Annotated in this window: 42 protein-coding genes, 2 tRNA genes and 1 other RNA gene (1 of these 45 running past the window's edge); 24 read left to right on the forward strand and 21 right to left on the reverse strand. The window is 59.0% G+C overall.

Annotation, left to right across the window (positions count from 1 at the left end):
* A protein-coding gene (locus tag PQU95_RS13765; RefSeq protein ID WP_272752537.1) for an ABC transporter permease crosses the window boundary here: on the forward strand, nucleotides 1–826 show its 3' portion. The gene continues 122 nt to the left of window position 1, outside the view; the window shows 826 of its 948 coding nt (coding positions 123–948); the start codon falls outside the window, past its left edge; it ends in the stop codon at nucleotides 824–826.
* 79 nt (nucleotides 827–905) lie between these two features.
* Here the strand turns inward: PQU95_RS13765 and xerC are convergent, their stop codons facing one another.
* The 4 genes from xerC to PQU95_RS13785 all read right to left on the reverse strand — a co-directional run bounded on the left by xerC (nucleotide 906) and on the right by PQU95_RS13785 (nucleotide 3,584).
* Nucleotides 906–1,802, reverse strand: a complete 897-nt coding sequence (xerC, locus tag PQU95_RS13770) for a tyrosine recombinase XerC (protein ID WP_272752538.1) — start codon at nucleotides 1,800–1,802, stop codon at nucleotides 906–908.
* Nucleotides 1,802–2,653 (reverse strand): AAA family ATPase, encoded by an 852-nt coding sequence (locus PQU95_RS13775; protein ID WP_272752539.1) that lies wholly within the window; start codon nucleotides 2,651–2,653, stop codon nucleotides 1,802–1,804. The genes xerC and PQU95_RS13775 overlap by 1 nt, the downstream gene beginning before the upstream one ends.
* Nucleotides 2,654–2,723: 70 nt before the next feature.
* Complete coding sequence (locus PQU95_RS13780) at nucleotides 2,724–3,140, reverse strand: tellurite resistance TerB family protein (RefSeq protein ID WP_272752540.1); 417 nt, start codon at nucleotides 3,138–3,140, stop codon at nucleotides 2,724–2,726.
* A gap of 12 nt (nucleotides 3,141–3,152) precedes the next feature.
* Complete coding sequence (locus tag PQU95_RS13785; RefSeq protein WP_272752541.1) at nucleotides 3,153–3,584, reverse strand: thioesterase family protein; 432 nt, start codon at nucleotides 3,582–3,584, stop codon at nucleotides 3,153–3,155.
* Between the two features lie 109 nt (nucleotides 3,585–3,693).
* Here PQU95_RS13785 and PQU95_RS13790 point away from each other — a divergent pair, with 109 nt between their 5' ends.
* Entirely contained in the window at nucleotides 3,694–4,146 is a 453-nt protein-coding gene (locus PQU95_RS13790) for a universal stress protein (RefSeq protein ID WP_272752542.1), read from the forward strand.
* A 64-nt stretch (nucleotides 4,147–4,210) separates the two neighbouring features.
* Here PQU95_RS13790 and PQU95_RS13795 read toward each other — a convergent pair whose 3' ends face one another.
* The gene (locus PQU95_RS13795) at nucleotides 4,211–4,537 is read right to left on the reverse strand and encodes a helix-turn-helix domain-containing protein (protein WP_272752543.1); all 327 of its coding nucleotides are present in this window, start codon (nucleotides 4,535–4,537) and stop codon (nucleotides 4,211–4,213) included.
* Between the two features lie 234 nt (nucleotides 4,538–4,771).
* An RNA gene (gene ffs, locus PQU95_RS13800) (signal recognition particle sRNA small type) lies at nucleotides 4,772–4,870 on the reverse strand.
* A gap of 148 nt (nucleotides 4,871–5,018) precedes the next feature.
* Between ffs and argE the strand changes: the two genes are divergently transcribed.
* From argE to PQU95_RS13815, 3 genes are all read left to right on the forward strand, one after another.
* Entirely contained in the window at nucleotides 5,019–6,191 is a 1,173-nt protein-coding gene (argE, locus tag PQU95_RS13805; RefSeq protein WP_272752544.1) for an acetylornithine deacetylase, read from the forward strand.
* 126 nt (nucleotides 6,192–6,317) lie between these two features.
* On the forward strand, nucleotides 6,318–7,706 hold the full coding sequence (locus PQU95_RS13810; protein ID WP_272752545.1) for a sodium-dependent transporter: 1,389 nt from the start codon (nucleotides 6,318–6,320) through the stop codon (nucleotides 7,704–7,706).
* A gap of 73 nt (nucleotides 7,707–7,779) precedes the next feature.
* Nucleotides 7,780–8,142 (forward strand): cupin domain-containing protein, encoded by a 363-nt coding sequence (locus PQU95_RS13815; protein ID WP_272752546.1) that lies wholly within the window; start codon nucleotides 7,780–7,782, stop codon nucleotides 8,140–8,142.
* Here PQU95_RS13815 and PQU95_RS13820 read toward each other — a convergent pair.
* The 7 genes from PQU95_RS13820 to PQU95_RS13850 all read right to left on the reverse strand — a co-directional run bounded on the left by PQU95_RS13820 (nucleotide 8,139) and on the right by PQU95_RS13850 (nucleotide 14,943).
* Nucleotides 8,139–8,411 (reverse strand): hypothetical protein, encoded by a 273-nt coding sequence (locus PQU95_RS13820; RefSeq protein ID WP_147692928.1) that lies wholly within the window; start codon nucleotides 8,409–8,411, stop codon nucleotides 8,139–8,141. The genes PQU95_RS13815 and PQU95_RS13820 overlap by 4 nt on opposite strands.
* An 88-nt stretch (nucleotides 8,412–8,499) precedes the next feature.
* Nucleotides 8,500–9,588 carry a TRAP transporter substrate-binding protein gene (locus PQU95_RS13825; protein ID WP_272752547.1) on the reverse strand — a complete coding sequence of 363 codons (1,089 nt, stop codon included), beginning with the start codon at nucleotides 9,586–9,588 and terminating at the stop codon, nucleotides 8,500–8,502.
* 139 nt (nucleotides 9,589–9,727) lie between these two features.
* A complete protein-coding gene (locus tag PQU95_RS13830) occupies nucleotides 9,728–11,221 on the reverse strand; it encodes a TRAP transporter large permease (RefSeq protein WP_272752548.1) in 1,494 nt (497 codons plus the stop codon).
* A complete protein-coding gene (locus tag PQU95_RS13835; RefSeq protein ID WP_272752549.1) occupies nucleotides 11,218–11,769 on the reverse strand; it encodes a TRAP transporter small permease subunit in 552 nt (183 codons plus the stop codon). The genes PQU95_RS13830 and PQU95_RS13835 overlap by 4 nt, the downstream gene beginning before the upstream one ends.
* Before the next feature lie 133 nt (nucleotides 11,770–11,902).
* Nucleotides 11,903–12,481 (reverse strand): hypothetical protein, encoded by a 579-nt coding sequence (locus tag PQU95_RS13840; RefSeq protein ID WP_272752550.1) that lies wholly within the window; start codon nucleotides 12,479–12,481, stop codon nucleotides 11,903–11,905.
* A gap of 3 nt (nucleotides 12,482–12,484) precedes the next feature.
* Complete coding sequence (locus tag PQU95_RS13845) at nucleotides 12,485–13,027, reverse strand: C40 family peptidase (protein WP_272752551.1); 543 nt, start codon at nucleotides 13,025–13,027, stop codon at nucleotides 12,485–12,487.
* Nucleotides 13,024–14,943: an ATP-binding cassette domain-containing protein gene (locus PQU95_RS13850; protein WP_272752552.1), complete on the reverse strand. Its 1,920-nt coding sequence runs from the start codon at nucleotides 14,941–14,943 to the stop codon at nucleotides 13,024–13,026. The genes PQU95_RS13845 and PQU95_RS13850 overlap by 4 nt, the downstream gene beginning before the upstream one ends.
* 146 nt (nucleotides 14,944–15,089) lie before the next feature.
* Between PQU95_RS13850 and PQU95_RS13855 the strand changes: the two genes are divergently transcribed.
* The 13 genes from PQU95_RS13855 (at nucleotide 15,090) to PQU95_RS13915 (ending at nucleotide 30,637) form a co-directional block, all read left to right on the forward strand.
* Nucleotides 15,090–15,446: a hypothetical protein gene (locus tag PQU95_RS13855; RefSeq protein WP_272752553.1), complete on the forward strand. Its 357-nt coding sequence runs from the start codon at nucleotides 15,090–15,092 to the stop codon at nucleotides 15,444–15,446.
* Between the two features lie 13 nt (nucleotides 15,447–15,459).
* Nucleotides 15,460–15,894, forward strand: coding sequence for a protein YgfX (locus PQU95_RS13860; RefSeq protein WP_272752554.1), 435 nt, complete (start codon nucleotides 15,460–15,462; stop codon nucleotides 15,892–15,894).
* 3 nt (nucleotides 15,895–15,897) lie between these two features.
* Nucleotides 15,898–17,187 (forward strand): bifunctional tetrahydrofolate synthase/dihydrofolate synthase, encoded by a 1,290-nt coding sequence (gene folC, locus PQU95_RS13865; RefSeq protein WP_272752555.1) that lies wholly within the window; start codon nucleotides 15,898–15,900, stop codon nucleotides 17,185–17,187.
* 9 nt (nucleotides 17,188–17,196) lie between these two features.
* The gene (locus PQU95_RS13870; protein WP_272752556.1) at nucleotides 17,197–18,081 is read left to right on the forward strand and encodes an SPOR domain-containing protein; all 885 of its coding nucleotides are present in this window, start codon (nucleotides 17,197–17,199) and stop codon (nucleotides 18,079–18,081) included.
* Nucleotides 18,078–18,563, forward strand: coding sequence for a CvpA family protein (locus PQU95_RS13875; RefSeq protein WP_272752557.1), 486 nt, complete (start codon nucleotides 18,078–18,080; stop codon nucleotides 18,561–18,563). Before PQU95_RS13870 ends, PQU95_RS13875 begins: the two co-directional genes overlap by 4 nt.
* Nucleotides 18,564–18,636: 73 nt before the next feature.
* Nucleotides 18,637–20,187 carry an amidophosphoribosyltransferase gene (gene purF, locus PQU95_RS13880; protein ID WP_272752558.1) on the forward strand — a complete coding sequence of 517 codons (1,551 nt, stop codon included), beginning with the start codon at nucleotides 18,637–18,639 and terminating at the stop codon, nucleotides 20,185–20,187.
* An 87-nt stretch (nucleotides 20,188–20,274) separates the two neighbouring features.
* Complete coding sequence (locus PQU95_RS13885) at nucleotides 20,275–21,456, forward strand: O-succinylhomoserine sulfhydrylase (protein ID WP_272752559.1); 1,182 nt, start codon at nucleotides 20,275–20,277, stop codon at nucleotides 21,454–21,456.
* A gap of 186 nt (nucleotides 21,457–21,642) precedes the next feature.
* Nucleotides 21,643–22,278, forward strand: a complete 636-nt coding sequence (locus tag PQU95_RS13890; protein WP_017509155.1) for a TetR/AcrR family transcriptional regulator — start codon at nucleotides 21,643–21,645, stop codon at nucleotides 22,276–22,278.
* Nucleotides 22,279–22,314: 36 nt separating this feature from the next.
* Nucleotides 22,315–24,768 carry an acyl-CoA dehydrogenase gene (locus PQU95_RS13895; RefSeq protein ID WP_272752560.1) on the forward strand — a complete coding sequence of 818 codons (2,454 nt, stop codon included), beginning with the start codon at nucleotides 22,315–22,317 and terminating at the stop codon, nucleotides 24,766–24,768.
* Between the two features lie 86 nt (nucleotides 24,769–24,854).
* A complete protein-coding gene (locus tag PQU95_RS13900) occupies nucleotides 24,855–25,232 on the forward strand; it encodes an acyl-CoA thioesterase (protein ID WP_272752561.1) in 378 nt (125 codons plus the stop codon).
* A gap of 155 nt (nucleotides 25,233–25,387) precedes the next feature.
* Nucleotides 25,388–26,803 (forward strand): OmpP1/FadL family transporter, encoded by a 1,416-nt coding sequence (locus PQU95_RS13905; protein WP_272752562.1) that lies wholly within the window; start codon nucleotides 25,388–25,390, stop codon nucleotides 26,801–26,803.
* A gap of 186 nt (nucleotides 26,804–26,989) precedes the next feature.
* Complete coding sequence (locus PQU95_RS13910; RefSeq protein WP_272752563.1) at nucleotides 26,990–29,365, forward strand: 3-hydroxyacyl-CoA dehydrogenase/enoyl-CoA hydratase family protein; 2,376 nt, start codon at nucleotides 26,990–26,992, stop codon at nucleotides 29,363–29,365.
* A 69-nt stretch (nucleotides 29,366–29,434) separates the two neighbouring features.
* On the forward strand, nucleotides 29,435–30,637 hold the full coding sequence (locus tag PQU95_RS13915; RefSeq protein WP_017509160.1) for an acetyl-CoA C-acyltransferase: 1,203 nt from the start codon (nucleotides 29,435–29,437) through the stop codon (nucleotides 30,635–30,637).
* 87 nt (nucleotides 30,638–30,724) lie between these two features.
* Here PQU95_RS13915 and PQU95_RS13920 read toward each other — a convergent pair whose 3' ends face one another.
* Both PQU95_RS13920 and PQU95_RS13925 read right to left on the reverse strand, forming a co-directional pair.
* Nucleotides 30,725–32,164 carry a cyclic-di-GMP receptor FimW-related protein gene (locus tag PQU95_RS13920; RefSeq protein WP_272752564.1) on the reverse strand — a complete coding sequence of 480 codons (1,440 nt, stop codon included), beginning with the start codon at nucleotides 32,162–32,164 and terminating at the stop codon, nucleotides 30,725–30,727.
* Between the two features lie 113 nt (nucleotides 32,165–32,277).
* Entirely contained in the window at nucleotides 32,278–32,649 is a 372-nt protein-coding gene (locus PQU95_RS13925; protein ID WP_272752565.1) for a hypothetical protein, read from the reverse strand.
* Nucleotides 32,650–32,681: 32 nt separating this feature from the next.
* Here PQU95_RS13925 and PQU95_RS13930 point away from each other — a divergent pair, with 32 nt between their 5' ends.
* Nucleotides 32,682–33,644, forward strand: coding sequence for a lipase family alpha/beta hydrolase (locus PQU95_RS13930; RefSeq protein ID WP_272752566.1), 963 nt, complete (start codon nucleotides 32,682–32,684; stop codon nucleotides 33,642–33,644).
* 2 nt (nucleotides 33,645–33,646) lie between these two features.
* Nucleotides 33,647–34,558 (forward strand): lipase secretion chaperone, encoded by a 912-nt coding sequence (locus tag PQU95_RS13935; protein WP_272752567.1) that lies wholly within the window; start codon nucleotides 33,647–33,649, stop codon nucleotides 34,556–34,558.
* Nucleotides 34,559–34,611: 53 nt separating this feature from the next.
* On the opposite strand, the gene trpC is transcribed toward PQU95_RS13935, so the two are convergent.
* The 4 genes from trpC to yjgA are packed head-to-tail and all read right to left on the reverse strand — an operon-like array spanning nucleotide 34,612 to nucleotide 37,517.
* Nucleotides 34,612–35,403, reverse strand: coding sequence for an indole-3-glycerol phosphate synthase TrpC (gene trpC / locus PQU95_RS13940; RefSeq protein WP_272752568.1), 792 nt, complete (start codon nucleotides 35,401–35,403; stop codon nucleotides 34,612–34,614).
* A gap of 25 nt (nucleotides 35,404–35,428) precedes the next feature.
* Nucleotides 35,429–36,382, reverse strand: a complete 954-nt coding sequence (locus tag PQU95_RS13945) for a YheT family hydrolase (protein ID WP_272752569.1) — start codon at nucleotides 36,380–36,382, stop codon at nucleotides 35,429–35,431.
* Nucleotides 36,379–36,957, reverse strand: a complete 579-nt coding sequence (gene mog, locus PQU95_RS13950; RefSeq protein WP_272752570.1) for a molybdopterin adenylyltransferase — start codon at nucleotides 36,955–36,957, stop codon at nucleotides 36,379–36,381. The genes PQU95_RS13945 and mog overlap by 4 nt, the downstream gene beginning before the upstream one ends.
* Nucleotides 36,954–37,517, reverse strand: a complete 564-nt coding sequence (gene yjgA, locus PQU95_RS13955) for a ribosome biogenesis factor YjgA (RefSeq protein ID WP_272752571.1) — start codon at nucleotides 37,515–37,517, stop codon at nucleotides 36,954–36,956. The genes mog and yjgA overlap by 4 nt, the downstream gene beginning before the upstream one ends.
* A 106-nt stretch (nucleotides 37,518–37,623) precedes the next feature.
* Between yjgA and pmbA the strand changes: the two genes are divergently transcribed.
* The 4 genes from pmbA to PQU95_RS13975 all read left to right on the forward strand — a co-directional run bounded on the left by pmbA (nucleotide 37,624) and on the right by PQU95_RS13975 (nucleotide 41,329).
* On the forward strand, nucleotides 37,624–38,976 hold the full coding sequence (gene pmbA, locus PQU95_RS13960) for a metalloprotease PmbA (protein ID WP_272752572.1): 1,353 nt from the start codon (nucleotides 37,624–37,626) through the stop codon (nucleotides 38,974–38,976).
* On the forward strand, nucleotides 38,973–39,590 hold the full coding sequence (locus tag PQU95_RS13965; protein WP_272752573.1) for a DNA-3-methyladenine glycosylase family protein: 618 nt from the start codon (nucleotides 38,973–38,975) through the stop codon (nucleotides 39,588–39,590). The genes pmbA and PQU95_RS13965 overlap by 4 nt, the downstream gene beginning before the upstream one ends.
* 62 nt (nucleotides 39,591–39,652) lie before the next feature.
* Nucleotides 39,653–40,792: a patatin-like phospholipase family protein gene (locus PQU95_RS13970; RefSeq protein ID WP_272752574.1), complete on the forward strand. Its 1,140-nt coding sequence runs from the start codon at nucleotides 39,653–39,655 to the stop codon at nucleotides 40,790–40,792.
* A gap of 48 nt (nucleotides 40,793–40,840) precedes the next feature.
* Nucleotides 40,841–41,329, forward strand: a complete 489-nt coding sequence (locus PQU95_RS13975; RefSeq protein ID WP_272752575.1) for a disulfide bond formation protein B — start codon at nucleotides 40,841–40,843, stop codon at nucleotides 41,327–41,329.
* Nucleotides 41,330–41,444: 115 nt separating this feature from the next.
* Here PQU95_RS13975 and PQU95_RS13980 read toward each other — a convergent pair.
* Nucleotides 41,445–41,521 (reverse strand) — tRNA-Asp (locus tag PQU95_RS13980).
* 13 nt (nucleotides 41,522–41,534) lie between these two features.
* A tRNA-Val gene (locus tag PQU95_RS13985) sits at nucleotides 41,535–41,610 on the reverse strand.
* Nucleotide 41,611: the final 1 nt, after the last annotated feature.

The raw sequence follows: 41,611 nt of genomic DNA on the forward strand, positions 1-41,611 counted from the left end.
GATGTTGGCCGCAGCGTTTGCTGCTGCCTGCGTGGCGTACATTGCCCAATCCCCGTGGGTGGGGCTGGGCGCCGGTATTGCTGCCGGTATGGCGGTGGCGATGCTGCATGGTGTGGTGTCGATTACCTATAACGGTAACCAGCTGATTTCCGGTGTGGCCATCAATATGATGGTGTCCGGTGTGACGCCGGTATTGGCGCTGGCCTGGTTCCAGCAAGGCGGCCGTACGCCGACCTTGTCGGATGATGCGCGCTTTACTGCCATCGAGCTGCCGTTTGCTGATGCCATCGCGCATAGCGCCGTGCTGAAGACCTTCTTTGGCCATAACATCCTGGTGTACCTGGCACTGCTGCTGATTTTTGTGGTGAGCTGGGTGGTGTACAAGAGCCGCTTCGGCCTGCGCTTACGTGCCGTGGGTGAAAACCCGCATGCCGCCGATGCGGCAGGTATCAGCGTGAAGGGTGTGCGTTATATGGCGCAGGCCATTGGCGGTGCGCTGTGCGGTGTGGCCGGTGCCTACCTGGTGCTGGCGCAAACTGGCGCTTTCATCCAGGACATGACCGCCGGCAAGGGCTATCTGGCGTTGGCGGCGCTGATTTTTGGCAAGTGGCGTCCTTGGTCTGCCGTGCTGGGCTGCCTGATTTTTGCCTTCACCGATGCGATCCAGATTCGCCTGCAGGGCGTGGAGTTGCCGCTGATCGGCAGTATTCCGGATGCCTTCATCCAGGCGCTGCCGTACGTGCTGACGGTAGTGTTGCTGGCGGGCTTCATGGGCCGTGCCGTGGCACCAAAGGCGATTGGCGTGCCGTTTGTGAAATCACGCTAAGTTGGCCGCAAGCCAGGATAAAACCCCCTGCCGCTGGCAGGGGGTTTTTCTTTGCGCCGTCAGAGGGATTTGCACGAGATTACTGCTTGTCTTTGTCATCCAGCTTGGCGCGCGGGTGGGCGGTGTCGTACACCTTGGCCAGGTGCTGAAAGTCCAGGCTGGTGTAGATCTGCGTGGTGGCCAGATTGGCGTGGCCCAGTAGCTCTTGCACAGCGCGCAGGTCGCCGGAGGATTGCAGCATGTGGCTGGCAAACGAGTGGCGCAGCATGTGCGGGTGCACGTGCTGTTCGCTGCCGCTATGTAGTGCCCAGCGTTCCAGCCGGCGGGCCAGCTGGCGGCTGCTGATGCGCACGCCTTTGCTGGAGACAAACAGCGCTTCTTCGCCATCTGCTGCCTGTCGTAAGGTTAGCCAGCGCTGCAGCGCGGCAACGGCCTGCTTGCCGACGGGTAATATGCGCTCGCGGTTGCCTTTGCCCTGTACTTTCAGTAGCGCTTCGCGCAGGTCGATATCGGCCAGGTTGATTGACACGGTTTCGGAGAGGCGCAGTCCAGACGAGTACATCAGCTCGAAAATGGCCGCGTCACGAATTTCGCGCTCGTCTTCGGCGGGGGCGTCCAGCAGCTGCATAGCGCTGTCCACGCTCAGGGTTTTGGGCAGGCGCTGCCCGGCGCGCGGGGCGCGCACGCCAGCGCAAGGGTTGGCCGCCAGCCATTCGCGCCGGATCATCCATTCAAACAGGCTGCGCCAGGTGGAGAGCATGCGTGCCAGTGTGCGCGGGGACAGGCCGTGGCGACGCAGCTGGCCCAGCGCACGCTGTATGGCCGGGCCGTCGGTGTGCTCGGGCTGGCTGCTGCCCAGCAGCTCGGCCAGCTTGGTGAGGTCGCGGCGGTAGGCGGTGCGGGTGTGCTCGCTGCGTGCGGCCAACCTTAGCTGGTCGTCGTAGGCGTCAATCAGGGCTTGCCAGTGTGCGTCCATCAGCCGCGCCGCATTTTCGCCATCTGCATCAGGCGCTCGAAGAAGTGCATGTCTTGCTCGTTTTTCAGCAGTGCGCCAGCCATGGGTGGCGGCGTGTTGCTGTCGCGGTGCTGTTGCAGCTGCTGTTCGCTGATGCCTTCGCTATCCAGCAGTTTCAGCCAGTCCAGCAGCTCGGAAGTGGTGGGCTTTTTTTTCAGCCCGTTCATGTCGCGAATGCCGGTAAAGACCTCTAGCGCTTCGCGTACCAGCTGCTGGCGGATGTCGGGGTAGTGCACCTGGATGATTTGCTCCAGGGTGTCGCGGTCCGGAAAGCGGATGTAGTGGAAGAAACAGCGGCGCAGGAAGGCGTCCGGTAGCTCTTTCTCGTTGTTGGAGGTAATGATGATGATGGGCCGGTGGCGCGCTTTGACGAACTCTTGGGTTTCATGCACAAAGAATTCCATCTGGTCCAGCTCGCGCAGCAGGTCGTTGGGGAATTCGATGTCGGCCTTGTCGATTTCGTCGATCAGCAGGATGGCCTGCTCGTTGCTGGCAAAGGCTTGCCACAGCTTGCCCTGGCGAATGTAGTGGCGGATGTCGTGCACTTTGTCGTCACCCAGCTGCGAATCGCGCAGGCGCGATACGGCATCGTACTCATACAGGCCATGCTGTGCCTTGGTGGTGGATTTGATTGGCCAGACGATCAGTTGTTTGCCCAGGGCGCGGGCGATTTCTTCGGCCAGCATGGTTTTGCCGGTGCCGGGCTCGCCTTTTACCAGCAGCGGGCGCTGCAGCGTGATGGCGGCATTGACGGCCATCATCAGGTCGTCGGTGGCGATGTAGTTGTCGGTGCCGTTAAAGCGGGTTTTCATGGTTTAGCCTGTGTATTGTTGTTATGAAATGCAAACAGCCGCCTGGCGGCGGCTGCTGTCGGTGGCTGGCTCAGTTTTTGGCCAGCTCGGCCTGGAGGTCGTCCAGGGTAATGTGCCAGTAGTGCATCATGTGGCGCAGCAGCAGCATTTCCGGATCACTGATTGTATTGTCCGATTTGCAAATGTCCAGCGCCAGGGCGCAGCAGATCACGCGCTTGCTGCGTTCGCTCACGCCGTCCAGGATAATATTGGTACGCGCGGAGGCCAGCAGGTGAATGGTGCCGTCTTCTTCTGCTTCGTCGGAAATGTCGTCACAGTAGTCTACCAGTACCTTGATGAAGTCCTTGCGGCTCAGGCCCAGCAGCTCATAGACATGCAGGTTTTCCAGTGTCTCGATTTCACGGGGGTCCATATTGCCATCGGTAATCATGAACATGGCAAGAATGCGTGCCAGGGCTTCCGGGCTGTTTGGCGCGTACTTTTTCATGGCGCGTTTCCTTTATTGTGTTGCTGCCAGCCTGGCGGTAAATACCGCGGGGACCGGGGAGACTTTTCGTTGTTGATAGTCAAAAAACACCACGCCTGTTTTGATGCGCAGAGCTTCTTGTTGCGTTCGGGTGCTGCGGGCGCTGTAGATGATGTCGAAGCCGTACTTGTTGTGGTCTGCCAGGCCCAGCTCCACATGCAGTACATCACCATGGAACACTTCTGCCCTATACATTACCGCAGCGTCGCTAACGATAATACCGAAGCCTTCGATATTTAGCTCGTTGTAATCGAGGGATTTGAGCCAGCGCAAGCGTGCCTCGTGTGCCAGGCGCAACGCCGCGTCGTTGCCCATGTGGCCACCGTAGTTGATGTCGGCAATGGCAATGTGCAGTTCGGTGCGGAACAAAATGTTTTGCGGTGGATCTAGTTGGATGCGGGCCATGCGCTTGTCCTTATTCCGATAATGTAATACTGCGCCTGCTGTTAATCTTTATCAATGCCTGCGTGGCAGCTTGCGCTAGACTTGAATGACACGAGAGACAGGAGGGCATATGTATCAGCGTATCTATATTCCAGTGGACGACAGTGCCACGTCGGCGCTGGCGCTGGCAGAGGCGTGCAAGCTGGCCAAAGAGGTGGGCGCGGCCGTGCGCTTGGTGCACGTGGTAGATCTGGCGCAGTTTGGCTGGGGGGGGGCCGAGTTTCTGGATGCGGCCGAGCTGCAAGGTGCCATCAAGCAGGCTGGAGAGCAGGTGCTGGCCGCCTGTCATGCCAAAGTCGTGGCGCAGGGTCTGGCGGCGGAGTCGCATATTCTGGAAAGCTGGGGCGACCGTATTGCGAGTGTGATTGTCGAGGATGCCAACAGCTGGGGGGCAGACCTGATGGTAATGGGAACACACGGGCTGGGCGGCCTGCTGCATCTGCTGATGGGTAGTGTGGCAGAGGGCGTGCTCAAGCAGGCGGATGTGCCTGTGCTGCTGGTACGCAATCCGGGTGACGACTGAACAATAGACATTTTGGGCATAAAAAAACCCCGGCTTGCTGGCCGGGGTTTTTTTATGCTGAAGATCAGGCTTCGGCGGTATCTGCACTGCCTTCGGTCTGGGCATCCAGACGGGCGCGTACGGCTTTGCGCAGGCTCTTGTACAGGTCTGGGTGAGTCTCTTTCAGGTATTCCACGATTTCGAAATCTTCGCGACGTACTTTGGTCAGGTCGATTTGCTCAACATGTACCAGGCGCAGCAGTTCGCGTACCGGTTTTGGCATGTTGCGGCCGCTTTCGTAGCGGCTACCGCCAGACTGGGTAACGCCGATTCGGCTCCAGAACTCTTGCTGGTTCAGACCCAGTTTGCGGCGGATTTCACGTGGGTTGGCGATTTTGTCAAACAGTTTCATGGCGTTCCTCGCTTCTGTTCAATTCAGGAATCCGGATGTAATCCGGGTGACGTTTTAAAGATGAAACTATGGAACAAGGTCGTTGCCGAGTTCCTTTATGTACTGCATATGATAGCAGTATTTTTAATCGATCAAAAGAAAAATGCTCTAGGGATTGTCAATAGATTTTGATCAACAAATTTAGTTCAATCAAATTTTGTGAAGCAAAGGAACGGGTAATGCGGGGAGGGGAGGGGTGGCGAGCCTGAACCCCGGCACTTGCACTAAGTAACTGTGGCTGCTTCCTTCCGGACCTGACCAGGTTGGCTACCGTACAATGCGGGGGGGCCCGCCATAGAGAAAACGCATGATACATGGCTTGGGCCTGGCTGCCAAGCCTGTCGCGGCATTTAGCCTGAAATGGCGGTGCCGTGGCAGTTTGCATGCCTGTGGCAATTGGGTATGCTGCTGGCAGCAACCCACCCGTTACGAGGTACCCGACATGAACTGCTTGCCTGCTACCGAAGCCATTTTGTCCCGATTGTTATCGTTCGACACCACCAGCCGTGACTCCAATCTGGCGCTCATCGAGTGGGTGGCGAGCTGGCTTGAGCAGTATGGTGTAGCCAGTACGCTCACATTTAATGATGAAAAAACCAAGGCGAATTTGTTCGCACATCTGGGCGACCCGACACTGCCTGCGGTGGTGCTGTCAGGGCATACCGACGTGGTGCCGGTTGATGGCCAGCAATGGCGCTATCCGCCGTTTGACATGACGGTTCATGACGGCTTGGTCTACGGGCGTGGTAGTGCTGATATGAAAGGCTTCATCGCGTGTGTGCTGGCCGCGGTGCCGCGCTGGCAGCATATGGTCGCTGGCGGCGCGATGACTCGTAGCCTTGGCATTGCGCTTTCATACGACGAAGAGATCGGCTGCCTGGGGGTGGGGCGGCTGATTGATGATCTATTGGCGCGTCAGGTGCCGGTAGCGGGCTGCATTATCGGCGAGCCCACCATAATGCGGCCGGTGATCGCACACAAGGGTATAGCGCACTATCGCGTGCAGGTGCGCGGCCGCGCGGCGCATTCGTCGCTTACCCCCCAGGGTGTGAATGCCATCGAGTACGCGGCACGCCTGGTAACGCACATCCGCAAGCTGGCGGACACCGAACAGTCATTCGGTAGCCGTCACCCGCTGTACGACGTGCCTTTTGCTACGCTGCAAACCGGGCTGATCAAGGGTGGCAGTGCGGCCAACATTGTGCCCAAAGACTGCGAGTTCGTGTTCGAGGTGCGCTGGTTGCCGGGCGATCTGCACGAACGCTTTGTGGCATCGGTTAAAGACTATGCACAAGTGTTGCTGGCAGAAATGCAGCAAATAGCACCGGAGGCGGATATCCAGTTTGAAGCGCTGGTCAATTGTCCGCCATTTGAATACTCGCCAGGTAGCGAAATTACCCGCCACGTCGAGGCGCTATGCCAAGGCTGCAGTCACGATGCGGTGGCGTATACCACCGAAGCCGGGCGTTTTCACGAAGCCGGCATCCCATGCGTAGTATGCGGGCCCGGTTCAATCGAACAGGCGCACCGCCCGGACGAGTTTGTCAGCCAGGCACAGCTGGCGGCCTGCGATGCCTGGCTCGACCAGCTGTTCTTGCGCCTGAAACAGGCGTAGAGCGGCGGTAAACTACTTTACGCCCGGCGCGTCCAGCCTCAGAATCGCGGCTCCCGATAAGGGGCCGAGTACCCGCCCTGTCACAAGCAGGGCGGGTTTGTTATTGGTTTTGACGTTGGACAGCATATGAAGAACGATACAAGACCCGCAGCGCCACAGACTGCGGGCAATAGCCGGGACGCCTTCACCTCCAGCTTTGGCGTGTTGGCCGCAACGCTGGGCTCCGCAGTGGGGCTGGGCAATATCTGGAAGTTTCCCTACGTTACCGGTGCCAATGGTGGTGCCAGCTTCCTGGTGGTGTATGTGCTGGCTACCTTGCTGGTCGGCCTGCCGGTGATGATTGCCGAAATCATGCTGGGCCGTAAGGCCAAGGCCGATGCGGTGACTACCCTGCGTACGCTGGCCCCCGCAGGCCAGCCGTGGTGGCTGATTGGTGGTTTTGGCGTGATCGCTGCATTTCTGATCATGTCGTTCTATTCCGAAGTGGCTGCGTGGGTATTTGCCTATGTGTTCAAGGCATTGCGCGGCGATATCCTGTCCAGCGACCCGGCGGTGACGTCGGCAGCATTTGGCGCGCTGATTAGCGACCCGCTGCAGTCGCTATTGTGGCAATGGGCCGTGCTGTTGATGATCGGCGGCATTTTGCTGATGGGGGTGGCCAAAGGTATCGAGGCGGTCACCAAAAAACTGATGCCGGTGCTGTTTTTGCTGCTGTTGGTCATTTGTGCGCGCAGTCTGATGCTGCCAGGGGCTATGGCTGGCTTGTCTTTCCTGTTTACCCCGGACTGGAGCAAGATCACCGGCGAGGTGGTGCTGGTGGCCATGGGCTTGGCTTTCTTCAAGCTGTCCATTGGCATGGGTACCATGATGACTTATGGCAGCTACTTCCGTGACGACCAGAATGTTCCTGCCACCACATTGCGTGTGATGAGTGCTGACCTGTTTGTTTCCATGCTGGCGGGTATCGCCATTTTCCCGGCGGTGTTCAGCTTCGGCTTCAAGCCGGAGGCGGGCCCGTCTTTGCTGTTCATCACCATTCCGGCCGTGTTTGCCAGCATGCCGATGGGCCACCTGTTCATGGTGCTGTTCTTTGTGTTGGCTGCTGTAGCGGCTACCGGGGCGATGTTGTCCATTCTGGAGGTGCCTGTATCGGTCATGGCGGGCCGTCTGGGTGTATCGCGCAAGAAAGCCACGCTGGTCAACCTGCTGCTGCTGGCGCTGATTGGGGCTACCTGCGCGCTGTCCAATAGCTTGCTGGCCGATGTCAAACCGTTCGGCATGACCTTCTTCGACCTGTTTGACTACATCTCGTCGTATATCCTGATGCCGCTGGGCGGGATCTTCATCTGCCTGTTTGTGGCCTGGGTGTGGGGCAAGCACAATATGGCCGCAGCACTGAGTAATGATGGTCGTCTGGCCAATGGCAAGGTGGTGGCGGGTTTGTATGTGCTGTTGAAGTTTGTTACCCCGCTGCTGATCTTGCTGGTGATGCTCAAGGGTTTGGGTTTGCTGTAACGTTTGTGTTGCCAGCTAGCCAAAGGTTGGCCGCAATGTGCGGCCAACCTTTTTGTTTATTCCGGGAGATAGCATGAATATTATGCGTGTCAGCGAGCAGCATTGCGTGCCGCAACAAGACAGACCGAACCCGCAGCGCCTTGTGACAGGTAACCCGCTGCGGCATACCTGGCCGGTGTATGACAGTGCAGACAGCGCGTGCGCTGCCGGTATCTGGTCGTGCGAGACCGGGGCCTGGCGTATTGCCTTTGCCGATAACAAGCACGAATTCTTTGCCGTGATCAGTGGCTGCGTGTGCCTGACGAATGAGGCCGGCCACGCCGAGACATTTGGCCCCGGTGAGGCGGCGGTGATTCCGGCTGGCTTTCGCGGCGAGTTTCGCGTGCTGGAGCCGGTGCGCAAGTATTATGTGATCGTGACGGTGCCGGTAGCCTAGTCGCGCTGGTAAGCGTCCGGGTCGACCGGCGGGGTGTCAAAGCCGTTGATGTCTCTGGCGGGTTTGTTCAGCTGTAGCAGGATCAGGCCGTTTAGCCCGCCAAAAAACCAGGCTAGCAGAAAGAAAACCGAGTAAGCGCTGAGCTCGTCACGGAATAGCTGCTTGCCGTGCAATGCCAGCTCGTAGGGGTCGAATACCGAGAAAAAGCAGGTGGTGGCCAGCAGTGCAGTCAGGAAGGATGGCCACAGAACCAGGATAAGCTTGCGCATAGGGTGCTCCTTTATCTGCCGGGGGGTGCCATTCAGTATAAGACAAATGAAAAAAGCCGCGCAGTGCGCGGCTTTTTTTGCTCAAGGTTTACTTCACCTTGTTGGCATACATGAAGTTTTCCATCTTGTTCTCGGCCAGGTTGAACCAGCCGTGCTGCAAGGTGCGGAACTTTTTCCACTCGGTATAGATTTTCTTGAAATCCGGGTTGGTGGCGGCTTCCTTCTCGTACAGCTCGAAGGCGGTTTTCTGTGCGGCCTGCATGATGTCGGCTGGGTACTGGTGCAGTTTGGTGCCTTTTTGCAGCAGGCTCACCAGCGCTACCGGGTTCTTGGCGTCGTATTCGGCTTGCATGCTGAGGTTGGCCTCGGCAGCGGCTGCTTCGAATGCCGCTTTGTAGTCAGCTGGCAGTTTGTCCCATTCTTTCTTGGATACATAGAACGATACGTTCGGGCCCGGCTCCCAGAAACCCGGGTAGTAGTAGTGCTTGGCTACTTTGTAGAAGCCCAGTTTTTCGTCATCGTACGGGCCTACCCACTCGGTTGCGTCGATGGTGCCTTTTTCCAGGGCCGGGTAGATGTCACCACCGGCCAGCGTCTGTGGTACCGCGCCCAAGGCCGCCATGATTTCGCCACCAAAGCCCGGAATACGCATTTTCAGGCCTTTGAGGTCGGCCAGGGATTTCACTTCTTTGCGGAACCAGCCACCCATCTGGGTGCCGGTGTTGCCGCCCGGGAAGTTCACCACATTGTACTTGGCAAAGAACTCGCGCATCAGCGCCATGCCGCCACCGTAGTACAGCCAGGCGTTTTGCTGGCGCGAGGTCAGGCCGAAAGGCAGGGTGGTATCAAAGGCGAATGCCTTGTTCTTGCCTACATAGTAGTAGCTGCAGGTATGGCCACACTCTACGGTGCCGTTCTGTACCGCGTCCAGCACCTGGGTGCCCGGCACGATTTCGCCGCCCGGGAAGCTGCGGATCTGGAACTTGCCGCCAGTCAGCTCGGCCACGCGTTTGCCCAGCTGCTCAGCTGCACCATAGATGGTCTCCAGGCTTTTCGGGAAGCTGGAGGCCAGGCGCCAGCGTACGGTAGGGCTGTCGGCCGCCATGGCGGGTGCGGCGACTGCAGCGGTGGCCAGGCCGGCTGCACCGGCTTTCTTCAGGAACGAGCGTCTTTCCACAGTGATCTCCTTAGTGTTGTTTACTGCTGTGCTCTCAGGCTTTGTGGTTTGCCTGAAAATCTATGTGCTGCCGGATACGATGTCCAGCAGCTTGTTTCGATGGAGGCGACATGACATCTGTCGCCTCATTTTGTGTGGTTTATTTGCCTGTCAGCTCTTTGAGCAGGTCGTCGGACTGGCTGCTATCCGGTGCCGATGCTTCACTGGCCGACGCATCAGCTGCCGGAATGTCGGCTGGCAGCTCGGCCGACGGTGTGTTGTCCATCTGTTGCATGATGGCGGCAGCGTCTTCGGCATTGGTTTTCACTTCTTCATGCAGCGAGCCGGTGACCAGTTTCGGGAAGGCAATCAGCAAGCCTACCATCACCATCTGGATCAGCACGTAAGGTACGGCACCCCAGTAGATTTGCGTGCTCTTGACTTCTTTGGGTGCCACGCTGCGCAGGTAGAACAGCGCAAAACCAAACGGCGGGTGCATGAAGGAGGTCTGCATGTTCACTCCCAGGATCACGCCAAACCAGATCAGGTTGATATCCAGGCTCTGGGCTACCGGGGCCAGCAGTGGTACCAGAATGAAGGCGATCTCGAAGAAGTCCAGGAAGAACGCCAGGAAGAACACCATGATGTTCACGACGATCAGGAAGCCGGTAGCGCCACCTGGCAAGCCGGTCAGCAGGTGCTCCACCCATTGGTCGCCGTTCACGCCCAGGAAGGCGATACGGAACACGCGGGCACCGATTAGGATGAACACCACAAAGGTAGACAGCTTGACGGTGGAGTCCATCGCCTGTTGCAGCAGCTTCATGTCCAGGCGTTTGTTCATCAGTGCCAGGATGATGGCACCCACTGCGCCCATGGCGCCGCCTTCGGTCGGGGTGGCGATGCCCAGGAAGATGGTGCCCAGTACCAGGAAGATCAGCAACAGTGGCGGAATCATCACCAGTACTACGCGCTTGGCCAGCTGCAGGCCGCGCAGTGTGCGTGCTTCAGGCGGTAGTGCCGGTGCCCACTGTGGTTTGAACAGCGTGACCATGAAAATGAACAGGGCGTAGAACAGGCACAGCAGCAGGCCAGGCGCCATGGCGCCGGCGTACATATCACCTACCGAGGTGCCCAGCTGGTCGGCCAGCACGATCAGTACCAGCGATGGCGGGATGATCTGTGCCAGGGTGCCGGATGCAGCAATGACGCCGGTAGCGATGCGCGTGTCGTAGCCGTAGCGCAGCATGATGGGCAGCGAGATCAGGCCCATGGAGATCACCGACGCGGCCACTACGCCGGTGGTGGCCGCCAGCAGGGCGCCGACAAAGATCACCGCGTAGGCCAGGCCGCCGCGCACCGAGCCAAACAGCTGGCCGATGGTATCAAGCATGTCTTCTGCCATGCCGGAACGTTCCAGTATCAAGCCCATGAAGGTGAAGAACGGTATCGCCAGTAGCGTATCGTTCCGCATGATGTCGTATACCTGGTTGGGCAGGGCTTGCAGCAGCTCGGGGCGCAGCAGTTCAAAGTGGATACCAATCCAGCTGAACAGCAGGCCGACGGCGCCCAGGGCAAAGGCTACCGGGTAGCCGATCAGCAAAAAGCCGATCAGCGAACAGAACATGATGGGGGCTAGCATGTCGAGGCTCATACCGGCTCCTTGTGTACGTCAGTGTTTTTTTCGCTAGGGTCGGCAATCAGGCCCTGCAGGAAGGCGACGCGCTTGATGACTTCGGACAGGCCCTGTGCCAACAGCAGCGAAAAGCCCACTGGAATCAGCAGGAATACCGGCCAACGGATCAGGCCGCCGGCGTCGGACGACATTTCGCCGCTTACCCAGGCTTTTTCAAACAGCGGCCAGCCGTACATGATCAGGATGATGCATACCGGCATCAGGAACAGCAGGGTGCCGATAATGTCGATGATGGCCTGGCCACGCTTGGATAGTTTGCTGGCCAGCAAGTCGATACGGATGTGTTCGTTCTTTTGCAGGGTGTAGGCCGCAGCCAGCAGGAAAACTGCCGAGAACAGGTACCACTGGATTTCTAGAAAGCCGTTGGAGCTGATGTCGAACGCTTTGCGAACGACAGCGTTTCCGGCGCTGATGAGCACGACAACAAGCACAAGCCATGACGCAGCCTGGCCCATGCGTGCGTTGACCGCGTCTATCAGACGCGACAAGGCAAGCAGTGAATGCACTGGTTTTCTCCTGTGTAGTGTTTTTACAGCTTTAGCTGCTTTTTATCAGCCTTCTCCAAGGCTGCTACCGTTTTTCGGTTGCTGCTATCAAAGCACAGGGCGTGGCGCTTGCAAAGTACAAGTGGGTAGGGGATTACCCTTGGTTGCCGGGCTGGCGACGCTTTAGCTGTAGCCGCAGCCAGTCGTGCCGGGTATGGATGGCGGCGATGCGCCAGCCCGTCAACGGCTGGTAGCCCAGAACGGTAGCGTTCAGCCAGCGCTGTATGGCGGGGATGTCGTGCCAGTGCAGGGTGAGGTATTGCTGGTCTATGGCCAGCCAGGGCAGTGGTGCGGCCAACTTTTGCAGCAGGTGTGTGGCCATGCCGCTGTTGGCGGCCAGGCTGGCCGCTTTGCCCAGCAGGTGCCCGCGTAAGCTGGGCTGGCTGTCATCAGCTTGCAGGTGGTAGTGCAGGCGCAAGCTGTCGCTGCCTGCGGCAGCGGTTTCGGGCCGGCAGTGCAGCTGCAGGATGGTGGGGGCCGGGTGTTGTATCCGCAACCAGAAAACCGCACCGTGTTCGTCCAGTAGCAGGTCTTCGATGATGAGATCGTCGTTGTCTAGCCAGCTTTTCAGCTGTTTGAGCAGCAAGGCGGCGGGCAGGCTGATGCCGTCGCGGTGCAGGTGCGGCCGGTAGCGTTGCCAGTTTTGCCAGTTTTGCCAGTGCTGGTGCCACATGGCTTAGTCGAACAGGGTGCGCGCGCCTTCGTAGCGGGCGGCAAAATAGCTGTTATCCAGGCGGTCAACACGGATCACGCTATTGCTGCGTGGCGCATGGATGAATTTGCCGTCACCAATATAAATGCCCATGTGCGAAAACGGTTTGCCCAGTGTATTGAAGAACACCAGATCGCCCACACGCATGCGGCTATTGTCGATAGGGCGAGCCAGGCTGGCGATCTGGGCGGCATTGTGCGGCAGTTTTACCTTGGCGGCGTTCTGGTAGATGTAGGCCACCATGCCGCTGCAGTCCAGCCCGGCTTCCGGGTTGCTGCCGCCAAATTTGTAGTCGATGTCCAGCAGGCTCAGGCTATACATCAATATCTCGCGGCCGGCGCCATCAGCTTGCAGGCCAGCCAGGCTCACACCGGGGCGGCTGGCGGTTTTAGGGGGCTTTTTCGGGGCGGGCGGGGCGCTGGCACAGCCCGCCAGCGCCAGCGCCGTGGCCAGTAGCACCAGTCCCTGGCGGCTGGCTAGCTGCGCGAGGATGGTGCGTTTCATCATGCCTGCTTGGCCTCCAGTGCTTCCCAGCGTTCCAGTTTTTCCAGTAGCAGCAGGTCGATTTCCTCAATGCGTGCTTGCCAGCCGCGTGCTTCCAGCGGGGCGCTGCGGTAGGCGTTGGGGTCTAGCAGTTTTTCGTTCAGCTGGGCTTGTTCGTTTTCCAGGTCGGCGATCTCTTGTGGCAGGCGTTCCAGCTCGCGTTTTTCGTTAAAGCTGAGCTTTTGCGTGCGGGCGCTACGGTCACGTTCCGGCTTGGCGTCCAGGTTGGCCGCATGATTGTCTTTGCGCGCCGGAGCTTCCTGCTTCATGGCGGCCATACGCGCCTTGGTATCTACCCAGTCCTGGTAGCCGCCCGGGTATTCTTCCAGCCGGCCTTCGCCTTCAAACGCAATGACCTGGGTGACGACGTTGTCCAGAAAGGCGCGGTCGTGGCTCACCACAAATACGGTGCCGGTGTACTGCTCGATCAGCTCTTCCAGCAGCTCCAGGGTGTCGATGTCCAGGTCGTTGGTGGGTTCATCCAGCACCAGTACGTTGGCTGGGCGGGTAAACAGGCGGGCCAGTAGCAGGCGGTTACGCTCGCCACCGGACAGCGAGCGTACCGGGCTGCGCGCGCGCTGCGGCGAGAACAGGAAGTCTTCCAGGTAGCTCATCACGTGCTTTTTCTGGCCGCAGATGTCTACAAAGTCGTTACCCTGGCTGATGATGTCGGCCACGCTGGTTTCTTCGTCCAGCTGGGTGCGGAACTGGTCGAAGTAGGCCACTTCCAGCTTGCTGCCGCGCTTGATGCTGCCGCTGTCGGCTTCCAGCTCGCCCAGGATCAGCTTGAGCAGCGTGGTCTTGCCCGCACCGTTGGGGCCAATCAGGCCGATTTTGTCGCCGCGCAAAATGCGGCTGGTAAAGTGCTTGATCAGCGTGCGGCCTTCAAAACCCTTGCTGACGTGCTCCAGCTCGGCCACCAGCTTGCCGGAGCGCTCGCCGGCGTCCAGCTGGAAGTTCACCTGGCCCACGCGTTCGCGGCGGGAGGCGCGCTGGCGGCGGATTTCTTCCAGACGGCGCACACGACCCTCGTTGCGGGTGCGGCGCGCCTCGATGCCTTTGCGGATCCACACCTCTTCCTGGGCGTGGAATTTGTCGAAGATGCGGTTCTGTTCTTCTTCTACGGCCAGTTCTTCGGCTTTGCGCACCTGGTAGGCGCCAAAGCTACCCGGGTAGCTGCGCAGCAGGCCGCGATCCAGCTCGATGATGCGGGTGGCGATGTTGTCCAGGAAGCGGCGGTCGTGGGTGATCAGCAGCACGCTGCCGGCAAAATTCTTGATCAGGCCTTCCAGCCACTCGATGGCGCTCATGTCCAGGTGGTTGGTGGGTTCATCCAGTAGCAGCACGTCGGGGCGCGAGGCTAGCGCGCGCGCCAGGGCAACACGCTTTTTCCAGCCACCGGACAGCTCGCTCACCAGCGTGTCGGCATTCAGGCCCAGGTGGGACAGGGTGGTGCTGATCAGGGCGTCGAACTGCCAGCCGTCGTGGGCTTCCAGCGCGTGCTGGATATCGGTCATGCGTGCCAGCACGTCTTCATGGTTGGCCGCAGGGTCCGACAGCTGCTGCGTCAGGTGGTGGTAGTCGGTGAGCAGGGCTTTGAGCGCGCCCAGGCCTTCGGCGACGGCTTCGAATACGGTGTGCCCGTCGGTAAATACCGGCTCTTGCGGTACGTAGGCTACCTTGATATCGCTTTGCTGGATGATGCGGCCATCGTCCAGCTTGACGGTGCCGGCAATGGCTTTCAGTAACGATGACTTGCCGGCACCATTGCGGCCGATCAGGCCGACGACCTCGCCGCTTTCCAGCGAGAAATCCACTTTATCCAGCAGGGCGTGGTGCCCGAAGGCGAGGCAAGCGTTATCTACGGTAATCAGGGCCATAATGTATTCGGGGTGTACGGGGCAATTGCAATGGCGGCAATTGTAGCATGAGCACGTGTTTGCCCTTCGCCTGCCGCCTTGTGGCTGCTACAATGCGCGCCAACTCGAAGCCTGCCTGCCGGCAGGTATCTGTGAAAGGATTCGCCATGTATTTTGTTGACCGATCGGTAGCCGTCATCAAACCCAAAGCCCCGTTTCTGGCGTGGCTGAACGCTGTGCCGGACAACGACATGATCGAGCTGACACTGGATGCACTGCGCGCCGACAGTACCGTGATCCTGCTGCCGGAGTTCGACGAGCCGGAAGAGGCCGTGGCGCATGTGGACGAGATTTTCGAGCAGCTGTTCCGCCTGGAGCTGGCCTCCTGGTACGAGGACGAGTCGCTGTGGCCGCAAGACCGCTCGCTGAAAACGTTCTGGGAATGGTTTGATGTCGAGATCCACTCCACGCTGCTGGATACCGTGGACGCCGACATCATGAACTCGCCGCTTGACCCGGCCTGATTTGTAGCGGTTGATGCACCGCACGCACATTCCGCCGTTTGCGGCCACGCTGGCTACCAGCAGGCTGGCTTGCGGGGTACTGCTGCTAATGTGGCTGGCTTTGCTGGCGGCGCTAGGCGTGCTGGATAGGCAGTCGCAGCTGGTGCTGCTGTTATGCGGTGCCATGGCCAGTGTGTCACTGCTGCGCAGTAGCGGCATGGCCGGGCGGCGCGGCAGTTTTTCGGTAGATGCCCGTGGTGCCTGCCATCTGCAGCTGTTGCGGGTGGCCGTGTTGCCCGCCAGTGTGGCGCTACCCTGGCTGGTGGTGTTGCGTGGCAGAACGGCCGACAAGAAAGATCTGACCCTGCTGGTGTGGCGAGACGCCGTGCCGGCAGACACGCACCGGGCGCTGCGTGTGTACGTGCAGTGGTGCCGCACGGCAGCGGCCAACCTTGCAGAAGAAGAGTAGAGAATGAGTACGAATACCCCACCGCATCGTGACAGTAGCCTGCAAACGTGGCTGCAGTATCAGGAAGGTCTGCACACTTCGGCTATTGATATGGGCTTGGCCAGGGTGTCGGCTGTGCGGGATGCCATGGGTTTGCAGCCTGATTTTCCAGTGATCATCGTTGGCGGCACCAATGGCAAGGGCTCGGTGTGCGCCATGCTGTCCACCATGCTCAGTCGTGGTGGTTTCAAGGTGGGTACGTATACCTCGCCGCATATCATCCGCTACAACGAACGTATCGCCATCGATATGCAGCCGGTGGCAGACCAGCGCATTGTGGACAGCTTTGCTGCCATTAACGATGCGCGTGCTGATACCTCGTTGAGCTATTTCGAGTTTGGTACCTTGGCCGCCATGCACACCTTCATGGCCGAAGGCGTTGACGTGGCTGTGCTGGAAGTAGGGCTGGGCGGCCGCCTGGATGCGGTGAACATTTTCGAGCCTGCCGTTTCGGTGGTGGTGAGCGTGGATCTGGATCACCAGGCTTACCTGGGTGATACGCGCGAGCTGGTGGGCTTTGAAAAAGCCGGTATTTTCCGTGCCGGCAAGGTTGCCATCTGTGCCGACCCCAACCCGCCGCAAAGCTTGCTGGACCACGCGGCACAACTGGGGGCCGAGCTCAAGCTGGTAGGGCGCGACTTTGGCATCACACGTATGGATAACCAGTGGTCTTTCCATATGGGCGATGTGCACAAGCACGCGCTGCCTATTCCGGCCCTGCGTGGTGAGTACCAGATGGTGAATGCAGCTGCTGCATTGGCTGCGCTGGAAGCGGTGAAGGCGTGGCTGCCTGTGGGTATCGGTGCGATCAAGCGCGGTTTGCTGGAGGTGGACTGGCCGGGGCGCTTCCAGGTATTGCCTGGCCGCCCGCTGACCATTCTTGACGTTGGGCACAATCCGCATGCTGCGCGAGCCCTGGCGGATAGCTTGAAGCGCATGGCGTTTGCCAGCCAGCGCATCGCCGTGTTTTCCATGCTGGCCGATAAGGATATGGCTGCCGTGGTGGGCTTGCTGAAAGACGAATTTGATGTGTGGCTGGTGGGCGGGCTGGACATGCCGCGCGGCCGCAGTGCCGATGATATCGCCAGCGAGCTGGAAGCCTTGGGTGTCAGAGGGGTAAGCCGTTACGAAACGGTACCTTTGGCCTGGGATGCCGCCTTATCTCAGGCCGGCGAGAATGATAGAATTGTTGTATTTGGCTCATTCCACACCGTGGCCGAGGTGATGGAGCATCGCCTTCACCGCGCATCATAAGGACACCTGATGGCACTTTCCACCCATGACGAACTGCTGTTGCTGCGCAAACGGGCGCGCCGCCGCCTGGTGGGCGCTATCGTGATGGTGAGCTTGTCGACAGCCGTACTGTGGAATGTGGTGGATGCCTTGCCGGAGCAGGCCATGAAGCCGGAGGCGGTGGATATCACCGGCCTGCAGGCAGCCTCGCAGCCAGCCGCCGTGGTGGCGCCGCCGGCAGAACCCGTGGTGGCGTCGCAGCCGGTGACCGACTTGCTGGCCACCTTGCCGCCGGATGAGCCGGAAGTGGCGTCGCCGCCGGTGGCCAAGCCGCCAGTGGTGCTGGCCAAGCCGCCTGTGGCACCGCCGGTGCCAGCCGTCATTGCGCCTGCGCCAGCTGTGGCGCCTGCTGCCAAGCCGGAAGTGAAGCCCGAGGTCAAGCCATTGCCCAAGCCTGAGCTGGCTGTAGAGCCTAAGCCGCAGGCCAAGCCCAAGGCTGAGGTCAAGGCCGAAATCAAAGTCGAGCCCAAGCCTGTGGTCAAAGAGCCGGCAAAGGACATGAAGCCCAAGCCTGCCGCAGAGAAAAAAGCCGCCGACCCGATGGCCATCCTGGAAGGCCGCGAATCAGCCCATGCCGAGCCGGCCAAGCCTGCAAAAGACAATGCGGCGGATGTCGTGCCAGGCAAGAAATTCAGCATCCAGCTGGCGGCGCTGTCCGACCCGCAAAAAGTGGATGCTTTGCGCAGCAGGTTGGCCGCAGCCGGCGTCAGCGCCCGTTTCAGCAAGGTACAAACCAGCAAGGGTGAGGTCACCCGCGTGCGCGTGGGTCCGTTCAAGTCGCGGGAAGAGGCAGACACCGCCATGCGACGCCTTAGCAAGGCCGGGGTGACCGGCATTGTGGTGGGGGCGGAATGACCTGGCTGGACTACCTGATCCTGGCGCTGATTGCCGGTTCTATCATGTTGTCGCTGTTTCGCGGTTTGGCCGCCGAGGTGCTGTCGCTGTTTTCCTGGCTGATCGCGTTCTGGGCAGCGCGCAGCTTGTCGCCATCTGTGGCAGAGTTCATGCCCTTGCCGGGTGACGGGCTGCGTCTGGTGGCTGCATTTTTGCTGCTATTGCTCGGCGTGTGGTTGTTGGCGGGTGTGTTGCGTGCCTCGCTCACGGTCATGCTGGATGCAGTAGGGCTGGGTGGGGTAAACCGTTTTTTTGGTGCGGTATTCGGCTTGATAAGGGGTATGTTGCTGGTGACGGTGGTGATGATTCTGGGTGGGCTCAGTAGCTTGCCGCAGTCGCCAGCCTGGCAAGGTGCCCTGTTGGTGTCGCCGTTTCAGGCTGTTGCTGTAGCTGCCAAGCCGTGGCTGCCTGATACGCTGGCACAGAAAATGAAGTTTACTTAGTTTGCTATAGAGGGGTGATGATGCGTCGGCGTCATCACCCCTTGTTTTTACTCGTGTAGTCTGGGGATTAACTATGTGTGGAATTCTTGGGGTGGTAGGTCAGACACCCGTAAACCAGCTGTTGTATGACGGTCTGCAACTGTTGCAGCACCGCGGTCAGGACGCAGCCGGTATTGTTACGGCCAACGGTAAGACCTTTCACATGCACAAAGGCAGCGGCTTGGTGCGGGATGTGTTCCGCACCCGCAATATGCGCTCCTTGCAGGGCAATGCCGGTATCGGCCACGTGCGCTACCCCACCGCTGGCTCGGCATCCTGCCTGGCCGAGGCGCAGCCGTTTTACGTGAATTCGCCGTTCGGTATTGTGCTGGCGCACAACGGCAACCTCACCAATACCGACGAGCTCAAATCGGACATGTACCGTAACGATCTGCGCCACATCAACACCAACTCCGATTCGGAAGTGCTGCTGAACGTGTTTGCGCACGAGATCGCCGCGCGCGTGGAAGGTGCCTCGCTGACGGCGGATGCCGTGTTTGGCGCCGTGGAGGCCGTACACCGCCGTGTGAAGGGTGCTTATGCTGTCGTGGCCATGATCGCCGGCTACGGCCTGGTGGCATTCCGCGACCCGCACGGCATCCGCCCGCTGATCATGGGTTGCAACGAGGTGGATAACCGCACCGAATACATGTTTGCCTCCGAGTCGGTAGCGCTGGATTGCTCCGGCTTCAAGGTGCTGCGCGATGTGCTGCCGGGGGAATGTGTATATGTACGCTTTGACGGCGAGATGCAGTCCAAGGTGTGTGCCGAGAAAACCCAGCTGGCGCCTTGCCTGTTCGAGTACGTATATTTTGCCCGGCCGGATTCGGTGATCGACGGTGTGTCGGTTTACCAGTCGCGCCTGGTGATGGGCGAGATGCTGGCCGAGAAAATCCGCCGCCAGTATGCGGACATGGAAATCGACGTGGTGATCCCGATTCCTGACTCCAGCCGCCAAAGTGCGCTGCAGCTGGCCAATGCGCTGGGTCTGCCGTACCGCGAAGGCTTCATCAAGAACCGTTATATTGGCCGCACCTTCATCATGCCGGGCCAGGCGGTACGCAAGAAGTCCGTTCGCCAGAAGCTGAACCCGGTGCCCATGGAATTTGCCGGCCGTAACGTGCTGCTGGTGGATGATTCCATCGTGCGTGGTACTACCTCCAAAGAAATCGTACAGATGGCGCGCGATTCCGGTGCCAAAAAGGTGTTCTTTGCCTCGGCCGCCCCGGCAGTGCGTTTTCCGAACGTTTACGGTATCGACATGCCAACGCGTGCCGAGTTGCTGGCTACCGGCCGCAACGAGACGCAAATCGCTGCCGAAATCGGCGCCGATGCGGTGATCTACCAGGATCTTGAAGCGCTGGAGCTGGCGGTGCACAGCCTGAATCGCGAACTCAATGTGTTTGAAGCGTCTTGCTTCAGCGGCTGCTACATTACCGGCGATATCAACGAAGCCTATCTGGATGCGATCGAGGCTGCGCGTGGCAAAAGCAAGCCCGCTGGCAAAGAGGCGAAAGACGGCGAAGATGCCGGCAGCCAGATGGTAGACCTCAACCTGAACGTGGCCGAACAAAACCTGATGTAATGTGCTTATAACGACAAGGGTTGGCCGCTGCGGCCAACCCTTGTTATCGTTTGGTTTTGTATTCAATCGCCCGTGTCGAGAATAAACATGTCCAGTGATGACCCTTGTCTGAGCCTGCACCCGGAAACCCTGGCTATCCGTGCTGGCCGCGAGACCAGCGAGTACCGCGAACACAGCCAGAGCCTGCAGCTTACTTCCAGCTTTACCTTTGATAGCGCAGCCCAGGCGGCTGCCATGTTCCTGGGTGAAATCGACGGCTTTACCTACTCCCGCTTTACCAACCCGACCGTGTCGGCATTCCAGCAGCGGCTTGCTGCCATGGAAGGCGCCGAGCGTGCGGTAGCAACCTCTACCGGCATGGCGGCCATCCAGGCCACCATGTTGACCCTGCTGAAGAGCGGCGACCACATTGTGTCCTCGCGTAGCCTGTTTGGCTCCACCATCAATCTGTTCAATGGGGTGCTGGCCAAGTTTGGTGTAGAGACCAGCTACGTGGACGCGGCCAACCTGGACGCCTGGCGTGCGGCCATCAAGCCCAATACCAAGGTGTTTTTCCTGGAGACACCCTCCAACCCGCTTACTGATTTGGCCGACATCGCTGCGGTAGCCGCTATCGCGCACGAAGCCGGGGCCTTGCTGGTGGTGGATAACTGCTTCTGCTCGCCGGCGCTGCAGCAGCCGATCAAGCTGGGTGCGGATCTGGTCGTGCATTCGGCCACCAAATACCTGGACGGCCACGGCCGCGTGATGGGTGGTGCGGTGGTAGGGAGCGACAAGCTGGTAGAGCAGGTGTACCTGCACGTACGTACTGCGGGCCCGTCGCTGGCGCCATTCAATGCCTGGGTATTGCTTTCCGGGCTGGAGACGCTGCACCTGCGCATGGAAAAGCACTCCGCCAATGCGCTGGCGCTGGCGCAGTGGCTACAGCAACAGCCTGCCGTGGAAAAGGTGTTCTACCCGGGCTTGCCCGACCATCCGCACTACGCGTTGGCGCAGCGCCAGCAGAAAAGCGGCGGGGCGGTGCTGTCGTTCCAGGTAAAAGGCGGGCGTGAAGCCGCCTGGAAGGTAGTGGATGCCATCCAGCTGATCTCGCGCACGGCCAACCTGGGCGATGTGAAAACCACGCTGACGCACCCGGCATCCACCACGCATGCCCGTATTACGCCGGAAGCACGTGCCAATGCGGGCATTACCGAAGGTCTGCTGCGGGTGGCGGTGGGGCTGGAGCACATAGAAGACCTGAAGGCAGATTTGCTGCGGGGTTTGTAAGAAACGGTTGTTTCAATCGAGCGGCAGTCTAAACTGAAGACTGCCGTTTTTGATTACGAATTATAAAGGCGAGGCGATGCAATTCTTGACATGCGTCAAATTTAAACGTAAGTTTCAAACGCTTGTTCTAAAGTCATGATGAGCAAGGCGACGCAATTACTTACCCCGATCAAGGTGCAAGACAGCATGGAAGTGAATAAACCCGATACGGCAACACGAATTCTGGACGTTGCAGAACGCCTGTTCGTCGAGCATGGTTTCGAGGCCACCTCGCTTCGCATGATTACACAGCAGGCAGAGGTCAATCTGGCTGCGGTGAATTACCACTTTGGTTCCAAGGATGCCCTGTTCGAGTCGGTATTCATGCGCCGTATCGGCCCCTTTGTGGCGGCCTGTCTGGCAGAGCTGGATACCCTTGAGCAGTCCGGACAAGCACTGACAGCCGAGCAACTGGTGGTGAGTTTCATCCGCCCGTGCCTGGCCCTGTCTAAAGACCCTGCGAGGGGCGGGGCGCTGTTTGTCCGGCTGATGTCGCGTACGCTGGTAGAGAATCACCGCCTGCTGCGCGAAGCACTGAATCAGCAGTACAGCATTTTTGTACAGCGCTATACCAGTGCGTTTCAGCGTGCATTACCCCAATTCGGGGCCGAAGATATCGCATGGCGCATGCATTTCGCTTTCAGCGTGATGTTCAATGCCTTTGCCGGTAATGATGTGTTGAAGATTTTTGTCCGCAGCCAAGTGGTGACCGCCCGCGACCCGGACATGATCGTGAAGCACCTGGTACCTTTTGTCGTGGCAGGGTTGACGGCGCCCATCTGATTGACTTTCACAGGGTCAACACGAGGGTTAACCATAATGACATCTGCCGTTATTCTCGTCCTGCTGATGGGCGCGCTGGCTTACTTGCGCGCGCCTGTTATTGCCTGGACTATCGCCATTGCAGGCTGGATCGCCAGCCTGCAGTTCGCCTGGGGTTGCCAGGTTCCTGTTGCCGTATGGGCCGTTTTCGGCGTTATCGCGGCGGTACTGAACCTTACCCCGCTGCGCCGTGCCGTGTTTACCGGCCCGGTGTTCACCATTTTCAAGAAGATTACCCCTGCCATGTCCCAGACAGAGCAGGAAGCGATCAACGCCGGTACCGTATGGTGGGATCGTGACCTGTTCTCCGGCAAGCCGGACTGGAACCGTCTGCTGTCCTTCCCGGATCCGAAGCTCACCGCCGAAGAGCAGGCCTTCATCGATGGCCCGACTGAAGCATTGTGCAAGATGATCGACGACTGGAAGATCACGCACGAGCTGAAAGATCTGCCACCGGAAGTATGGCAGTTCATCAAAGACCAGGGCTTCCTGGGTATGATCGTCAAAAAGAAATATGGCGGTCTGGAATTCTCCAACTACGCGCACGCCAAGGTGGTGACCAAGATCGCTACCCGCGGCGGTACGGCGGCTGTGTCGGTGATGGTACCGAACTCGCTCGGCCCGGGCGAGCTGCTGCAGCACTACGGTACCGAGGCGCAAAAAGACTACTACCTGCCGCGCCTTGCCAAAGGTGTGGACGTACCGTGCTTTGCCTTGACCAGCCCGTACGCTGGTTCTGACGCGGGTGCCATCCCTGACTTTGGCGTGGTATGCCGCGGTAGTTACACCGACCCGCGCAGCGGCCAACATCACGAAAATGTGCTGGGTATCCGCGTGAGCTGGGAAAAGCGCTGGATCACCCTGGCCCCGGTTGCCACCGTGCTGGGCCTGGCTTTCAAGATGTATGACCCGGACCATCTGCTGGGTGACAAGGAAGACATCGGCATTACCTGCGCGCTGGTGCCTACCGAGCACGAAGGCGTGTGCATTGGCCGTCGTCACTTCCCGGGTGGCGCTGCCTTCATGAACGGCCCGACCTGGGGTAAGGATGTGTTCATTCCGCTGGAGTGGATCATCGGTGGCCGTGAGTTCGCTGGCCAAGGCTGGCGCATGCTGGTCGAGTGCCTGTCGGTTGGCCGCTGCATCTCGCTGCCGGCTATGTCGGTTGCCTCCGGCAAGGTGGCTTCCTACACCACTGGTGCGTATGCCCGCATTCGTGACCAGTTCGGCTTGTCCATCGGCAAGTTCGAAGGCGTGGACGAAGCCATGGCGCGTATCGGTGGCTTTACCTACCAGATGGAAGCATCGCAAGACCTGGCGCTGACCGGCCTGGATATCGGCGAGAAACCATCCGTGTTGTCTGCCGTGCTGAAGTACCACAATACCGAGCGCATGCGCAAAACACTGAACGATGCGATGGACGTGCACGGCGGCAAGGCTGTGGTGCTGGGCCCGCGTAACTATCTGGCGCGTGCTTACCAGGCGATTCCCATTGCCATCACGGTAGAAGGTGCCAACATCCTGACGCGCTCCATGATCATCTATGGTCAGGGTGCCATCCGTTGCCACCCGTTTGTGCTGCGTGAAATGAAAGCCGCCATGGCTAACGATGGCGTCGAGTTTGACAAGGCCATTACCGGCCACATCAACTTCGTGATCAGCAACGTGTTCCGTTCGCTGTGGATGGGCCTGACCGGTGCCAAGTTTGTCGGCAGCCCGAAAGGCGGCGAGGTGGCGGCGTACTACAAGCAGCTGACACGTTTCTCCAGTGCGTTTGCCTTGCTGTCCGATATGGCCATGTTCAGCCTGGGTGGCTCGCTGAAGTTCCGCGAAAAACTGTCTGCCCGCCTGGGTGACATGCTGTCCAATCTGTACATTGCCTCGGCGTGCCTGAAGCGCTTCGAGCGTGATGGCGCCCAGAAGGAAGACCTGCCGGTGCTGAAGTGGGCAGTTGAAACCGCGCTGTACGACCTGCAACAGGCGATGGACGGCTTCCTGGCCAACCTGCCTAGCCGTATGTTGGCCGCAGTGCTGCGCAAGGTCATCTTCCCGTGGGGCTTGACCCTGAAGCCGGCCAGCGATCGCACTGGTACCCAGGTGGCCCGTAGCTTGATGGAACTGGGCCCGACGCGCGCTCGCCTGACCAAGGGCATGTTCGTATCGGCTGACGAAACCGACCCGGTAGGCGTGCTGGAGCCGGCGCTGAAGGCGATGCTGGAAACCGAACCGGTGGAACAGAAGCTGCGCAAGCTGGGTCGTGATGGCAAATTCAAGACCATCACCGCGCGCGAGCGCCTGGCTGAGGCGCTGGCCGGCGGTATCATCACGCAGCAAGAGTTTGATGCGGTAACGCGAGCACGCAAACTCAAGCGTGACGTCATCATGGTGGACGACTTCGACATGAAGATGGAGCACCACGACGCGCAATTGCTGCAGCGGCTGATTTTCTGATGCACTAGCATGTAAGTGGGGTGGGCTTGTGCCCACCCTCCTGCCGATGTCATTTTGCCTGCAGGGTGACATCGGGAGGGGTAGACATGCAAAACAACCTGAATGAACCAGGCCGCCAGCCGGTATTGCGCCTGCGCGCCGAACCTCGCAGTACCAATGCCCATGGCCGTGTACAGGCAGGCTGGTTGATGCACCAGATTGATCTGGCTGGTGCCACTTTTGCCGAGCGTATTGCCAAAGGTGCGGTGACGACGGTGGCGGTAAATGCTTTCCAGTTTGCCCATCCCATTCATGTCGGGGATGTGGTGTCCATTTATGCCAGCTGCTTGCGCCTGGGGAAGAAGTCGGTAACGCTGAAACTGGAGGTGGAGGCCGAGCGCATGTCTGGCGAGATTGTCGCTATTACTGACCTGATTGCCACGTATGTGGCGATTGATACAGAGGGCTGTTCACGCTTGATCTGAGGCGTTGTATGTTTCATGGCAATAATAAAACAACCGTTTGGAACGAATGCTCGAAAGTGCTGGAAATACTTATCTAGTCTGGTAGTATCAATGTTAGATCGACGCTACAGTACGGTCACAACAGCATGACAAACAATGCACAGAGGGAATGACACATGAAACTGAAACACCTCAGCCTGTCCGTGATGATGATGGGTGCCTCCGCTGCCGTTATGGCATCCGGCTACCATTTTGGTACCCAGTCGGTTAGTGCGCAGTCTACTGCCAACGCCAGTGCGGCCGAAGCTGCTGATGCTTCTACCATTTTTTATAACGCTGCAGGCATGACCAAGCTGGAAGGCACCAATTTCTCCGGTGCCGTCGATTTCGTTGCGCCGCAGGTTGAATACAGTAATGCCTCCGGCAAATACCCTACAGGTGATGCCATTACTCGTGGCGACGGTGTTGCCGGAAGCACTGCAGCTACCTCTGGTGAAATTACCAAGAGCACAGTGGCTGTGCCACATATGTATGTAAGCCATCAGCTGAACGACAAAACCTTTATCGGTTTGGGGGTGTACGTTCCATTTGCTTCCGAAACCGAATACCAGCGTAACTCGGTGCTGCGTTACAACCTGAATGCCACCTCGCTGAAGACAATCGATATTAATCCTACTATTGCGTTCAAACTGAATGATCAGCACTCGGTAGCTGTGGGCGTGATCGCCCAGCATGCTGAAGCCCATCTGCGCCAGTACGCTAACTTTGGCTTTTTGATTGGACGCAGTCTTAGCCTGACTGGCGCTACACTTTTGGCGCAAAACGGTCGTGCTGATGGTTTTGCCGATGTGAACGGCGAGGATTGGGGGTTCGGCTACAATCTGGCATGGATGTGGGATATCAACGAGCAAGCGCGCGTTGGCGTGAACTACCGTTCCAAGATCGAGCATAACCTTGAGGGTAATGCCAAATGGAACAAGAGCCGGGTGGCAGCTGTCTATGGTGCGACTGCCGCGGCACAGCTGACTTCGCTAGGTTATTCCGATGACGAAACCGCTAGCGTAAAGATCAGCACGCCTGAATCGCTGTCGGTACATGGCATGTATCGTCTGAACCCCAAGACAGACCTGTTCGGCGATGTAACCTGGACCAAGCATTCCCGTTTCAGTGCCGCGCAACTGATATACGGAAACAGTAAGCCTTCGCAGGGTAACATCACGTATCTGAACCCGGCCTGGAAAGACTCTTACAAAATTGCTGTGGGTGGCGCTTATCAACTGAATGACCCGTTGCAATTGCGTTTTGGTCTGGCCTACGACAAGTCGCCGGTGCCGGATGAAGATCATCGCCTGGCTACCATGCCAGATAACGATCGTATCTGGTACTCGTTTGGTGCCAAGTATGACCTGAACAAGCAAAGTTCGGTCGATGTGGCCTATAGCTATGTTCAGATCAAAAACGGCAAAGCAAATGTAACTGGTGTTTGCACGACTTACGGTGTAAGCCAGTGTGTATCTAGCCAGACTACCGGCACTGCCGATTACAAATCGTCCGCCCAGATTTTTGGTGTGCAGTACAACCACCGCTTCTAATGTTTGAGCATGCGGCCAGCTCTAGGGTTGGCCGCAGCAGACACGGCGCAGGCCGTGTTTTTTTGGAAAGATGCTGAATTTTGGTTCAGATACTCTAAATCAGATCTTTCCCAAGATTGCTTACCTGGAACCTATAATCCGGGAAGCCTTTAACCATGTTTGTTCGTTAAGACAACCGAGGAAACCATGTCTCAGACCAAATTCATCGTGCGCAAGGTAGCCGTTCTGGGTGCCGGCGTGATGGGGGCGCAAATCGCCGCTCATCTGGTTAATGCCAAGGTGCCAACCGTTCTGTTCGACCTTCCAGCCAAAGAAGGCAATAAGAATGCGATTGCACTGAAAGCTATCGAAGGCCTGAAAAAGCTCAAGCCGTCGCCACTGTCCAATAAAGACGCAGTGAACTATATCCAGCCGGCCAACTATGAAGACCACCTGCATCTGCTGAAAGACTGCGATCTGGTGATCGAGGCGATTGCTGAACGCATGGACTGGAAGGCAGACCTGTACGCCAAGGTCGGTCCGCATCTGGGCGACAACACCATCTTCGCGACCAACACCTCGGGCCTGTCCATCAACCAGCTGTCTGACTCGCTGCCGGCTGCATTGAAGCCACGCTTCTGCGGTGTGCACTTCTTCAACCCGCCGCGCTACATGCACTTGGTAGAGATCATCCCGTGTGTGGGTTCGGATGCCGGTATTCTGGATAACCTGGAACGCTTCCTGGTGTCCACGCTGGGCAAGGGCGTGATTCGCGCCAAAGATACCCCGAACTTCGTGGCGAACCGCATCGGCGTGTTCTCCATGCTGGCGACCATCGCCAATGCCGAGAAATTCGGTATCCGCTTCGATATCGTTGACGATCTGACCGGCCCGCGCCTCGGTCGTCCTAAGTCGGCTACTTTCCGTACCGCCGACGTGGTAGGCCTAGACACCTTCTCCCACGTGGTGAAAACCATGCAGGACACGCTGCCTAACGACCCATGGCACGCGCTGTTCCAGTCGCCGCAGTGGCTGCAAAAACTGATCGCCGATGGCGCGCTGGGTGCCAAGACCAAGCGCGGTATCTATAAAAAAGAAGGCAAACTGATGTTTGTCATCGACCCGGCTAGTGGCGAGTACGTTGGTGCCGGCCAGAAGGGTGACGATGCGGTCAAAGAAATCCTGAAGATCGCCAACCCGGGCGAAAAATTCCAGAAGCTGCGTGAGAGCGAGCATCCGCAGGCGCAGTTCCTGTGGGCCTGCTTCCGCGATGTGTTCCATTACATCGCTTACCACCTGGGTGATATTGCCAACTGTGCACGCGATGTCGACTTCGCCATTCGCTGGGGCTTTGGCTGGTCTGCCGGCCCGTTCGAGACCTGGCAGTCTGCCGGCTGGAAACAAGTGGCCGAGTGGGTTGATGCCGACGTAAAAGCAGGCAAGTCGCTGGCTGCGGCCAAGCTGCCAGCCTGGGCGCTGGAAGCTGACCGTGCCGGCGTGCACTTTGCCGATGGCTCGTTTGATGCCGCCGCCGGCAAGCTGGTAGGCCGCTCCACACTGGATGTCTACGCCCGCCAGCTGGCTCCGGCCAAAGTGCTGGGCGAGGCCGCTGGCCTGCTGGGCGAGACGGTGTTCGAAAACGATGGTGTACGTGCCTTCACCACCGGTGACGACGTGCTGGTGGTGTCGTTCAAGTCCAAAGCACATGCTATCGGCCCGGACGTGATCGATGGTGTGCACGCTGCACTGGATATCGCCGAAGCCCGCTTCAAGGGCCTGGTGATCTGGCAAACCGAAGAGCCGTTCTCGGTAGGTGCCGACCTGCAGTCCATGCTGCCGGCGTTCATGATGGGTGACTGGGACGCTATCGACACCATGGTGCGTCGCTTCCAGGAAACCTCGATGCGCTTGCGTTACAGCCAGATCCCGACTGTGGCTGCAACCCAGGGTTACGTATTCGGTGGCGGCTGCGAGTTTGCCATGCACTGCGACAAAGTTGTCGCTGCGCTGGAATCCTACGTAGGTCTGGTAGAAGTGGGCGTGGGCCTGCTGCCCGGTGGTGGTGGTTGCAAGGAGTTCGCCCTGCGTGCCGCGCGCGAAGCCAAAGGTGACGTACTGGCCGCGCTGAAGGACTACTTCATGGCGATTGCTACTGCCAAAGTAGCGACCAGTGCACACGAAGCGCAGGAAATCGGTTTCTTCCGCGCTACCGACAATGTGGTGTTCAACAGCTATGAGCTGCTGCACGTGGCCAAACAGCAGGCCCTGTCCATGTACGAGTCGGGCTACCGTCCGCCAATGGCTGGCGGCAAGTTCCCGGTGGCAGGTCGTTCCGGCGCAGCTTCCATCAAGGGCCAGTTGGTGAACATGCTGGAAGGTCGCTTTATCAGCCAGCACGACTTTACCATTGCCGGCCTGATTGCCGACGTGATGAGCGGTGGCGATGTCGAGCAAGGTACGCTGGTGAACGAGCAATGGATCCTCGATCTGGAGCGCAAGGCATTCATGACCCTGCTCAAGTCCAGCAAGACTCAGGACCGCATTGCCAACATGCTGACTACCGGCAAACCACTGCGTAACTAATCACAGCCAGAATGCGGGCAAGCTGGCGGCTGAGGGGCTAAGCCAGCTTTGCCGAAGGAGATTGTAAAAATGGTTAAACAAGTACAGGAAGCTTACATCGTTGCCGCCACCCGTACCCCGGTGGGCAAGGCGCCACGTGGCATGATGCGCCATGTTCGCCCGGACGATATGCTGGCACACGTTATTACCGGTGCACTGGCCCAGGTGCCGACACTGGACCCGAAATTGATTTCCGACTGCGTGGTCGGTTGCGCCTTCCCGGAAGCTGAGCAAGGCCTGAACATGGCACGTATTGGCGTGTTGCTGGCTGGCCTGCCTAATACCGTGGGTGGTATCACCATCAACCGTTACTGCTCGTCCGGTATCAATGCCGTACAGATGGCGGCTGACCGCATCCGCCTGGGTGAGGCGGATGTCGTGATTGCAGCCGGTTCCGAGTCCATGTCCATGGTGCCGATGATGGGCAACAAGGTTTCCTTGAACCCGGAAGTGTTTGCCAAGGATGAAAACTATGCCATCGCTTATGGTATGGGTCTGACTGCGGAGAAAGTAGCGCAGCAGTGGGGTATTTCCCGCGAAGACCAGGATGCGTTTGCGGTAGAGTCGCACCGCCGTGCCCTGGCTGCCATTGATGGCGGCAAGTTCAAGAACGAGATCACCCCGCTGGAAGTGACTTACCGCACACCCAACCTGGAAACCGGTGAAGTGGTCAGTAAGACCCGTGTACTGGATACCGACGAAGGCCCGCGCCGCGAAACCACGCTGGAAGGCTTGGCCAAGCTGAAAACCGTGTTCGATGCCAAAGGCTCGGTGACTGCCGGTAACTCGTCGCAGATGTCTGATGGCGCCGGTGCGGTGATTCTGGTGTCCGAGCGTGTACTCAAAGAGTTCAATCTGACACCGCTGGCTCGTTACGTGACCTTCTCCGTGAAAGGCGTTCCGCCTGAAATCATGGGTATCGGCCCGAAAGAAGCCATTCCTGCAGCCCTGAAGCAGGCCGGCCTGGCACAGAGCGATCTGAAATGGATCGAGCTGAACGAAGCCTTTGCCGCCCAGGCTTTGGCGGTGGCACGTGACCTGGAGCTGGATATGTCGCTGGTGAACCCGCACGGTGGCGCCATTGCCTTGGGTCACCCGCTGGGTGCAACGGGCGCTATCCGTACCGCTACGCTGATTCACGGTATGCGTGATGCCGGCCAGCAAGGCCATGGCATGGTGACGATGTGTATCGGTACTGGTATGGGTGCTGCGGGCATTATCGAAGTGCTGTAATCAGTGTATTGCGGCCAACCTTATGTTGGCCGCAATCACCAAAAAAGCCGGCTGACAAGCCGGCTTTTTTCATGAGCTGAAGTGTGTTTACAGGCGTTCCAGTGTTTCAAATTCTACCTGCTGGCAATCTTCGAATATTGCATTGCTATGCAAAATGCGGATCTGGTAAGACTTGCCGTTGGCTGCAAAGGTCAGCTCTCTACCATTGTCTGCTAGCCGCTTGGGTATCAGAAAAACACGTTGCCCTTTTTTTGCGTTGGTTTGCGTAATGTACAGGCCGCTGCTGCTATTGCTGTCATCGATGCCGCCTTCGCTCAGGCTGACAGGCAAGGGTAGGCTGCCAAGCACTTCAACGCCCACGCGGGTGCCGCCCTCGGCCAGGCGCTGCACACGGCGGATCACGCATAGCTGGCCAGGGTGTTCGCGTGAAGAAACCCAGATGGTGCGCCCGATCATCAGGCTTTCTACCGAGCGACCCAGGTAGGTCAGGCCAAAACCCGCCTCGCTGGCATCGTTGACGCGCCAGTCATCATTGCTTTCGTCTTGCTGCAGTGCGTTGCGATTCACCTTCAGGTGGTGTGCTATTTTCTCGAAACCGATTTCCACTTTGGCGTGGCCAGTGGAGCTGAGGCGCTCATGCTGGCGCATGGACTTGCCGCCATCTTGCGACCAGCGGGATGACAGCTTTTGCAGCAGGTTACGCCAAGTGGGGGTATCCATGGCCGGCAGGGCCTGTTTGAAGCCCTCGGGGATGCCTTGGTCAAAATCCAGGATCAGGTCGGCCAGACGGTTCACTACGAAATCGCCAGACCAGTAGCGGCAACCTTTGCCCAGCGTACCCCGACGCAGCAGCTGCGGCGGGGCGGGCAAGTCCAGATTGATCACGTACTGGAAATCACTTTTCGATGCCGTATTCTGTAGCTTGATACCTTCGGACAGGCGGGCCAGCAGCAAGTGGATGGCTTCGATCTCGATGGTGAGTAGGTTGTCTGTTTGCGCCAGGTGCAGCATGGCCGCCTGGATCAGCAGCTGTTCGCCCGTGGTCGATTCGGACTGCTGGTCGTACATGGTGATGGCTTTGCCATGAAACCCGTTTTGCTCGGCAAATTGGTACAAGCGATACGCCTGCTGCCAGGTGTTGCCATCGGCAGAAATGTAGCGCAAGGCACTCCACTTGATCAGGCTAAGCTGGTGGTGCAGGGCACGGATGGCGACGCGTTCGATCTGGGCGTCGATCTGGCTGTTTTTGCTGCTCTGGAGCTGGCGCAAGCATAGCTGGTAGCCATTGGACAGCTCGGTCCAGTAAGCCAGGATGCTGGGCAAAAATGACTTGGACCGCGACGCACCGATCAGGAATTCCTTGCACAGCTTTCTGTGCATTTCAACCGCGCGGGTATCCACATACAAGAGCGTGGTGATGCGATCTTTCAGCGTAACGTTGGCGTCTTTATTGATTTTTGCCACCGCCTTGATGATTTCGACCAGCGCCGTGTAGTACTCGGCATTCGGCAAATTTTTGACCAGCATGGTGGCCGACTCTGTCGACTCGCTAGAGGTCTTTTTTCTGCCTGAAATGGCGCTAAGGATGGCTTTGATATCAATCATTGGATACGGGGTCGGGTTCGGTTGGCCGAATCATGCTATGAGCTGCCTATAGTAGCGTAATCTCGTTGTGGATAGGAAATCTGGCTCAACGTGGCTGCTTTCTTTATACGGCCGTCGTGTACTGCATGGCCGGTGGTGCCGCCGTTATAAGCTTTTATGTGTGTTGTGAATACAGAATAAACCATTTTTTGGCATTTTTTTGTCATTTTGTGGCATTTGCGGTTTTGCGGCAATGTAAGCATGCCCAAGCCCTCGCCTGTGGCATCGGGGGCATAGGGCTGTATGTGGAGAAAAACATACAATTGTTTCAATTCGCTTGCCGAACATTTGTTTGAAAATGCGCTGTCGGCCTTCGTGAGTGTAAATTGAGCAGTCACTCTAATTTCGGGGTGCTCAGCTAGTGACATCAAGATCACAAGTCATTCATCGAGGAGAACATATGCGCAAGTTTATCGCCGCAAGAAAAATGCTCGCGGCAGCTGTGCTGCTGGCCGTGGGTTGGCAGCCGGCTTCCGGCATGGGCACAGTGCCTGCCGCCAGTGAAGCCAGCTATGCCAAAACCAAGTATCCGATTGTGCTGGTGCATGGCGTATTAGGCTTTGACAGCCTGCTGGGTATGGATTACTTCTACGGGATTCCGGCTGAGCTGCAACGTAGCGGGGCGCAGGTATATGTGGCACAGGTATCGCCGGCCGATAGTTATGAGAAGCGTGGCGAACAGTTGCTGGCACAGGTGCAGCGTATCGTCGCCATGACAGGATCGCAGAAGGTAAACCTGATTGGTCACAGCATGGGCTCGCCCACGGCGCGTTACGTGGCATCGGTGCGGCCGGATCTGGTGGCTTCCGTTACCAGTGTGGGTGGCGTCAACAAGGGCTCCAAAGTGGCGGATGCCATGCGTGGTGCCTTGCCGCCGGGTTCGGTTGCCGAGTCGGTTGCCGTGGCCGCCGGCGGGGCGCTGGCCAGTCTGATCCGCCTGTTTTCCACGGGCAGCAGCTTGTCGCAGGACGAGCTGGCAGCGCTGGATGCGCTGACCACCGCCGGAACCCTTGCTTTCAATCGCCGCCATCCGCAAGCGATACCTGCTACTGCGTGTGGCGAGGGCGCTTATCAGGTGAATGGTATCCATTACTTCTCCTGGTCCGGCGCGCAACCTTATACCAACCCGCTGGATGTAGGCGACCCGCTGTTGGCCGCAACCAGTCTGGTATTTGGTGCGGAGCCAAACGATGGTCTGGTTGGCACGTGTTCTTCGCACCTGGGGCAGGTGATACGCGATAACTACCGCTTCAATCACCTGGATGAAACCAATATGTTCTTTGGGCTGGGCAATATTCTCGAAACCAGCCCGGTAACGTTGTTCCGCCAGCACGCGAACCGCCTGCGCAATATCGGGGTATAGCCATGGTCGGGCATCGCAAAGCATGGCTGCTGCTGCCGGTATTGCTGCTTGTAGGGGCTTGGTGGTGGCCGGGTGGCGATGGCCCGCTGTCTGCGCAGGAGGAGGTGTTCGCCCCTTCCTTGCGCCAGACCGCGGTGGACGGCCTGGCGGGAGCAGCAGGTAGTAGCGTAATGACAAGGTTGCAATTGAAAGCCTTGTTTGACTACTACCTTTCAACGCTGGGTGAGCGCTCGCTCGACGATATCCGGCACGAAATTCTCCTTCAGCTGGAAAAGCGCTTGTCAGGCCCGGCGCTGGCCGATGCGCAAGACCTGCTGCGCCGCTATCTGGGCTATCAGCACGCGCTGGCCGACCTGGGTAAAGGCATGGCAGGGCAGGCGCAGACCCTAGATACCATGGCGGCCAGATTGCAAGCCGTGCAGCAAACGCGTAGCCGGTATTTCGGCGCGCAGGAAATTGCCGAGCTTTTTGGTCATGCCGATGTGCTCGATCGCTTCGTGCTGCAGCGTACGCAGATCATGCAACGTGCCGACTTGAGTGCTGCCGAAAAGCAGAAGCAGATTGCGCAGCTGGAGGCCGGGCTGCCTGCGCAGCAACAGCAATGGCGCCGGCAGGCTACCCGGCACATTACGCTTGCCGAGTCCGAGCAGGCCTTGTTGCAGCAAGGTGGTAGTGCTAGTGACTTGCAGGCGTTGCGTGCCGCCGAGGTGGGGCCGGAGGCGGCAGAAAGGTTGGCCGCAGTGGACCGGGAAAACCAGGCATGGAACGCGCGGCTGGTGCAATGGAAGCTGCAGCGGCAGGCAATCGCATCTGATGTTGCCTTGTCGCCTGCCCAGCGCCAGCAAGCGGAGCAAGCCTTGCAGCAAAAGCTATTCAGCGAAACCGAGCAGCGACGCTTGCTGGCCTACCAGTAGCGTATGGCAAGAAAAAAGAGCAGCGCATGGTGCGCTGCTCTTTTTCATGGCTATCAGGCAAACAGTTGCTGCAAGCCTTGGCCGGGATCCGGCTGGCGCATGAAGGCCTCGCCGACCAGGAAAGTGTGTACGGCGTTGTCACGCATCCGCTGTACGTCCTGTGGCTGCACGATGCCGCTTTCGGTGACGGCAATGCGGTCTTTGCCGATTTCCGGCAGCAGGCGCAGCGTGGTGTCCAGGCTTACTTCAAAAGTACGCAGGTTGCGGTTGTTGACGCCTACCAGCGGGGTGTTCAGCTGCAGGGCGGCTTCCAGTTCGTACTCGTCATGTACTTCTACCAGCACCGCCATGCCCAGCTCGTGTGTCAGTGCTTCGAAATCACGCATCTGTGGCAGGCTCAGGCAGGCGGCAATCAGCAGGATGCAGTCGGCACCGATGGCCCGCGCTTCGTAGATCTGGTACTCGTCTACCATGAAGTCTTTGCGCAGTACCGGCAGCTGGCAGGCGGTACGGGCAGCCTGCAGGTAGTCTTCGTGGCCCTGGAAATATTGCGCATCGGTCAGTACGGACAAGCAGGCGGCGCCCGCTTGCTCGTAGCTTTGCGCAATCTGTGCCGGGTTGAAGTCGGCTCGGATCACCCCTTTGCTCGGGCTGGCTTTTTTGGCTTCGGCAATCACTGCGGCCAGGCCGGCAGTATGCTTGGCGCGGATGGCGGCAACAAAGTCGCGCTGGTCGCCGTGGCGGCCTTCGGCTTCGGCGCGCAGGCTGGCGAGGCTGCGTTGCGGGCGGCGCTGCGCGACTTCTTCTACCTTGGTGGCACAGATTTTTTTCAGAATGTCGGACATTGTGCGTGGGCTTTCTGCTGTGCGCTTATGGGCGCTGGTATGAATCGAAAAATGCTAACAGACGCTGGGGTAGCCACGCCAGTGTGCCGGGGAACGGGCCGCTGACAAAGCCCACATGCCCGCCTTCCTGCGGTTGCTCCAGCTGCACGGCGGCGCTGACATCGGCCGGGCCGGGCAGGGCGTGTGGCGGCAGAAAGGGGTCGTTGACCGCGTTCAGTACCAAGGTTGGCCGCACAATCTGCTTGAGTAGCGGTTTGCTGCTGGCGCGGGCCCAGTAGTCCTGCACATTGCGGTAGCCATGCAGCGGGGCGGTGACCAGGTTATCGAATTCGCCGAAGGTGCGGGCCTTTTGCACCGCACGGCGGTCGAACAGGCCAGGGTGGCGTTGTAGCTGTGCCAATGATTTGGGCTTGAGCGTGTTCATGAACATGCGTGTGTACAGCAGGCGGCCCATGCCCCGGTCCAGCCGCGTGCTGGCAGCTGCCAGGTCTAGCGGGGCCGAGATGGCCGCAGCGGCCAGTGGTATGGCCTTGTCGCGCAGTTCGCCCATATGGCGCAGCAGCATATTGCCGCCCAGGGACACGCCAGCGGCAAACAGCTGCGGGTTTTCTGCGGCCAACCGGGTGCATATCCAGCCTATCTCGGCGGCATCCCCGGCGTGGTAGGCGCGTGGCAGCGTGTTTTCCACGCCGCCGCAGCCACGAAAGTGTGGCACGACGCCATGCCAGCCCCGGGCTTGTAGTGCGCGCATCAGGGCGATGGCGTAATGGCTGTTGCTGCTGCCTTCCAGGCCGTGAAACAGCACCACCAGCGGCTGGCCGGCCTGGCCGTCAATGCGGTCTACCGCGATCTGGCCGCCATCGGGCGTAGCCCAAAGCTCGCGACGGTAGTCTGGCGCGGTCTGTCTGAGCATGGTGGCGGGCCAGATAGTCTGGGCGTGGCCGCCGCGCAGCCAGCGGGGGGCGTGGTACGGGGTCACGCTACAGGTTTGATGGCGGACTTGGGGCGGAATGCTTTGACCACTTCTTCGCGCGTTTCCACATACGGTGCGCCAATCAGGTCCAGACAGTAGGGCACGGCGGCAAAGATGCCGGGCACGGTGACAACACCGTCTTCGCGCAAGCCTTCCAGCGTTTCACGTATCGCTTTGGGCTGGCCGGGCAGGTTCAGGATCAGGCTTTGTTTGCGGATGACGCCTACCTGGCGTGACAGGATGGCGGTAGGCACAAACTTCAGGCTGATCTGGCGCATCTGCTCGCCAAAGCCTGGCATCACGCGGTCGGCTACCGCCAGCGTGGCTTCCGGTGTCACGTCGCGCAAGGCCGGGCCGGTGCCACCTGTGGTGAGCACCAGATGGCAGCCTTGCTCGTCAACCAGCTCGCACAGGGTGGCTTCGATGATGGCTTGTTCGTCCGGAATCAGACGGGTAGTGGTTTCGAAGGGGCTGCGGATGCACAGGCTCAGCCAGTCCACCAGCGCAGGGATGCCCTTGTCTTCGTATACGCCTTGGCTGGCGCGGTCCGAGATGGATACCAGCCCGATTTTCAGACTCATGCCTCGTCGTCCTGTCCGACGGTGTCTTCCGGTGCATTCTTCTGGCGGCCTTGTTCCGGGATCAGCTCTTTGATCATCTGGAACAGCAGGCGGGTTGCCTTTGGCGGCTTGGCTTCGTCGCGCTCTTTGCGGGCGTTGCGCACGGTAGTGCGTAGCTGTTGCACGTCCACTTCCGGGAAGTCGTCAATGAAGATTTGCACGTTCTTGTCGTCTTCCAGCAGGCGTTCGCGCCAGCGTTCAACCAGATGCAGCCAGCGCGTGTGTGTGCTGGAGTCGCCGCGCAAGGCGGCCAGTTTTTGCTCGATCGGCTCCGGGTCGATGTCACGCATCAGTTTGCCGATGTACTGCAGCTGGCGGCGCTTGGCACCGTTGGCAGTAAAGCGCTGGTAGTCCAGTACGGCGGCCAGCAGGGCATCATCCAGCTCCATCTTTTTCAGCTTGGCAGCAGGTAGCTCGGTGAGCGCGCGGCCAATGTTCTGCAGCGCATCCATATCACGCTTGAGCTGGGATTTGCTGGGGGGCAGGCCATTATTGCTGCCATTGTTAAAAACGTTCGACATTCGCTAAGACTTGATTAAGGTTTCAAGCTGGTATGATACCGGAAAAGAACCCGTCACGGCCGACTGGTGTGTGTTCCCGTCGTGCCTTACTACTAGAGAAAACCATATGGCAGAGCAGATTTTTTCGTATACCGAGGCGGCACTGGAAGACATTGCTGCCCGTATGCTGGCGCTGGCCCGTGCTGGCGGTGCTACCGCTGCGGAAACCGACGTATCCGAGGGGTGTGGGCAGAATGTGTCGGTGCGCTTGGGCGAAGTGGAAACCATCGAATACAACCGTGACAAAGGCGTGTCGCTGACGGTGTATCTGGGCCAGAAAAAGGGCCATGCCAGCACGTCGGACTTCTCCGACAAGGCGCTGGCCGATACCGCGGCTGCCGCACTGAATATCGCACGCTATACCGCAGAGGATGACTGCGCGGGTCTGGCTGACCCGGCATTGCTATTGAAAGCTGGCGACCGCCGCGACCTGGACTTGTATCACCCCTGGGATTTGCCGGTAGAGCAGGCCATCGCGCTGGCGCGCCAGTGCGAGGACGTGGCGCGCGGCGTAGATGCGCGCATCAGCAACTCGGAAGGTGGCTCCGTGGCTACCCATGTCACGCGCCATTGCTATGCCAATAGCCACGGCTACAGTGGCAGCCTGACCACTTCGCGCCATAGCCTGTCGGCGTCAGTGGTGGCTAGTGGTGCCAATAGCATGCAGCGCGACTACTGGTACAGTACCGCGCGCCATGCTGGCGACTTGCTGTCGGCAGAAGAGGTTGGCCGCATTGCTGGAGAGCGTGCGGTGCGCCGCCTGGATGGCCGCCGCGTGAAAACCGGGCAATACCCGGTGTTGTTCGAGGCGCCGGTGGCCGGCAGCTTGCTGAGCCACCTCGTACAGGCGGTGAGTGGTGGCAGCCTGTATCGCAAGTCCAGCTTCTTGCTCGATAGCCTGGGGCAGCAAGTAGCTGCGCCGCTATTGAATATCAGCGAAGACCCGTTTGTGTTGCGTGGTCTGGCCAGCGGCTGCGCTGACGACGAGGGGGTTGCTACCAGTGCGCGCCAGTTTGTGAAGGATGGCGTGTTGCAGGGTTACTTCCTGGGTAGCTACTCCGCCCGCAAGCTGGGTATGCAAAGCACCGGCCACGCCGGCGGCGCGCACAACCTGGTGGTGCGGCCAACGCTGGCGGGTGGTTTGCCGGCTTTGCTGGCACGCATGGGTACCGGCCTGCTGGTAACCGAGCTGATGGGGCAGGGCATCAATATGGTGACCGGTGATTACTCGCGTGGCGCCAGTGGTTTCTGGGTGGAAAACGGCGTGATTGCCTACCCGGTAGAGGAGTTGACCATTGCCGGTAATCTGCGCGACATGCTGCAGGGCATCGATGCCATTGGTGACGATATCGACTACCGTGGCAGCCGCCACATGGGCTCGGTGCTGCTGGGTAGTATGATGGTGGCAGGCGAGGCGTGACGCCATCTTACTGGGCACAGGCTTGTGCCGAGCTGTCGCAGTGCAGCCCGGCATTGTCGGTGCTGATCGCGCAGCACCCTGCCAGCGCGCTGAAAACACGCGGCGAGCCATTCGAGACGCTACTGCGCGCCATTGTCGGGCAGCAGATTTCCATTGCGGCTGCCGATGCGATCTGGGCCAGGTTGGCCGTATTGCTGGATACCACCAGCCCGCAGGCTGTGGTGGATACGTCGCCGGATGCGTTGCGGGCTGTAGGCTTTTCGCTGCGCAAGGTGGAGTACGCGCAGGATCTGGCACGGCATTTTCTGGATGGCCGTATCGACCCGGCGCGTTTTGCCAGCCTGGACGATGAGGCCATCATCCGCGAGCTGGTGGCGGTGCGCGGCATTGGCCGCTGGACGGCAGAGATGTACCTGATCTTCAATCTGTGCCGCCCGGATGTCTGGCCGGTGGACGATATCGGCCTGCAAAAAGCGCTGGTGATCATCCATGGCTTGCCGGCGCGCCCTGTGTTGGCGGAATGCCGGCGCATGGGCGAGGCCTTTCGCCCATGGCGTAGCGTGGCTACCTGGTATCTGTGGCGCATGCTGGACCCGGTAGAAGTGCAGTACTAGCGTACAAATCCTGCTGCGGCGGCGTCTGTGTTCCATACTCAAAACAAAACAGGGAGCGAGATATGGATAAGCCTATTGTCGGGCTGGTACTGGCGGGCGGTGGTGCACGGGCGGCTTATCAGGTGGGGGTGCTGATGGCGGTGGCGCATATGCTGCCGCGCGATTACGGCAATCCTTTTCCCATCATCAGCGGTACGTCTGCCGGTGCCATCAATGCGGTAGGGTTGGCCGCAGGTTCCACGCATTTTCGCCAGGCTACGGCTTTCCTTGCCAAGATGTGGAAAGGCTTGCATGTCAGCCAGGTGTACCGGGCTGACTGGCCTTACTTTGCGCGCGCTTTTCTGGCGTGGGGTGGCTCGGTAGTGACGGGTGGCAAGCTGGTGCACAACCCGGCCAGCTTGCTGGATAACAGCCCGCTGCGCGAGCTGCTGGGCCGGGTAGTGAACTTTGATGGCGTGTCGCGTGCCGTGCAGAGCGGCGATCTGCATGCGCTATCACTGACAGCATCCTGTTATACCACCGGCCAGTCGGTGAGCTTTTTCGAAGGCTGCGACAGTATCGACGAGTGGCACCGGCATCAGCGCCTGGGTGTGCGCGAGCATATCGGTGTCGATCATCTGATGGCGACCTCGGCCATTCCCATGATTTTCCCTGCGGCGACCATCGATGGGCGCTTTTATTGTGATGGTGCCATCCGCCAGATGGCACCGTTATCACCCGCCCTGCATCTGGGGGCTGAAAAGCTGTTTGTCATTAATCTGAATACCGAACACCGCCCGCGGCCGGAGCGTCGCCTGGTGGGGGATCGCCCCTCGCTGGCCATGATCTTTGGCCATTTGCTCAATAGCATCTTTTTTGACAGTATGGCCGCCGATATGGAGCGGCTAAGCCGGGTAAACCATACTGTGTCACTGCTGGATGAACAGGTGCGCTGCAGTGGCAGAACTGCGCTGAAGCGGGTGGATGTACTGAATATCTCGCCGAGTGTGTCGCTGGAGGCTATCGCCTTCAAGCACGTCAAAAACTTCCCGCCGGCCATGCGCTTTCTCATGCGTGGTGCCGGAGCCATGCGTCAGCGCGGCTCGGTTCTGGCAAGTTATCTGCTGTTCGATCCTGCCTATGGCCGCGAGCTAATTGACCTGGGCTACAAAGATGCGATGGCCAGGCGGGATGAAATACTGAATTTTCTACAAAAATCATAGTCTGCTACGGTGCAGGTGTTTGGCACCGCTATTTTTAAGGGGGTTGTAATGCGTTTATCCAGACGGCAGGGTTTTGCCACCATCGCGGCGCTGTGTGCCGCATCCATGGGCTTTGCATTGTATGCCCAGCATGTCATGGGCTTGGAGCCCTGCCCGTTATGTGTGTTCCAGCGTGTGGGGGTGATTGCGACTGGCGTGCTGGCCGGCATCTTTGCCGTGGCGAACCCGCAAAGGTTGGCCGCAAGGCTGGCGGCATTGCTGGTGGCGCTGGCCGCACTGGCCGGTGGGGCGGTGTCGGCCTGGCATGTATATCTGCAGCATTTGCCGAAAGACCAGGTGCCGGCCTGCGGGCCCGGGCTGGACTTCATGCTGGAGACCTTGCCGTTGACGCAGGTGCTGAATACGGTGTTCAAAGGCAGTGGCGAATGCGCCGAGCTGGGCTGGACATTCCTTGGCCAGTCCATGCCGGTATGGACTGGCCTGCTGTTTCTTGCGCTGATAACGATGGCGCTGTGGAATGGCTGGCGCAAGAGCTGATTGGTATCGGTATACCAATACATGGCCAGCCCTGATGGGCTGGCCTTTTTATATGCTGTAATTCAGGGTGGGGGGTAATGCAAAAAGCCTTCCGCGAGGAAGGCTTTTGAATGGTTGGCGGAGCGGACGGGACTCGAACCCGCGACCCCCGGCGTGACAGGCCGGTATTCTAACCAACTGAACTACCGCTCCAACCGTAAAACGGTGGTGGGCGTTGACGGAGTCGAACCGCCGACATTCTGCTTGTAAGGCAGACGCTCTACCAACTGAGCTAAACGCCCG

It is taken from the genome of Vogesella aquatica (genome assembly GCF_028548455.1).
Taxonomy (GTDB): domain Bacteria; phylum Pseudomonadota; class Gammaproteobacteria; order Burkholderiales; family Chromobacteriaceae; genus Vogesella; species Vogesella aquatica.

Coding starts and splice junctions, on each gene's coding strand:
- xerC (WP_272752538.1), bottom strand. CDS start 1,802: ATGGACGCACACTGGCAAGCCCTGATTGACGCCTACGACGACCAGCTA.
- PQU95_RS13775 (WP_272752539.1), bottom strand. CDS start 2,653: ATGAAAACCCGCTTTAACGGCACCGACAACTACATCGCCACCGACGAC.
- PQU95_RS13780 (WP_272752540.1), bottom strand. CDS start 3,140: ATGAAAAAGTACGCGCCAAACAGCCCGGAAGCCCTGGCACGCATTCTT.
- PQU95_RS13785 (WP_272752541.1), bottom strand. CDS start 3,584: ATGGCCCGCATCCAACTAGATCCACCGCAAAACATTTTGTTCCGCACC.
- PQU95_RS13790 (WP_272752542.1), top strand. CDS start 3,694: ATGTATCAGCGTATCTATATTCCAGTGGACGACAGTGCCACGTCGGCG.
- PQU95_RS13795 (WP_272752543.1), bottom strand. CDS start 4,537: ATGAAACTGTTTGACAAAATCGCCAACCCACGTGAAATCCGCCGCAAA.
- argE (WP_272752544.1), top strand. CDS start 5,019: ATGAACTGCTTGCCTGCTACCGAAGCCATTTTGTCCCGATTGTTATCG.
- PQU95_RS13810 (WP_272752545.1), top strand. CDS start 6,318: ATGAAGAACGATACAAGACCCGCAGCGCCACAGACTGCGGGCAATAGC.
- PQU95_RS13815 (WP_272752546.1), top strand. CDS start 7,780: ATGAATATTATGCGTGTCAGCGAGCAGCATTGCGTGCCGCAACAAGAC.
- PQU95_RS13820 (WP_147692928.1), bottom strand. CDS start 8,411: ATGCGCAAGCTTATCCTGGTTCTGTGGCCATCCTTCCTGACTGCACTG.
- PQU95_RS13830 (WP_272752548.1), bottom strand. CDS start 11,221: ATGAGCCTCGACATGCTAGCCCCCATCATGTTCTGTTCGCTGATCGGC.
- PQU95_RS13840 (WP_272752550.1), bottom strand. CDS start 12,481: ATGTGGCACCAGCACTGGCAAAACTGGCAAAACTGGCAACGCTACCGG.
- PQU95_RS13845 (WP_272752551.1), bottom strand. CDS start 13,027: ATGATGAAACGCACCATCCTCGCGCAGCTAGCCAGCCGCCAGGGACTG.
- PQU95_RS13850 (WP_272752552.1), bottom strand. CDS start 14,943: ATGGCCCTGATTACCGTAGATAACGCTTGCCTCGCCTTCGGGCACCAC.
- PQU95_RS13855 (WP_272752553.1), top strand. CDS start 15,090: ATGTATTTTGTTGACCGATCGGTAGCCGTCATCAAACCCAAAGCCCCG.
- PQU95_RS13860 (WP_272752554.1), top strand. CDS start 15,460: ATGCACCGCACGCACATTCCGCCGTTTGCGGCCACGCTGGCTACCAGC.
- folC (WP_272752555.1), top strand. CDS start 15,898: ATGAGTACGAATACCCCACCGCATCGTGACAGTAGCCTGCAAACGTGG.
- PQU95_RS13870 (WP_272752556.1), top strand. CDS start 17,197: ATGGCACTTTCCACCCATGACGAACTGCTGTTGCTGCGCAAACGGGCG.
- PQU95_RS13875 (WP_272752557.1), top strand. CDS start 18,078: ATGACCTGGCTGGACTACCTGATCCTGGCGCTGATTGCCGGTTCTATC.
- purF (WP_272752558.1), top strand. CDS start 18,637: ATGTGTGGAATTCTTGGGGTGGTAGGTCAGACACCCGTAAACCAGCTG.
- PQU95_RS13885 (WP_272752559.1), top strand. CDS start 20,275: ATGTCCAGTGATGACCCTTGTCTGAGCCTGCACCCGGAAACCCTGGCT.
- PQU95_RS13890 (WP_017509155.1), top strand. CDS start 21,643: ATGGAAGTGAATAAACCCGATACGGCAACACGAATTCTGGACGTTGCA.
- PQU95_RS13895 (WP_272752560.1), top strand. CDS start 22,315: ATGACATCTGCCGTTATTCTCGTCCTGCTGATGGGCGCGCTGGCTTAC.
- PQU95_RS13900 (WP_272752561.1), top strand. CDS start 24,855: ATGCAAAACAACCTGAATGAACCAGGCCGCCAGCCGGTATTGCGCCTG.
- PQU95_RS13905 (WP_272752562.1), top strand. CDS start 25,388: ATGAAACTGAAACACCTCAGCCTGTCCGTGATGATGATGGGTGCCTCC.
- PQU95_RS13910 (WP_272752563.1), top strand. CDS start 26,990: ATGTCTCAGACCAAATTCATCGTGCGCAAGGTAGCCGTTCTGGGTGCC.
- PQU95_RS13915 (WP_017509160.1), top strand. CDS start 29,435: ATGGTTAAACAAGTACAGGAAGCTTACATCGTTGCCGCCACCCGTACC.
- PQU95_RS13920 (WP_272752564.1), bottom strand. CDS start 32,164: ATGCTGGTCAAAAATTTGCCGAATGCCGAGTACTACACGGCGCTGGTC.
- PQU95_RS13925 (WP_272752565.1), bottom strand. CDS start 32,649: ATGTCACTAGCTGAGCACCCCGAAATTAGAGTGACTGCTCAATTTACA.
- PQU95_RS13930 (WP_272752566.1), top strand. CDS start 32,682: ATGCGCAAGTTTATCGCCGCAAGAAAAATGCTCGCGGCAGCTGTGCTG.
- PQU95_RS13935 (WP_272752567.1), top strand. CDS start 33,647: ATGGTCGGGCATCGCAAAGCATGGCTGCTGCTGCCGGTATTGCTGCTT.
- trpC (WP_272752568.1), bottom strand. CDS start 35,403: ATGTCCGACATTCTGAAAAAAATCTGTGCCACCAAGGTAGAAGAAGTC.
- mog (WP_272752570.1), bottom strand. CDS start 36,957: ATGAGTCTGAAAATCGGGCTGGTATCCATCTCGGACCGCGCCAGCCAA.
- yjgA (WP_272752571.1), bottom strand. CDS start 37,517: ATGTCGAACGTTTTTAACAATGGCAGCAATAATGGCCTGCCCCCCAGC.
- pmbA (WP_272752572.1), top strand. CDS start 37,624: ATGGCAGAGCAGATTTTTTCGTATACCGAGGCGGCACTGGAAGACATT.
- PQU95_RS13970 (WP_272752574.1), top strand. CDS start 39,653: ATGGATAAGCCTATTGTCGGGCTGGTACTGGCGGGCGGTGGTGCACGG.
- PQU95_RS13975 (WP_272752575.1), top strand. CDS start 40,841: ATGCGTTTATCCAGACGGCAGGGTTTTGCCACCATCGCGGCGCTGTGT.